This window comes from Ancylobacter sp. G4_0304, from assembly GCF_047501495.1.
GTDB lineage: Bacteria > Pseudomonadota > Alphaproteobacteria > Rhizobiales > Xanthobacteraceae > Ancylobacter.
Genome location: NZ_JAZDRM010000005.1, coordinates 115,344 through 160,689, shown reverse-complemented (window position 1 = coordinate 160,689; position 45,346 = coordinate 115,344). Strand labels below are relative to the sequence as shown.

Genomic DNA, 45,346 nt, shown 5'->3' with positions numbered 1-45,346 from the left:
CCCCGGCACCTGCCGATCCCGCCCCCGCTGATGCCGCCGCTACGCCGGCCCCTCAGGCCGATGCGTTCTCGGTCCGGGTATTCGGCTCGGCCAATGCCAATCTCAAGAGCCGGATGGAGGCGTTCGCGGGCGTGGTGAAGGCCGCCGGCTTCAAGGTCGAGGTCTCCAGCAACGACGTGTTCCAGCCGCTGGCGAATTCGATCTCGTTCCACGCCTCCGCCGCCGCCAAGGCCGAGGAACTGGCGCGCGCGCTGAAGGCGAAATACCCGAAGATCCAGTTCGAGATGAAGCTGAGCGAGGCGATCACCGACAGCATGCGCCGCATCATCATCGTCAACCTGACCGACGAGGCGCTGAACTGAGGCGGAAGGCGACGGCCGAGGGAATCAGCTCCACGCCACCGGCAGCGGCGCCTCGCGGAAGGCGAAGCGGTCGAGATGGTTCATCACCACCCCCTTCATGCGCTCCAGCGTCTCGGCGTCCGGCGCCTCGATCCGCACCGCCAGATGCGCCGAATCGGCGTCCATGGTTGCGACCGCGCCGGCCGGAAGTTCGACGCGGCCATGGAGTGGCGTGAACTCGACGGTGAGCTTGTGGCTCCAGTGCTTGCAGAGCTGCTGGAGGTAGCGGCTGGCATGTTCGGTGGGGATCAGGCCGCTGGCGGCGTGGGACATCGGGCGACTCCGGGCGGAAAATGATCTTGGGGCGACCACGCGGGCGCTAGCTCGGCGGCATCTCGTCCAGCGACGGCTCGGTGACGCCGAGCCGTGCCATGGGCGACATCAGCTCGACCCGGATGCCGGCAGGATCGTAAGCGACCTCCACATGCCCTCCGAAATCGGCGCTGAGCGCGCGCTCGATGAGGCGGGAGCCGAAACCCTTGCGTTGCGGCGGCCGCACCGGCGGCCCGCCCGATTCCTGCCAGTACAGGCGAAACGGCTCGTCCGTGCCGGCTGCCCCTTCCGACCAGCCGAGTTTCACCGCGCCCGAGGAGGTCGAGAACGCGCCGTATTTGACCGCGTTGGTCGCGAGCTCATGAAGGGCGAGCGAGAGGGCCAGCGACTGGCGGGCGGACAGGTGCAGCGGCGGCCCCTCGATGGTCAGGCGGCCGCCTGCCGCGTCACCTGCCGCGTGCGGACGCAGCGCCTCGTTCACCACATGATGGATCTGCGCCGCCTGCCATCGCGCGTTGAGCAGGATCGACTGCGCGCTGTCGAGCGCATGCAGCCGTCCGATCAGCATGTTGTGCGCGTCGTCCTTGGTGTCGGCGCTGCGGAACGTCTGGTTGGTAATGCCGACGATCATCGCCAGCATGTTCTTCATCCGGTGCTGGAGTTCCGAATTCACCAGTTCGACATTACGCAGCGCATCGACCTTGCCGGTCGTTTCGATCACTGTGTCCATCACGCCGCACACGCGGCCGAGCTCGTCATAGACCGGGCTGTAGCAGAAGGTGAAATTCGCCGGCTCGGGATAGCCGTTGCGTTCGATCACCAGAGGAAAATCCTCGATGAAGGTCGCCTGTCCCGCAAAGGCCCTGTCGAGGATCGGCGTGATCTCGTCGCGAACCTCCGACCAGATGTCGAGGAACGAACAGCCCAGCGTATTCGACTTCTTGCCGAGGATCGGCCGGAACGCATCATTGTAGATCGCCGTGCAGTCGGGACCCCAGACGAGGCATTTCGGGAAGGCCGAGTTGAGCATCATGTCGACCGTGATGCGCAAGGTGGGCGGCCAGCCCGCTATCGGGCCGAGCGGCGTCGCGCGCCAATCGAAGGACCGGACGGCCCGCGCCATATCACTGTCGCCATGGGGAAAGGCGACATCAGAGGCCGTCATTCAAGCACTACCTCTTTGCGATCGGCAACAACGATACGCCCTATATAGGGCGCCGCACGCATTTTGGGAGGTAGGATGGCAGCGCCGCATCCCTCGCGTCGCAGGCGTCAAAGCTTCGCTCGGGTGCCTGCCGCTGAATCTGGCTGGGGCGGGAGGATTCGAACCTCCGCATGGGGGAATCAAAATCCCCTGCCTTACCGCTTGGCGACGCCCCAGCAGACGCGGGAAGGCACAGCTCCGCGCGTGGGCGCGGACATAGCCACAGGAACGGCGCGCTTTCAACCATGATCACGCCGCGGCGCTCCGTCCACAGGCTGGGGAGAGGAGGCCGCCGATAGGCTCTTGCGGGTTTATACATCCCCATGTTAGAGGCTCGCGCCATGTCGGAGTGTAGCGCAGCCTGGTAGCGCACCTCGTTCGGGACGAGGGGGTCGCAGGTTCAAATCCTGCCACTCCGACCATCGCGGCCTTTGGGGTTTCCCGGACCCTGTTTCCACCTTCACAGTGAAGATCAGATCGGCCGCGCGCCCCCGAAGGGGCGCCGGGCCTCACGCCGGGCTGAACGTGCCGTCGGGGCGAAGCCGCTCCAAGACGCCGGTCGCGACCGCGAAATAGGCGCCATGCAGCACCAGCCTGCCGTCGTCGAGCCGCTCCTTCACCCAGGGAAAGGTTTCGAGGTTCTTCAGCGACAGCTTCACGCACAGATGCTCGACCACGCGGCGCTGCTCAACCGGATCGTCGCTGAGCTGGCGGGCGATGCCGCTCGCCGGGGACGCGATGTTGATCCAGTCCTGCAGGAAGTCCGGCGCCGCTTCGGGGGCGCCGTCCAGCAACGCCCGCGCGCCGCCGCACAGCGCGTGGCCCAGCACCACGATGCTTGAGACCTCAAGCACCCGCACCGCGAATTCGAGCGCCGCGCTGGTGCCGTGATGGGTGTGGTCCGGCGCGCTGTAGGGCGGCACCAGATTGGCGACGTTGCGCACCACGAACAATTCGCCCGGCCCGGCATCGAAAATCATGGTCGGGTCGACGCGGCTGTCGGAACAGGCGATGACCAGCGTCTGCGGGCTCTGCCCCTTCAGCGCCAGCTTCTCGAACAGCGCCTTGCGCTCCGGCCATGACGTGTTGCGGAACCGGCGGTAGCCATCGAGCAGATCGTCCATGCTTCCCTCATCGTGTCGAGCCGGCCGGGCGGGAGGCGCCTGCACGCCGCCATCCGGCCGCTTGCGCAGAATTGGCCCTGAGTGAGGCGGCTTTGCAAGACCCTGGCCGCTTCCCGGCCGCGCTTTGCGACAATCCGGCGACGGGCCGGGTAACTTGGCCGCACCTCGACGGCCGCCCGCTGCCGCGCTATTGCGGGCGCGATGGCAACACGGAAGGTCCGGCATGGCTGACGACGTCCTGTTCGAGCGCCGGTTCGAGGCCGTGCCCGGCGTGGTCGAGCCCGTGGCGGCGGGGGTGCGGCGCGTGCTGGCGCCCAATCCCGGCCCGTTCACCTTCACCGGCACCTGCAGCTACATCATCGGCACCGGCGAGGTCGCGATTCTCGATCCCGGCCCGGACGATCCGGCCCATGTCGCGGCGCTGCTGGCGGCGGTCGCGGGCGAGCGCGTCACCCACATCCTGCTGACCCATACCCATCGCGACCACACCGGCGCGCTGGCGGCGCTGCGCGCAGCAACGGGTGCCCCGGTCTATGCCGAGGGTCCGCACCGGGCGGCGCGGGCGCTGCATGACGGCGAGGTCAATACGCTCGACGCCTCAGCCGACCATGATTTCCGTCCTGATGTCACGCTGGCGGACGGTGCGCGCGTCGAGGGCGGCGACTGGAGCGTCACCGCGCTGGCGACGCCGGGGCACACCGCCAACCACATGGCCTTCGTCATGGAGGCGGCCGGCCTCATTCTGGTGGGCGACCATGTGATGGGCTGGTCCACCACCATCGTCGCCCCGCCCGACGGCTCGATGGCCGACTATATGCGCTCGCTGGAGAAGATGCGGGAGCGGCCGGAGATGCTGTACCTGCCCGGCCATGGCGGCGCGGTGCGCGACGGACCGGCCTTCGTCGAGCGCTTCATCCGCCACCGCCACGCCCGCGAGACCGCGATATTGCGCGCGCTGGAGCGCGGGCCGATGACCATCCCCGACATCGTGCGGGCAATCTATATCGGTCTCGACCCGCGGCTGAACAAGGCGGCGGGCCTGTCCACGCTCGCGCATCTGGAGGATCTGGTGGCGCGCGGCGCGGTGGTGACGGAGCCGCCCGTGATCTACGCCGGCACCTACGCGCTGGGCTGAGCGCCGTCAACGCCGGCGGCGGCCCTGCATCTCGGAGAGGTCGGCGAGCAGCGCGTCGATGCGGCGCGCATTGGAACCGAAATCGCGGTCGCTGTTGCGCGTCACCGAGCGCATGTCGACCCGCGTGCCCTGCGTGGTGCGGCGGATGCGGATCACCACGTCGTCGCGCAGGCCGAAGGGCAGGCCGCGCGTGGTGGCCTCGATCCGGCCCTCGCGCTGGGCGCCGCGCGGCGGGGCGGCGTCCACCACCGTCCACTTGCGGCGGGTCACCAGCGACAGGGCGGCGTTGTAGACCTCGTCCGGCGGGTTGTCGAAATCGATCGGCTTGATTTCGGGATAGGCGTCTTCCTGCTCGGCTGCCGCCGTCTCCCCGGGATAGGCCAGCGCGTTGGCGTGCCGCGAGCGGGCGGCGTTGAGCGTGACGAAGGCCGGCGGGTCCTCGGTATCGGTGGTGATGTCGTGCAGCGCCGGCATGCCCCGGCTCAGTCCCGCCAGCGTCGCTGTTGGGGCGATCAGCGCCAAGGCGAGCGCGGCGGCGGCGATGACCCGGCCGAGCCCGCGCAACCCCTCGTTCCAGATCACCACGAAGCCGGCCAGCGCCAGCAGTAGCGCTATGCCGGAGACCATGACCCCGGCGAGCACGGCATAGACCGCGCTGCGGAAATCCAGCGTGCCCAGCGCATAGAGCGCGATGGCGATCGCGGTCACCGGCAGGGCGAAAATCGCGGTGCGCAGGCTCCATACCGCGAGCCTCGACACACGCTCCTCGACATAAAGCCGCCTGCGGATCATCGCGTCCCCGTCTACACCGTCGCGAGCAGAAGGTCGGCGAGATCGTCGATCCCGTCCACCACCAGATCCGCCTCGCCGGCGAAGGCATCGATCGGCCCCGGCCCGCAGCGCACCAGAATGGCGATGGCGCCGGCGGCGCGGGCGGTGTCGAGATCGTGCTTCGTGTCGCCGACCAGCGCGATGGTGGAGGTCGGCAGGCCGGTGAGCCGGGCAAACGCCTCGACCATGCCGGGCTTCGGCTTGGCGCCATAACCCGAATCATAGCCATAGACCGCGCGCAGCATGCCACCGACGCCGAGCAGCTCGGCCTGGATGCGCCCGTTCTCCTCCGCGTCATTGGTGGCGATGCCGATCGGCAGGCCGGCGGCGTGGAAGCGGGCGAGCGCGCGGGCGGGATCGCCGATCGGGGTGAGGAAGCGCCGGCCCTCCTCGATGAACAGCCGGTCGATCTCGCCGAGGAAGGCTTCGTCCGGCTCGACGCCCAGTATCTGCGCCCAGAGCGGGCCGTAATCGCGCGAAGAGCCGGCGATCAGCGGCGAGCTTTGCAGGAACAGCCGCCGCTCGGGCAGATAGTGGCTGACCGCGTGCAGGCGCCGCAGCGCCGCCTCGTCCGGCCCCGGCGGCCGGTCCCCAGGTACGGTCGAAATCGACGAGAGTGCCGTCCTTGTCGAACAGAATGGCGCGTGGAGCGTTCAAGTCGGGTGAACCTGCGTGCGAAGACATGAGGAAGCGCCTGATATCATGAAAAACCACGGCCTCCCATGGCGCGACATGGCGCCGCGTTCGATCCGCTCCCCGCGTCGTCTGCCGGGGGTGTTCGTCTTGTGCGGGCTCGCCCTGCTGACGAGCGCTGCATGGACGGCGCCGGCCGATGCGCAGGACCTGAAATCCAGCATCGACGCCGCCGGGGCCTCAGTCGACCGCCAGCTCGGCGAATGGTTCGGCGTGGCGCCGCCCCGCGCGACCCGCAGCACGCGCAAGAACAGCCGGCAGGCCACGGCCCGGCCCGCCCAGGTGCCGCTGCCGCCGCGCCGGCCTGAGGAGGCACGCGCACAGGCCGCGTCCCCCGAGGCCGAAAAGCCCGCGCCTGCCGCCGTGTCGGCATCGGCCGAATCGGCGGACGTCAAACCTTCGGAGGCCGGGCGCGCCGACAGCCGGCCGGTCGAGCCAAAGCCGGCGACGCCCACGATCGTCACTGCGCCCGCTGTCCCTCCGGTACCCCCGGAAAGCGCACGGGCGGACAATCCGGCGCCCAACCTGCCCGCGCCCCTCGCGCCGGCGGAGCCCGCCCGCAAGAAGGCGCACGCAGTCCCGCTGCCCCCGAGCCGCCCCGCCGCCCCGGAAGAGGTGAAGGTTGCGGCCCTGCCGGCGCCCGGGTCGAGCGAGGAGCCGGCCGAGGCGCCGGTTCCGCCGCCCGTGCCGCAGAAGGCGCTGATTCCCACGATCTGCCCGGAACTCTCCAATGAAGACCTCGGCGCCTTTACCCCGCAGGATGTCACCACCACCCAGCTCGCCTGCACCGTGGACCGCGGCGTGACGCTGAGCGCGGTTCGGATGAAGGATGGCCGCATGGTGAAGCTGGAGCCTGCCGCGCTGCTGCGCTGCGAGATGGCGGCGGCGGTGGCGGTGTGGATCCGCGACGAGGTCGACCCGCTGGTCGCCACGCTCGGCTCAAAGCTCAAGAGCGTGAAGGTCGCAGGCTCGCAGCAGTGCCGCCCGCGCAACCGCGTGGCCGGCGCCAAGATCAGTGAGCACGGACGCGGCAACGCGCTCGATACTGGCGGCTATGTGCTGGAGGACGGTCGGCAGATCGAGATCGGCGGCAAGGGCGAGCATGCCATGCCGCGCGCCTTCCAGGAGAAGCTGAAGGCCAGTGCCTGTGCCGGCTTCACCACCATCCTCGGGCCCGGCTCCGACGGCTATCACGAAGAGCATCTGCACGTGGACCGGGCGTTCCGGCGCAGCGGCGCGGTGCTGTGCCAATGGGCGATCGCGCCGACGGACAAGGCGGGGGCCAAGCCTGCCGCCACGCCGAATGTGTCGCCTGACGCCAAAGCCGATACCAAGCCCGCGCCCGAACCGCCCCCGAAGCCCGCCCCGTGAAGATATGCCGCGCTCCGACCAAGGGCGCGCTTCCGGGACAGGCCGCCGCGCACTAGTGTGGCGACGGCTTATCCTCGGAGTACCGGCCCATGCTCAGCAATCTTCAGACTCGCGATGTCGAGACGCTCATCCACCCCTATACCAATCTCGTGGCGATCCGCGAGACCGGCCCGCTGATCCTTGAGCGCGGACAGGGCGTCTGGGTGCATGATGTCGACGGCAAGCCCTATCTGGAGGGCATGGCCGGCCTGTGGTGCACGGCGCTGGGCTACGGCAACGAGGAACTGGTCGAGGCCGCCGCCACCCAGATGCGCAAGCTGCCCTTCACCCACATTTTCGGCGGCAAGAGCCACGATCCGGCGATCGAGCTGGCGGAGAAGCTGAAGGAAATGGCCCCGGTGCCGATCTCCAAGGTGTTCTTCACCTGCTCGGGCTCGGAGGCCAACGACACCCAGATGAAGCTCGTCTGGTACATGAACAACGCGCTGGGCCGGCCGAACAAGAAGAAGATCATCGCCCGCATGCGCGGCTATCACGGCGTGACCATCGCCTCGGCCTCGCTGACCGGCCTCGCCGGCAATCACAACAGCTTCGACCTGCCGATCGCCGGCATTCGCCACACCACCTCGCCGCACCACTACCGCCTCGCCGAGCCGGGTGAGAGCGAGGAGGATTTCGCCACCCGCCTCGCCGCCGACCTGGAGGCGCTGATCCTCGCGGAAGGGCCGGAGACGGTCGCGGCCTTCATCGCCGAGCCGGTGATGGGCGCGGGCGGGGTGATCGTGCCGCCCAAGAGCTACTATCCCAAAATTCAGGCCGTGCTGAAGAAATACGACGTGTTCTTCATCGGCGACGAGGTGATCACCGGCTTCGGGCGGCTCGGCACCGCCTTCGGTTCGGAAGCGATGGAGATGCAGCCGGATTCGATCTCGGTCGCCAAGGCGCTGTCCTCGGCTTATCAGCCGATCGGCGCGGTGATGATCCCGGAAGCGATGTATCAGGCCGTCGCCAGCGAGAGCGCCGAGCGCGGCAATTTCGGCCACGGCTTCACCTATTCCGGCCATCCGGTGGCGGCGGCGGTGGCGCTGAAGACGCTGGAAATCTACGAGCGCGAGAACATCTTCGAGCGCGTGCGCGCGAAAATCCCGCAGTTCGAGGCCCGCTGCGCGGCGCTGGAGGATCACCCGCTGGTCGGCGAGGCGCGCCGCAAGGGGCTGGTCGCCGGCATCGAGATCGTCGCCGACAAGAAGACCAAGCGCCAGTTCGACCCCAAGCTGGGCCTTGCCGCCAAGGTGGTCGCCTTCGCGCAGGCCGAGGGGCTGATCGTGCGCAACGTGTTCGGCGATGCGGTGACGATCTGCCCGCCGCTGGTGATTTCGCCGGCCGAGATCGACGAATTGTTCGACCGCCTCACCCGCGCGCTCGACCGCACGCTGGACTGGGCGACCCAGCAGAACCTGCTGGCGGCCTGAGCCCGCTGCCGGCGCACGCCCGGCCCGGCCTGCGGGCCGGCCGGGAGGGAGCCTGCGGCTAGCGGGACCGCCCGTTTCGGACAAACAAAAAGGGCGCTGCCGAGGCAGCGCCCTTTTTTCATTGTCAGGTGCGAGCCGCGCGGCTCAGAGCACCACGACCTCGGCGCCCTGCGGCACGCGGGAATACAGGTCGATCACGTCCTCGTTCAGCATGCGGATGCAGCCCGAGGAAATCGCCTGGCCGATATATTCCGGCTGGTTGGTGCCGTGAATGCGGAACAGCGTGTCCTTGTTGCCCTGGTAGAGATAGAGCGCGCGGGCACCCATCGGGTTGTGCGGGCCGGGGCCGACGAAGTCCGGCACGCCGGCGATGCGCTGCTTGATCTCGGGGGTGGGTGTCCAGGTGGGCCATTCCGCCTTGCGGCCGACCTTGGCCTCGCCGCGGAACGCCAGACCCTCTTCGCCGACGGTAACACCGTAGCGGATGGCCTTGCCGTTGTTCTCGACGAGATAGAGATACTTCTTGTCGGTATCGACGACGATGGTGCCCGGCTTCTGCGTGCCGGCGTAATCGACGATGGAGCGCTGGTAGATCTCCAGCGGCTGCACCTTCTGATACGGCGCGTTGGCAAGCAGCTTCTTGTCGCGGGGAGTCAAGGAAGCCTCAGGGGCCGGCGCACGCTGCACATTGCTGCACGCCCCAAGTAAAAGCGCCAGGACGACCGCCCCAACCCCACGAAAACGCATTTTTGATTCTCCGAATCATGTCCGGCGCCACCGCAAGCGGCCGCCGCTGTCCCTTGTTCGATTAACTGAACTGGGGTCGGTCTTGAAGGGGCCACATCGTCGCCACGTGTTTGTCGCCTCAAGATGTTGCCAAAAAACATCAGCCGTAAGGGAAGCAGCGCAAGAAGAGCCGGCTATGCGGAATCGTTCGAGATAGGCCTTATCGAACACTCCAAAATTGCTTATTTTTGTCGCAGTTGCCGTTCAATTCATCACTTGTTGGCTCAAGACGGCGACAAACGGGAGTAAAGGACATGACGACCGAGGAGACCGGGGAGATCGAGCCCCGTAGCGAGCGCTGGGAACGCTCGCAGCAGAGCGCTCACTGGCGCGACATCGGCATTTCCGCGGTTGCGGCCGCGGCGCGTTATTCCACCGGCAAGACGTCGACCGCCGACGCGCCGGCCAAGCAGACCTCTCTCAGCGACGAGACTCCGCCCAAGGTGGTAACCCTTCGGGACATCGAATTCTTCGTGGCCTGAGCCGGCGATCCCCGCCTGACCGGCGGAGCACCCCCCAGACAAGCGATCCTGCGAGAGCGACGCCCCTTCGGGCGGCGGGAGCCTCTTTGCGGCCGGACGGCACGGAGGCTGGAGCCTTCCCCGGTCAGATGGACCCATCTGACCGACGAGGAAGGGCTCTGGCCATCCGCGCGCCATCCGGCGTAAACCGGAACGATGCCCGCGCGTTACCGCTTCGGTGCGCGCGGCGCATCGGCATGGCCGGCGCGGTCGGAACGAGGTGGGAATGATCACGGCTTATTGCCCGCGGGGCGGCGCGCTGGAGCGCGTCAGCCTCGGCCCGGACGGCGCGCTGCCCGAGGATGCGGTGTGGATCGACCTGTTCGAGCCCGCGCCCGGCGAGGACCAGCGCGTCGAGGCGGCGCTCGGCATCTCCATCCCCACCCATGAGGAGATGGTGGAGATCGAGCCCTCCAGCCGCCTGCGCATCGAGGGCGGGGCCAGCTACATGACCGGCTCGGTGGTCTGCAGCAGCGAGACCGATCACCCCTTCCTCTCCGAGGTAAGCTTCATCCTCGCCGGCGGCCGGCTGACCACGGTGCGCTACGCCCAGTCGCGCCCGTTCAGCATGACCGAGAGCCGGCTGGCGAAGGCCTGCCCCCAGGGCTATTCCGGCGAGCAGCTCATGCTGGAGCTGCTCGACGCCATCGTCGACCGCGCCGCCGACATCATCGAGCGCCTCTCCGCCGAGATCGAAGGCGTGTCCCGGCGCGTGTTCGAGCGCGAGGAGGCGAGCACCGGCGGCAGCCAGCATTACCGCATCCTGCTGCGCATGATCGGCGCGCGCGCGGCGCTCGCCTCGCAGGTGCGCGAAAGTCTCGTCTCCATGGGCCGGCTCGCCACCTTCCTCGCGGCCGAGAACGGCATGCGCCATTTTTCCAAGGACCAGCGGGCGCTCATCAAGAGCCAGCAGCGCGACATCGCCTCGCTCAACGACCATGTGAGCTATCTCGGCGACAAGGTGACCTTCCTGCTCGACGCCACGCTCGGCATGGTGTCGATCGAGCAGAACAACATCATCAAGATTTTCGCCGTGCTCTCGGTGGTGCTGATGCCGCCCACCCTGATCGCCTCGGTCTACGGCATGAACTTCGCGAACATGCCGGAACTGAACGAGAGCTGGGGCTACCCGGCCGCGCTCGTCGCCATGGTGGTGGCGGCGATCGTCCCCTACCTGCTGTTCAAGTGGAAGCGCTGGCTCTGAGTGCTCCCGCGCCAGTGGAAGCGCTGGCTCTGAGTGCTCCCGCGCCAGTTGAAGCGCTGGCTCTGAGCGCTCCCGCGCTCAGACGTGCTGGCCGCCATTGATGTGGATTTCCGCGCCGTTCAGATAGGACGAGGTCTCGGTGCACAGCACATAGATGATCTTGGCCACCTCGTCGGGCGTGCCGAGCCGCTGCATCGGGATCTGCTCGACGATCTTCTCCGTGCCCGGCGACAGGATCGAGGTGTCGATCTCGCCCGGCGCGATGGCGTTGACCCGCACGCCGAGCCGGCCGAAATCCGCCGCCATCTCCCGCGTCAGCCCGGCCAGCGCCGACTTCGAGGTGGCATAGGCCGCGCCCGCGAACGGGTGCACCCGCGAGCCGGCGATCGAGGTCACGTTCACCACCGCGCCATGGGTGCGCTTCAGCTCCTCCAGCAGGCCGCGCGCCAGCAAGACAGGGGCGAAGAAGTTCACCTGGAACACGCGGTGCCAGGTCTCCTCCGGCGTGTCGATGGTGCTCAGCCGCGCGCCGCCCGCGCCCTTGGGCGAGATGCCGGCATTGTTCACCAGCGCGTGCAGCTCGCCATTGGGCAGGCGGCTCTTGATCTCCTCGATCGCGCGCACCGTGTCAGCCGAATCGGCGAGGTCGACCTGGATATGGTCTTCCGGCCCCATCTCCCACGGGCAGTTCTCGGGGAAGGCATGGCGCGAGCAGGTGATGACGCGCCAGCCGGCGGCGGAGAACCGCTTCACGGTGGCATGGCCGATCCCGCGCGAGGCGCCGGTCAGCAGCATGACGCGGCGAGGCTGGTTGGTGCCCTTGTTCATGGTGTCCATTTCGCTCACGGGTAAAGGCGGGTCTTGGTCCAGGACGTGCCGTCGGGCTCGCGCCGGAATACGATGCGGTCATGCAGGCGGAACTGGCCGTTCTGCCAGAACTCGATCTGCACCGGGCGGATGCGGAAGCCGGTCCAGAAATCGGGGCGCGGCACGGCGCCGAGCCCGAACTTGGCGGTATAGCTTGCCACCGACGCCTCCAGCGCGAAACGCCCTTCCAGCGGGCGGGACTGCCGGCTGGCCCAGGCGCCGATCTGCGAGAGTCTCGGGCGCGTCGCGTAATAGGCATCGGCCTCAGCGTCGCTGACCTGCTCGACCGGTCCGCGTACCCGGACCTGCCGGCGCAGCGACTTCCAGTGGAACACCGCGGCGGCCTTCGGATTGGCCAGAACTTCCTGGCCCTTGGCGCTGCCGACATTGGTGAAGAACACGAAGCCGCGCTCGTCGCGGGCGTTCAAGAGCACCATCCGCACGTCCGGCAGGCCGTCGGAATCGACGGTGGCCAGCGCCATGGCGTTGGGATCGTTGATCTCGCTCGCCTTCGCCTCGCCCAACCATTCCTCGAACAGGCGGAACGGTTCGGCGGCGGCGGTAAAATCACCGGATTTTAACTGTTCCTGCGCTTCCATGGCGACTTCTTCAGTGGCTGGACCACACCCATGTGCAATTCCCAAGGGCTGCGATCGAGGACGGGGGCGGGCGGTGCGACGCACGGTTCCCCATATAAGCCCGCCTTGCGGCAAACGCCATTGGCGCTCGCGGCGCTCGGGCTTGGCCTTTTGGCGGCCGGCTGCTCGGCCGTACCGCCGCTCGACGTCGTGACCACCGGCTCGATTTCCAAGCCCCGCGCCGCCGCCTATGAGAGCGAGCCGGTGCCCGCCGGCGTGGCGCCGGACGACTGGACCGCCGCGCGTGTCGCCCTCGCCGAGGCGTTCCGTGAGGATTCCACCGCGCCGAGCGTGCCGTGGGAGAACTTCGCCACCGCCACGCGCGGCACCGTGACCCCGCTTGGCCCGCCTCAGGCCAAGGCTGGAGGCTGCCGCGAGTTCCTGATGAGCTTCGTGCGCAGCGCCGGGGAGGACTGGCTGCAGGGCGAAGTGTGCCGCACCCAGCGCGGCTGGTGGCAGGTCAAGGAAGCCCGGCTGCTGGAACGCAGCTGAAAATGCGCACGAACGCTGTCAGTATCCGTCCGGCGTCCGTTGCATCCGCGCAACACCCTTCCCACATGGGAGGCGTGAGCCCGGAACCGCCGGACGAGATGTCGAAGCATGCGTGATCCTTATGAAATCCTCGGCGTTCAGCGCAGCGCCGACCCCGCCGAAATCAAGCGCGCCTATCGCAAGCTTGCGAAGAAACTGCACCCGGACGCCAACAAGGACGATCCGAAGGCGCAGGAGAAATTCGCCGAGCTGAACGGCGCGCACGAAATCCTGTCCGATCCCGAGAAGCGCGGCCAGTTCGACCGCGGCGAGATCGACGGCGAGGGCAAGCCGCGCGGCTTCGAGGGCTATCCCGGCGGCGGCTTCGGCGGGCAGGGCGCCGGCTTCGGGCGCGGCGGCTTCCGCCAGGCTGGCGACGAGAGCATCTTCGAGAGCTTCTCCTTCGGCCCGGAAGGCATGCGCCGCTCCGGCCATGGCCCGCACGATGCCGGCGGCTTCGACGACGTGATCTCCGACATTCTCGGCGGGCTTGGTGGCGGCGGGCGCGGCCGGGGGCGCGGGCGGGCCCAGACCCCGCGCGGCGCCGATATTGAGATGTCGGTGCCGGTTCCGCTCGACAAGGTGGTCGAGGGCGGCCCGGTGACGGTGGCGCTGCCAAGCGGACGCGTGGTGGAGGTGAAGATCCCCGCCGGCGTGGCGGAAGGCCACCGCATGCGGCTCAAGGGGCAGGGCGAGCCCAGCGCCTTTGGCGGCGCGCCGGGGGACGCCTATGTCGTGGTCGCCTATGCCCCGCACCGCGATTTCCGCGTCGAGGGCAGCGACCTGCGCGCCGATGTCGGCCTGCCGCTGGCGACCGCCGTCACCGGCGGCAAGCTGCGCGTGCCCACGCTCGGCGGCCATGCCGAACTCAGCGTGCCGGCCTGGACCAATTCCGGCCGCACCTTCCGCCTGCGCGGCAAGGGGCTGCCCAAGGCCGAGGGCGGCCGTGGCGATCTGCTCGCGACCGTGCGCATCCTGCTTCCCGAGACGCCGGACGCGGAGCTGGAGGCCCTGATGCGGAAGCGGTAGGAGCCCGGCGCGTGACAAGCGCCGCGACACTGACATCTTCCGTGATCCCGCAATGCACGCCGCTCGCTTGAGAGGTTCATGCCGCTGTGCGATAGGAACCTTTGACCGCCGTCGAGGCGGCGATTGTGACGGAGCTTGAGGTTGGGTCAGGGCATGACAGCGGGCGGATTGATGAGTGGCAAGCGCGGCCTGGTGATGGGAGTGGCCAATAACCGCTCCATCGCCTGGGGCATTGCCAAGGCTGTCCGCGCGCAGGGGGCGGAGCTCGCCTTCACCTATCAGGGCGAACCGCTCAGGAAGCGGGTCGAGCCGCTCGCCAACGAACTCGACGCCAAGATCGTCGGCCATTGCGACGTGACCGATCCGGCGACCATCGACGCCGTGTTCGCCGAGACCGAGCGCCAGCTCGGCGGCCTCGACTTTCTTGTCCACGCCATCGCCTTCTCCGACAAGGCCGAGCTGGACGGACGCTATGTCGACACCACGGCGGAGAATTTCAGCAAGACCATGCTGATTTCCTGCTACAGCTTTACCGCCGTCGCCCAGCGCGCCGAGAAGCTGATGACCAATGGCGGCTCGATGCTGACCCTCACCTATTACGGCGCCGAGAAGTGGATGCCGCACTACAACGTCATGGGCGTCGCCAAGGCGGCGCTGGAGGCGAGCGTGCGCTACATGGCGGCCGATCTCGGCCCCAAGAACATCCGCGTCAACGCGATCTCCGCCGGGCCGATCAAGACGCTGGCCGCCTCCGGCATCGGCGATTTCCGCTACATCCTGAAGTGGAACGAGCTGAACGCGCCGCTGCGCCGGACCGTGACCATCGACGAGGTGGGCAATACCGGCATGTACCTGCTGTCCGATCTCGGACAGGCGGTCACCGGCGAAATCCACCATGTCGATGCCGGCTACCACATCGTCGGCATGAAGAATCCCGAAGCCCCCGATCTCACGCTGGAACGTGACTGACGTCCCGCGAGTGCCCGAATTGAGCGGAGTATCGTGCCGATGACCAAGCGTGCGGGTCTCCTGTCGAGACGCCTTCCGATCGCGGCCCTGGCCGCGGCCGCCCTGCTGGCCGGCGCCGCCGGTCCGGCCGGCGCGCAGATGCCCTCGATCACCATCGGGCCGCCCCCGGGCAGCGGGCTCCCCGGCAACACCACCCCCGGCAGTCCCGACCAGGACAGCGGCACCCCGCCGAGCTTCCAGCAATATTCGATCTGGAACCGTGTGTTCGGCACGGGCGGCGCGGTGTTCCCCGGTTATGTCAGCCCGCCCACCAACAACCGGCGCGGCAACACCTCCTACATGACCGGCGGCGGCGTCGGCCGGCTGGTGTTCGCGGCCGGGTCGGTGGACCGGCTGTGCCAGTGGGGCCAGGTGCCGACGCTTCAGGTGCTGTCGCCGCCGCCGGGCGCAAGCTTCACCACCGACATCGGCAATTTTACCGCCACCGGCATCAATGCCGGCACCACGCAATGCGTCGGCCGCCATGTGCGCGGGGCGCGGCTGTTCTATGCCGGTCAGGGTGCCGCCGCCGGCACCAGCATCCGGGTGCGCATCTCCTATCCGCCGCCGGGCCGCTCCTATACGCAGACCGTGGTCATTCCCGCGCAATGACCACGCGCCGTATCTTTCTGGTCCGCCACGGCGAAACCGACTGGAACCTCGCCGGCCGGCTTCAGGGCGGGCAGGACATTCCGCTCAACGATCTCGGCCGCGAGCAGGCGGCCGACACCGCGCGGGTGATCGACCGCCTGAGCCGGGGCGCGCTGCCGTCGGTTTATGTGGCGAGCCCGCTGTCGCGCGCCGCGCAGACCATGCAGATCCTGCGCGCCGAGCTCGGCCTGCCGCCGGACGATTTCCGCCGCGAGCCCCGGCTCAAGGAAATCAATTTCGGCCGCTGGGAGGGCCATAGCTGGCCGGAGCTGCGCCGCCGCGATCCGGCGACGCTGGCGCTGCGCGACGCCGATCCCTGGAATTACGTGCCCCCCGGCGGGGAGAGCTACGTCATGCTGTGCGAGCGGGTGAAGGCCGCGCTCGCCGCGCTCGACCAGGACGCGGTGGTGGTGAGCCATGGCGGGGTGGTGCGGGCCATCCTCCATCTGCTGGCCGGCATGCCGCCGGACGACGCGGTGGAGCTGCCGGTACGCCAGGGCGCGGTCTATCTGATCGAGAACGGGGCCTTCGAGCTCAGCATGGCCTGACGGGGACGAACGGCCGGGTGGCCGGGACGAGGTGACGCGACGATGGCTGACCGACTGATCGAGGCCGCGCAGGCTGAGAACTCCCGCCCGATCTGGTGCGTGACCCCGCAGAACTGGCGCGCGGCCGCGCAGGAGCTTCCCGCCTCCGCGCTCGCCTTCGCCGATGCCTCGGGCTTCCGCGCCGAGCCGGGTGGGTTGATCGTGCTGCCCGGGCCGGACGGGTCCATTGCCGGTGTGCTGTTCGGCGTCGAGGAGGCCCCGCGCGATCCGCTCGCCTTCGGCAAGCTCGCCACCGCGCTGCCGGCGGGCGATTATCACCTTGCCTTGCCGCCGGCCAATCCGCGCCTCGCCGTTCTCGGGTTCCTGCTCGGCAGCTATCGTTTCGAGCGCTACCGCACGCGCTCGGGCAGCCGGCCGCGCCTGGTAGTGCCGGCCGGTGTCGATGCCGGCTATCTCACCCGCACCGCCGATGCCGTGGCGCTGGCCCGCGACCTGATCAACACCCCCGCCAACGATCTCGGCCCGGCGGAAATCGAGCATGCCGTGCGCGAACTTGCCGCCCGTCATGGCGCGAGCGTTGTGGTCACGGTTGGCGACGACCTGCTCGCCGCCAATTTTCCCCTCGTCCATGCCGTGGGCCGGGCCAGCCCGCGCGCGCCGCGCCTGATCGACATGAGCTGGGGCGACCCGGCGGCGCCCAAGGTGACGCTGGTCGGCAAGGGCGTCGCCTTCGACACGGGCGGGCTCGACATCAAGCCGGCCAGCGGCATGCTGATCATGAAGAAGGACATGGGCGGGGCGGCTAATGCCATCGCGCTTGCCGAGATGGTCATGGCGCGCAAGCTGCCGGTGCGGCTGCGCCTCATCGTCGCCGCGGTCGAGAACGCGATCGACGGCAACGCCTTCCGCCCCGGCGACATCTTCCCCTCGCGCAAGGGACTGACCGTCGAGATCGGTAATACCGATGCCGAGGGTCGTCTCATCCTCGCCGACGCGCTGGCGCTGGCCGACGAGGAGGCGCCCGAGCTGCTGGTCGACTTCGCCACGCTGACCGGCGCCGCCCGCGTGGCGCTCGGCCCGCAATTGCCGCCGGCCTTCACCGACGACGACACGCTCGCCGCCGACCTCGCCCGTCACGCGGCGGCCGAGTCCGACCCGCTGTGGCGCCTGCCGCTGTGGCAACCTTATATGTCGATGCTCGACAGCCCGATCGCCGATCTCAACAACGCGCCCGGCTCTGGCTTCGCCGGCGCCGTCACCGCCGCGCTGTTCCTGCAGCGCTTCGTGACGCGGGCGACATCGTGGCTGCATCTCGACGTCTATGGCTGGAACCCGTCCTCGCGCCCGGCGCGGCCGGAAGGCGGCGAGGCCCAGACCATCCGCGCACTCGACGCGCTGCTGGCGGAACGCTACGGCTGAACGGGCCGCCCGCTCGCCGCAGTGCGTGCGTTAACCATTTTGTAGCCCGGGTGCGGTCATAGTCGGACCAATTCGTCACCGTAACGATTACGGCTCCAACCGGGTGCGGGCCCATGGCCGTCGAGATGCGCGCGTCACAGGCGTTGCGGCTGCTGCACGAGCTGTCGCTCGCGCAGGTGCGCGACGACGCGCCCGACCTGTCGCCGCGCCAGCTCGCCATCCTGCTCAGCGTCTATCTGGAAGCGCCCCCGCACACGGTGCGCGGCCTCGCCGCCCGGCTCGGCGTGACCAAGCCGGTGATCACCCGCGCGCTCGACACGATGGGTCAGCTCGGGCTGGTCTCGCGCCGGCGCGACGAGGCCGACCGGCGAAATGTCATCATTCAGCGTACGGTGGAGGGCGCGCTCTATCTGGAGCGGCTCGGCGATCTCGTGGTCGCCACCGCCCGCAGCCTGCCCCGGTGAGTTTCCCTCATGACCTTTGATCCCCGCCTGACCCCGGCCCGCCCGGACCTTGCCGCCGCGCATCTGAAAGGCATCGTCGATGCCGCGCGCTTCGTGGACGGCGTGCGCCATCGCGTGGTGTTTGCCGAGGCCCCCGTCACCCGCGAGCCGGCGCCCGATGCGCCGCTCACCACGCAGGCGCTGCATGGCGAGACGGTGATGGTCTATGAGACCACCATCGAGGGCTGGGCCTGGGGCCAGCTGGAGGCCGACGGCTATGTCGGCTGGATGCCCTCCGAGGCCCTTGGACCCGTTGCCGGCCCGCCGACCCACAAGGTGGCGGCGCTGCGCACGCCAGTGTTTCCCGGCCCGAGCATCAAGCTGCCGCCGCGCGCGCTTTTGTCCTTCGCCAGCCACGTGAGAATCGTGCGGGCCGAGGGCAAGTTCCTGGTCACCGACGAGGGCGGCTACCTCTTCGCCCGGCATCTGGTGCCGGTCGAGACGCGCGAGGACGATTATGTCGAGGTCGCCGCGCGCTTCCTCGGCGCCGCCTATCTGTGGGGCGGGCGCTCCAGCCTCGGGCTGGACTGCTCCGGCCTGGTGCAGGTCGCGCTGCAGGCGACCGGCAGGGACTGCCCGCGCGATAGCGACATGCAGGAAAGCGCGCTCGGCACAGCGCTCGACTTTGCCGGCGACATCACGCGGCTGCGGCGTGGTGACCTGGTGTTCTGGCCCGGCCATGTCGCCATCATCGAGGATGGCGGCACGCTCTTGCATGCCACGGCGCATTTCATGTCGGTGGTGCGCGAGCCGCTGCGCTCGGCGCTGGTGCGCATCGAGGCGACCAGCGCGCCGGTGCGCAGCATCCGCCGGCTGGGCTGAGCGCCCTTAGCGATTCTCGGCCGCGAAGGCCGCCATCTTCGCCCGGTTCAGCGCCACCCATTGCAGCGCGGTGCGCACGAACACGTTGATGAACGGCCCCGGCGGCGGCACGTCGAGCAGGGCCAGCGCCTCGTCGACCGGAACCGTGAAGGGGCGGGTATATTCGGCTTCGCCCGGTTCCCCGGCCTCGCGCGGCAGCGCGGCGGAATCGATGAGGGCGAGGTACAGCGTCACATATTCGTCGGTCACGCCCGGCGAGGGCATGAACGCCATGATGGGGGTGAGCGCCCGCGCCGGCACGCCGATTTCTTCCACGCATTCGCGCGCGGCGGCGTGTTCGGCGCTCTCGCCCGGCTCGACGCGGCCGGCGACCAGCTCGACCAATTCGCCCTTTCCGGTGGCGAGATGGCCGGCGACGCGGAACTGATGGATCAGCACCAGACACTCCGCCGCCGGATCATAGCCGAGCGCGGCGATGCAGGGGCCGACGCGCAAGATGTCGCGCGGCTGCACCAGCGGCGCGCCGCCGGCCCCGGCCAGCGTCGCCACCACGCGGTGATAGGGCCGGAAGCCGTCGCCCTCGATGTTCGTGATCGGCGACAGCTCGACCGGCACCGCCAGATCGCGCAGCGGGCTCTCGGGGCGGGGGGATGCGGCATCGGTCATCGGGTCACTCCGGGGACCGCGGCGCCCTCGGCGGTGTCGAGATTGAAGGCGGCGGCGAACAAGGCGCGGGTATAGTCGGTCTTCGGCGCCGCGAACATCTGCGCCGCCGGACCTTCTTCCACCATCACCCCGCCCTTCATCACCATCAGCCGCGAGGCCAGCGCGGCAACCACGCGCAAATCGTGGCTGATGAACAGATAGGTGAGGCCGCGCCGCTGCTGGAGATCGCGCAGCAAATCGACGATCTGCGCCTGCACGATCATGTCCAGCGCGCTGGTGGGTTCGTCCAGGACGAGGAAGGACGGCTCCAGCACGATGGCGCGGGCGATGGCGACGCGCTGGCGCTGGCCGCCGGAGAATTCGTGCGGGTAGCGGTGGCGGGCCTCCGGCTCCAGTCCGACATCCTTCAGCGCGGCGATTACCTTGGCCTCGCGCTCGGCTTCCGAGAGCGTCGGCTGGTGCACCAGCAGCCCCTCGCCGATGATGTCGGCCACCGACATGCGCGGGGAGAGCGAGCCGAACGGGTCCTGAAACACGATCTGCATCTTGTCGCGATGCCGGCGCATGTCCTTGAAGCCGAGCGTGTCGACGCTCTCGCCGAGGAACACGATCGGCCCCTCGCTGGAGATGAGGCGCAGCAAAGCGAGGCCGAGCGTGGTCTTGCCTGAGCCGCTCTCGCCGACCACGCCGAGCGTCTCGCCCTTGTGGATCGCGATGCTCACCCCGTCCACCGCCTTGATGTGGCCGACGGTCTTGCGCATCAGCCCGGCCTTGATCGGGAACCACACCTTCAGGTCGGTCGCCTCCAGCACCACCGGCGCCTCCGGGTGCGGGGCCGCCGGGTTGCCCTTGGGCTGGGCGGCGATGAGTTCGCGGGTATAGGGGTGCTGCGGAGCGGCGAAAATCTCCGCCACCGGCGCGGCCTCGACGATGCGCCCATGGTTCATCACGCACACATGGTCGGCGATCTTGCGCACGATGCCGAGGTCATGGGTGATGAACAGGATCGCCATGCCGAGCCGCGCCTGAAGCTCCTTCAGCAGCGCGAGGATCTGCGCCTGCACGGTGACGTCCAGCGCGGTGGTGGGCTCGTCGGCGATCAGCAATTGCGGCTCATTGGCGAGCGCCATGGCGATCATCACACGCTGGCGCTGGCCGCCGGAGAGCTGGTGCGGATAGGAACCGAGCCGGGTCTCGGGCTCGGGAATGCCGACCTCGGTCAACAGCTCGATCACCCGGCGCCGCGCCGCCGGCCCGGACATGCCGCGATGCAGGCTCAGGATTTCCGCGATCTGCTGCTCGACCGTGTGCAGCGGATTGAGCGAGGTCATCGGCTCCTGGAACACCATGGTGATGTCGTTGCCGCGCACCTTGCGGATCTGCCGCTCGTCCATGGCGATGAGGTCCGCGCCCTTGAACAGGATGCGCCCGGAAGGATGCGAGGCCGCCGGATATTGCAGCAGCTTGAGGATGGAGAGCGCGGTGACCGACTTGCCCGAGCCGGATTCCCCGACCAGCGCCAGCGTCTGCCCGCGCTTCAGCTCGAACGAGACATGATCCACCGCCAGCGTGACGCGTTCGCCTTGCGTGAAGGCGACGGAGAGGTCCTGGACGGAAAGGAGGGGGGTGTCGCTCACGTAAACGTCTTCCTCGGGTCGAAGGCGTCGCGCACCGCTTCGCCGATGAAGATCAGCAGGCTCAGCATGAAGGCGACGGTGAAGAAGCCGGTCAGGCCGAGCCACGGCGCCTGCACATTGGCCTTGCCCTGCGCCAGCAATTCGCCGAGCGAGGGCGAGCCGGGCGGCAGGCCAAAGCCGAGGAAGTCCAGCGCGGTCAGCGTCATCACCGAAGAGGAGACGATGAAGGGCAGCATGGTCAGCGTCGCCACCATCGCGTTGGGCAGCATGTGACGCCACATGATCACGCCATTGGAAACGCCGAGCGCGCGGGCGGCCTGCACATATTCGAAATTGCGCGCCCGCAGGAATTCCGCGCGCACCAGCCCGACCAGCGCCACCCAGGAGAACAGCAGCAGGATGCCCAGCAGCACCCAGAAGGACGGGGCGAGGATCGAGGAAATGATCAGCAGCAGGTAGAGCGCGGGGATCGCGGTCCAGATTTCGATGAAGCGCTGGAAGATCAGGTCGGTCCAGCCGCCATAATAGCCTTGAATGGCGCCCGCCAGCACGCCGATGATCGAGGAGATCACGGTCAGCACCAGGCCGAACAGCACCGAGATGCGAAAGCCGTAGATCAGCCGGGCCAGCACGTCGCGGCCTTGGTCGTCGGTGCCGAGCCAGTTCCATTCCAGCGCCGCGCAGCCGCGCGCCGCGCCTTCCGCCCCGTGCAGCCGCTCGGCGACGGGACGGCACTGCTCGTCGGACAGCATCCAGGTCGGCGGGGAAGGGGCGGGGGTCGGCAGGTCGAGATTATGGGTCGAATAGCTGTAGCGGATCGGCGGCCAGACGATCCAGCCGCCCTTATCCTCGATCAGCTTCTTCAGATAGGGGTCGCGATAATCCGCCTCGGTCTCGAAATCGCCGCCGAAGGTGGTCTCGGGATAGGCCTTCACCGCGGGGAAGTAATAGCTCCCGTCATAGGCGACGAGGAACGGCTTGTCGTTGGCGATGAACTCGGCGCCGAGACTGGCGAGGAACAGCACCGAGAAAATCCAGAAGCTCCACCAGCCGCGCCGGTTGCGCTTGAAATTGGCGAGCCGGCGCCGGTTGATCGGCGAGATGCGCGCGCCGGGGGCGAGCACGCTGGTCGAGGCGGGGGCGGCGGACGTCATGTCAGACATCCCGCGTCTCGAAGTCGATGCGCGGATCGACCCAGGTATAGGTGAGATCGGAAATCAGGTTCACCACCAGGCCGACCAGCGAGAAGATGTAGAGATTGGCGAACACCACGGGATAGTCGCGGTTGAGGACGCTCTCGAAGCCGAGCAGGCCGAGCCCGTCCAGCGAGAAGATGGTCTCGATCAAGAGCGAGCCGGAGAAGAAGGCGGCGACGAAGGCGCCCGGAAAGCCGGCGATGATGATCAGCATCGCGTTGCGGAATACATGGCGATACAGCACCGCGCGCTCGGAAAGCCCCTTCATCCGCGCGGTAACGACATATTGCTTGCGGATTTCGTCGAGGAACGAATTCTTGGTCAGCAGCGCCATGGTGGCAAAGGCCCCGAGCACCATGGAGATGATCGGCAGCGCGAGGTGCCAGAAATAATCCAGTACCTTCCCGGTCAGCGAGAGCTGGTCCCAATTGTCCGAGGTGAGCCCGCGCAGCGGGAACCACGAGAAGAACGACCCGCCGGCGAACAGGATGATCAGCAGGATCGCGAACAGGAAGCTCGGGATCGCATAGCCCACGATGATGACCGCCGAGGTCCATACATCAAAGCGCGAGCCGTCGCGCACGGCTTTCGCGATGCCGAGCGGGATCGAGATCGCGTAGGTGATCAGCATCATCCACAGGCCGAGCGAGATCGAGACCGTCATCTTTTCCTTGATGAGGTCGATCACCGAGATGTCGCGGAAATAGGAGCGCCCGAAATCGAAGCGGGCATAGTTCCACATCATCAGCGCGAAGCGCTCATAGGCCGGCTTGTCGAAGCCGAACTGCTTTTCCAGCTCCTTGATGAAGGCCGGATCGAGCCCCTGCGCGCCGCGATATTTCGAGGAGGAGACGTCGCCGCCCGAGCCGCCCTGCTGCGCGCTGCCGAAATCGCCGCCGCCGCCGGTGACGCGGGCGGTGGCGTCGGTGCCCTCGCCGGTGATCTGGGCGATGACGCGCTCCACCGGCCCGCCGGGGGCGAACTGCACCACCACGAAGGAGATCAGCATGATGCCGATGATGGTCGGGATCATCAGCGCGATGCGTCGGACGATATAGGCCAGCATGCGGACGCGCTTCCTGGGGAATTTCCGGCCGGGTGGGGGTCACCCGGCGGCCTGAAATCTCTCTGCGGAACAGAGTTTGAGAGTGGTTTCAAAGTGGCGGGCGCCGAAGGCGCCGTCAACTTAACGTCCGTTCAGGTTGCGGCTTATCCCGGCTGGTCGGCCTTGGCCCACCAGGTGTCGGGAATGGCGCGGGCATAGGTCGGCCGCTCGGCCTTGGGGCGCTCGAAGACGTCCCAATAGGCGATGCGGTGCGCGCCGGAATACCATTGCGGCACCCAATAGCGCCCCGCCCGCAATCGCCGGTCCAGCAGCTTGCAGGCGGTCTTCAGCTTGTCGCGGGTGTCGGCGGCGATGACCTGTTCGATCAGCAGGTCGACCACCGGATCGGCGATGCCCGACAGATTGTTGGAGCCGGCCATGGCGGCGGCGCGCGAGCCGAAGAAATTGCGCAGCGATTCCCCCGGCACGGTGGAAACCGAAAAGCGGCGCACCGTGGCGTCGAAGTCGAAGCTGTTGAGCCGGCGCTGATATTGCGGGGCGTCGACCAGGCGGAAATTGGCGGCGATGCCGAGCACCTTGAGATTCTTGATGAAGGGCGCGGTGTGGCGCTCCAGCGAGCCCTCGTCGTCGAGGAACTCCAGGGTGAAGTGCGTGCCCTTGGCATCGACCAGCTGGCCGTCCTTGATGGTCCAGCCCGCCTCGCGCAGCAGCGCCGTCGCCTTGCGCAGCAGGGTCCGGTCCTGCCCCGAGCCGTCGGAAACCGGCGGCGACCAAGGCTCGGCCTTGAGCACCTCGATATCAGCGGGCTTGAGCTTGGAGCCGAGGCTCTCGATCAGCGCGATCTCGTCCGGCGCGGCCGGGCCTTCCGCCATCAGGTCGGAATTCTGGAAGAACGAGACCGTACGCTTATAGGCGTCGAACATCAGGTTCTTGTTGGTCCACTCGAAATCGAAGGCGTAGGACAGCGCCTCGCGCACCCGCGGATCGGAGAATTGCGGGCGGCGCAGATTGAGGAACCAGCCCTGCGCGCCGGAGGGATTGTCGTCCGGCAGCACTTCCTGCTTCACCTTGCCCTCGCGCAGCGCCGGAAAATCATAGCCGGTCGCCCAGGTGCGGGAGGTGAATTCCTCGCGGAACAGATAGGCGCGCGCCTTGAACGCCTCGAACCCGACCTCGCGGTCGCGGAAATACTCGAAGCGCTGGCGGTCGAAATTGTTGATTCCGACATTCACCGGCAGATCGCGGCCCCAATAATCGGCGACGCGCTCATATTCGATGTACCGCCCCGGCTCGAAGCGGCCGATCCTGTAGGGGCCGGAGCCGAGCGGCGGCTCCAGCGAGCTCTCGTCGAACGGCTTTGCCGTGTAATAGGCCTTGGAGAAGATCGGTAGCGAGGCGACGACCAGCGGCACGTCGCGCGCCCGCTTGGCCGCGAAACGCACCACCACCACATCGTCGCCATCGGCGGTGACGCTGGTCACGTCGCGCAGATTCTGCGCGATGATCGGGTGCCCTTTCAGCTTGAGCATCAGCAGCGAGAACACCACGTCGGCGCTGGTGAGCGGGCTGCCGTCATGGAACCGCGCCTCCGGCCGCAGGCGGAAGCGGTAGAGCGTGCCGTCGGGGGAGAACGAGACCGTCTTCGCGACGAGGCCGTAAACCGCGTCCGGCTCGTCGAGCGCGCGGGTCATCAGGCTGTCGAAGGTCAGGTCGAGGCCTTGCGCGCCGTCGCCCTTCAATATGTAGCCGTTCAGCGAATTGAAGGTGTTGAACGACTGGTTATAGGCCGCCGTCGAGCCGATCTGCGAGAACATGCCGCCCTTGGGCGCGTCCGGCTCGACATAGTCGAAATGCAGGAAATCGGTCGGGTATTTCAGGTCGTCAAAGGCCGACAGGCCGTGCGTCTCCGGCCCCATGGCGGGCGCCGGCTGGGCGAGCGCGCGGCCCGCGCCGCTGGCGAGCAGGCCGGCACCGGCGCCGAGCGAGGCGCTGAGGGCAAGAAGCTGGCGGCGGTTCAGCACCGCGCGCGGCGCCTTCCTCACGTCGCGCCCCCGGCTCACTTCGCACCGCCCGTCTTGGCGGCGAGCGCGGCGTCCCACCACCAGATGTCGGGGAAGGCAAAGGAGTATTCCGGCAGCTTTTCGGGATGGGCGAAGCGGTTCCAGCGCGCCGTGCGGACGTTCGGGTAGTTCCAGCTCGGGATCACATATTCATGCGCGAGCAACACCCGGTCGAGCGCGCGGGTGGCGGCCACCAGCTCCTCGCGGTCCTTGGCGTAGATCACCTTCTCGATCAGCGCGTCGATGCCGGGGTCCTTGATGCCGGCATAGTTCGAGGAGCCCTCGCGGTCGGCCGCTTCCGAGCCCCAGAAGTCACGCTGCTCATTGCCCGGCGAGAGCGACTGGCCCCAGCCGGAGATGATCATGTCGAAGTCGCGGGCGCGCAGGCGGTTGATGTATTGCGAGGTGTCGACCTGGCGGACGTTCAGCGTGATGCCGAGCCGCTCCAGCGAGGGCTTGTAGAACAGCGCCACGCGCTCGAAGGCGGGGTTCGCCAGCAAGATTTCGATGGTGAAGGGCTCGCCCTTGGCGTTCAGCAGCTTGCCGTCCTTCACCTCATAGCCGGCCTCGCGCAGCAGTTTGGCCGCCTCGCGCAGATTGCCGCGCCGCAGGCCCTCGCTCCAGCCTTCCGGGTTGGTGTAGGGCGTGGTGAACACGCTGGCGGGGATCTTGTCCCGCACGCCTTCCAGTATCTCCAGCTCCTTGCCCTGCGGCAGGCCGGAGGAGGCCAGCTCGGTGTTCTGGAAATAGCTGGAGGTGCGCTTGTACTGCCCGAAGAACAAGGTGCGGTTCATGCCGTCGAAGTCGAGCGCGTAGTTCAGCGCCCGGCGCACCTTCTGGTCCTGGAACTTCTCGCGGCGCAGATTGGGGATGAAGGCCTGCATCGCGCCGGAATTGCGCACCGGGAATTCTTCCAGCACCACGCGACCGTCCTTCACCGCCGGGAAATTATAGGCGGTGGCCCAGTCCTTGGCGGAGGTCTCGATGTTGAAGTCGTACTGGTCGCCCTTGAAGGCTTCCAGCTCGACCGTGCTGTCGCGGAAATATTCGTAGCGCTGCTCGCGGAAATTATTGGTGCCGATGTTCACCGGCAGGTCGCGGCCCCAATAGCTGTCCACCAGTTCGAAGGAGATCGAGCGGCCCGGGATCACCTGCTTGACCTTGTAGGGACCGGAGCCGAGCGGGATTTCCAGCGTGCCCTGGCTGATGTCGCGCGGCTTGCCGCTGGCGTCGGTGCCGGTCCACCAGTGCTTGGGCATCACCCGCAGCTGGCCGACGATCTGCGGCAGTTCGCGATTGCCCGCCTGGTCGAAGGTGAAGGTGACCTCGCGCTCGCCGGTCTTCTCCGCGGATTTGACGTGGCTGTAGTAATAGGCCTGGCGCGGGTTGTTCTTGGTCAGCGCCTCGAAGGAGAACACCACGTCCTCGGGCGTCACCGGCTGGCCGTCATGCCACTTGGCTTCCGGGCGCAGGCGATAGGTGACCGAGGAAAAGTCCGCCGGATAGCGCACCGCCTCCGCCAGCAGGCCGTATTCGGTCGCCACCTCGTCGGCGGCGGGGGCCATCAGCGTGTCGTAGATCAGCTGGAGCCCGGCCGCCGGGGTGCCGCGCGGAATGATGTCGTTGAGCGAATCGAAGGTGCCGCTGGCGGACTGCCGCACCAGCCCTTCCTTGGGCGCCTGCGGATTCACATAGTCGAAATGCTTGAAATCCGCCGGGTATTTCGGCTCGCCCATCAGCGAGACGCCATGGCGCCATTGCGGAGCGGCCTCCTGCGCCGGCGCCGCCGGTGCCGGGCTCTCCTGCGCGAAGGCGGGCGGGGCCAGCAACGCGAGGCCGAGAAGCGCCGTGCCCAGCAGCGCCGTGCGACGGCGGGCAGTGGCGGGCAGAGCGACGATGTGCAGAGCGGCGGGCAGGCGGCGCGGGCGGAGGCTCATGCGGCACTTTTCCTTACATCGTGGCGTTTCGGCCGCTTGGTGCGGCGCATCGTTCGGAGGCAGGTGGTTCGGCCGCGTGGACGCAGCGCGTTACCGGCCAGTATGAACGGCAGCGTTCGGAAAAGAATAAGGCCGGCGCACAAAAGTGCGGCCGGCCTGACGTGATCGTGAATGACGCTGGGACAGCGCGGTACTTTGAGGCTCAGGGAGCCGCCGGAGCCGGGGCGGCAGGCGCCTCGCCTGCGGGAGCAGCAGGCGCCTCGCCCGCCGGAGCAGCCGGAGCCTCGCTTGCCGGAGCGGCGGGGGCCGCATCGGCCGCGGGAAGCGGCGCGGGGCTGTGCGAGAGCGAGTTGAGATAGACCAGCAGGTCGGCGCGCTCGGTGTCCTTGGCGATGCCGGCGAAGCCCATGGCGGTGCCGGGAATGTCGGCCTTCGGGTTCTTGATGAAGGCGTTGAGCTCCTCGAAGGTCCAGGTGCCGCCATGCGCCTTCAGCGTGGCGGAATAGGCGAAGCCTTCCGCGCTCGCGATCGGGCGGTTCACCACGGCGTAGAGGTCCGGGCCGACCTTGGCGCCCGCGCCTTCCACGAAGTTGTGGCAGGCGGCGCACTTCTTGGCGGCGGCGGCGCCCTTCTCGACGCTGGCGGCGGCCAGGAGCTGCGGCAGCGGCACATCGGCCGGGGCGGCCGCCTGCGCGGCACCGGCGCCGGCTTCCGGCACGTCGATGACGAAGCCGGGCGTCTCAGGCGCGTGCGACGTGAACAGCAGTCCCGAAAACACGTTCAGCGCCAGCGTGAACGTCAGCACGCCCAGCACGGCACCAGCGATCTTGTTCAGCTCGAAGCTGTTCATGAAATATCGGCTCCCTCACCCGGCATCGCGGGCCATCCGGCTGGCCCGCGGCACCCCGCACAATCTAACAGCCACATCGCCCGGCCGCCAATGGCGGGCGGGAACTAATCATTTTGACGGTTGGCGTGCAACCCGTATAAGCGCCCCGCGATTGCTACGTTTCGCCACTGTTTCGCGGGCGCGGCGGTCGGCCCAACTCCACGGCAAGGCAGGCAAAAGTCCGTCATGGACACACTTATACTCATTCCAGCCCGCATGGCGTCGACGCGGCTGCCCGGCAAGCCGCTCGCCGATGTCGGCGGCCGGCCGATGATCGTCGAGGTGGCGCGGCGTTCCGCCGCGGCGGATATCGGCCATGTCGTGGTCGCGACCGACGACGAGGATGTGCGCGCGGCGGTGAAATCCGCCGGATTCGACGTGGTGATGACCCGGGCCGACCATGCTTCCGGCTCCGACCGCATCTTCGAGGCGCTGGGCCATGTCGACCCGCACGGCCGCGCCAAGCATGTGGTGAACGTGCAGGGCGACCTCCCGACCATCGATCCCGCGCTGATTCGCGCCGCGCTCGACCTGCTGGACGAGCCGGCGGTCGACATTGGCACGCTCGCCGCGCAGATCACCCACGCGCCCGAGCGCACCAATCCGAATGTGGTGAAGGCGGTCGGCAGCCCGCTCTCGGCCACGCGCCTGCGCGCGCTTTACTTCACCCGCGCCACGGCGCCCTACGGCGACGGCCCGCTGTTCCACCATATCGGCCTCTATGCCTATCGCCGCGCGGCGCTGGAGCGCTTCGTGAGCCTGCCGCCCTCCGCGCTGGAGACCCGCGAGAAGCTGGAGCAGCTGCGCGCGCTGGAGGCGGGGATGCGCATCGACGTCGCGGTGGTCGACACCGTGCCGCTCGGCGTCGACACGCCGGATGACCTGATCAAGGCGCGGGAACTCCTCGCGCTCGAAGCGAAGAACTGACGGACAGTACCGACATGACCACGCGCCGCACCATCGTGTTCCAGGGCGAGCCCGGAGCGAATTCGCACATCGCCTGCCGCGAGGTGTTCCCCGATTTCGAGGCGGTGCCCTGCGCCACCTTCGAGGACGCGTTCTTCGCCCTGCAGAATGGCGAGGCCGATCTCGGCATGATCCCGATCGAGAATTCGGTCGCCGGCCGCGTGGCGGATATCCACCATCTGATGCCGACCTCGGGGCTCAACATCATCGGCGAGTTCTTCCTGCCGCTGTCGCATCAGCTGATGGCGGTGCCGGGCGCCTCGCTCGCGACCGTGCAGACGGTGGAGAGCCATGTCATGGCGCTCGGCCAGTGCCGCAACATCATCCGCAAGCTCGGCCTCAAGGCGGTGGTCGGCGCCGATACCGCCGGCGCGGCGCGCAAGATCGCCGAGGCCGGCGATCCGACGCAGGCCGCCATTGCCTCGCGTCTCGCCGCCGAGATCTACGGGCTCGACATCATCGCCGAGAACATCGAGGACGAGGCGCACAACACCACGCGTTTCATCATCCTCGCGCGCGAAGGCGAGTGGGCACCGGCCGGAAACGGCCCGACCGTCACCACCTTCGTGTTCCGGGTGAAGAACGTGCCGGCCGCGCTCTACAAGGCGCTGGGCGGCTTCGCCACCAATGGCGTGAACATGACCAAGCTGGAATCCTACCAGCTCGACGGCGAGTTCTTCGCCACCCAGTTCTACGCCGATGTGGTCGGCCATCCCGACGACCGCTCGCTCAAGCTGGCGCTGGAGGAACTGGCGTTCTTCTCCAAGGAGCTGCGGATCCTGGGCGTCTATCCCGCGCATCCCTACCGGATCGCGCTGGCCGCGAAATATTGAGGTCGTGCCGGCGGCGGAGCACGCCGCCGCCCGTCACTCCGCCGCGACCTCGCCGCCGGCGGCTTCCGCCTTGGCCTCGACCTCTTCCATGGCTTTGAGCGTGTCGGTGCTCGGCATCGACATGATGTTGTAGCCGGAATCGACGAAGTGCACCTCGCCGGTGACGCCGCTCGACAGGTCGGAGAGCAGATAGAGGCTGGCGCCCCCCACTTCCTCGATCGAGACGGTGCGGCGCAGCGGGGCGTTGCGCTTCTGGTAGTTGAACATCAGCCGCGCATCGGCGATGCCGGCGCCCGCCAGCGTGCGCACCGGCCCGGCCGAGACCGCGTTCACCCGAACGGCCTGCGGGCCGTAATCGGCGGCGAGGTAGCGCACGCTCGCTTCCAGCGCGGCCTTGGCGACGCCCATCACATTATAGTTCGGCATCACGCGGGTAGAGCCGCCATAGGTGAGCGTGATGATCGAGCCGCCCTTCGGCATGATCGCGGCCGCGCGCTTGGCGATTTCGGTGAAGGAGAAGCACGAGATCACCATGGTGCGGGTGAAGTTCGCCCGCGTGGTGTCGGCGTAGCGGCCCTTCAATTCGTTCTTGTCGGAGAAGCCGATGGCGTGGACCAGAAAGTCGATGCTGCCCCATTTTTCCGCCAGCGCCGCGAACACGCCGTCGACCGAATCGAGGTCCTCGACGTCGCAGGGCAGCATCAGGTCGCTGCCGAGCGAGGCGGCGAGCGGCTTGACGCGCCGGCCCAGCGCCTCGCCCTGATAGGTGAAGGCGAGTTCCGCGCCCTGTGCCGCCAGCGCCTTGGCGATGCCCCAGGCGATGGAATGATCATTGGCGACACCCATCACGAGTCCGCGCTTGCCCTGCATGAGGCCCATTATCTGCACTCCTTAAGCGCGGTGGCGCGACGGTGGGTCAGGCGGCGTCGGGATGCTGGAGGACGAGCACCGCGTTGGTGCCGCCGAAACCGAATCCGTTGGACAGAACGCGGCCGAGCTTCACATTGTCGATCCGCTCGCGGGCGATCGGCATGTCGGCGAAGGCGGGGTCGATCTCGTCGATATGGGCGCTGGCGGCGATGAAGCCGTTCTGCATCATGAGAATCGAGTAGATCGCCTCATGCACGCCGGTCGCGCCCTGCGAATGGCCGGTGAGCGACTTGGTGGCGGAGATCGGCGGGCACGTGTCGCCAAACACCGCGCGGATCGCCTCGATTTCCTTGAGGTCGCCGACCGGTGTCGAGGTGGCGTGCGGGTTGATGTAGTCGATCCCGCCCTTCACCCCGTTGAGCGCTAGCCTCATGGCGCGCGCGGCGCCCTCGCCGGAGGGGGCCACCATGTCGGCGCCATCCGAAGAGGCCCCGTAGCCGATCACCTCGGCATAGATCCGCGCGCCGCGGGCCTTGGCATGCTCCAGCTCTTCGAGCACCAGCACGCCGGCGCCGCCGGAAATCACGAAGCCGTCGCGGTTCTTGTCATAGGGCCGCGAGGCGACCGCCGGGCGGTCATTATAGTCGGAGGACATCGCGCCCATGGCGTCGAACAGGCAGGAGAGGGTCCAGTCGAGGTCCTCGCAGCCGCCGGCGAACATGATGTCCTGCTTGCCGTACATGATCTGCTCGGCGGCGTTGCCGATGCAGATATTGGTGGTGGCGCAGGCCGCCGAGATCGAATAGCTCGCGCCCTTGATCTTGAACCAGGTGGAGAGCGTCGCCGAGGCGGTGGAGCCCATGGCCTTGGGCACCGCGAACGGGCCGACGCGCTTCGGGCTGGAATTCTTGCGGGTGATGTCGGCGGCTTCGACGATGGTGCGGGTGGAGGAGCCGCCCGAGCCCATGACGAGGCCGGTGCGCTCGTTGGAAATCTCGTTCTCCTCAAGCCCGGAATCGCGGATCGCCTGTTCCATGGCGACATGGTTCCAGGCGGTGCCGCCGCCGTGGAAGCGCATGGCGCGGCGGTCGACGATCTCGCTCGCGTCGAGCTGCGGGGCGCCCTGCACCTGAGAGCGGAAGCCCAGCTCGGCGTATTTCTCGGCACGGGTGATGCCGCTCTTGCCTTCGCGCAGCGAGGCCAGCACTTCCTGGGTGGAATTGCCGATCGATGAGACGATGCCCATACCGGTCACGACCACACGGCGCATAGGCGGATCCTTCCTAAAGACTGCTCGGAGCCCGCGCGATGGCGCTGTCCGCCCCATCGCGCAAGAGGGTTGCTGGCCAGCGCCGGTCCGCCCGCCTGGGCGAAAATGTGGCGCGCGGGCGAGAAAGGCTCAGGTCTGGAACAGGCCGACCTTGAGATCGCTGGCGCGGTAGATCACCTCGCCGTCTGCCTCCAGCCAGCCATCGGCGATGCCGAGCACCAGCTTGGAGCGCATGACGCGCTTGAAGTCGATGCCGTACACCACCTTCTTGACGGTCGGCAGCACCTGGCCGGTGAACTTGACCTCGCCGGTCGCCAGCGCGCGGCCGCGGCCGGGGGAGCCGAGCCAGCCGAGATAGAAGCCGACGAGCTGCCACATCGCGTCGAGGCCGAGGCAGCCGGGCATGACCGGGTCGCCCTGGAAGTGACAGGCGAAGAACCACAGATCCGGGTGGACATCGAGCTCGGCACGGATGAAACCCTTGCCATTGGCCCCGCCGGTCTCCGAAATCTCGGTGATGCGGTCGAACATCAGCATGGGCGGCAGCGGGAGCTGCGCATTGCCTTCGCCGAAAAGCTCTCCACGCCCGCATGCGAGCAGTTCGTCGTAGCTGAAGCTTGTCTGCCGCTCACCCATCGTCTTCTTGTCACCCAACATTGATGTTTCGCGCCGGAACGGGCCTTTCAGCCCATACGATCGGCGCTTCCTAACACAGGGGCAGTCGCCCTCAAAGTCGCCTCCCGCGCGCGCGCGCCGTTCAAAATGTCACGGCGACGACAGAAGGTGACACGGCGGCCTGCCGTGCCGGCACCGTGCCAGTTTGGAATAATTACTATCATCTGCCGCGATATTGCCCGAGGCGACGGGGTGCGGGTATAATCCCTTTTGAAAAATCCGTGTGCCTGCGGTGGTTTCAAGCCATGGGCACCATCAGCGAACGAATATCGGCGTTCCGTCGTCCCACATCTGGCGGCGACGGAGCGCGGATTGACGGTATGTCGGAACGAAAGATGAGCGAAGGTCTTCGTCCTCACCCTGTTGCCGTGTCCCGCGTCGTGGTCGACGACGAGGAGGCGGTGCTTCCGGTCGCCCGGCTGCGCGACGGCGCGGGCAACAGCCGCACCGGCTGCCCGTTCCACGACGTGCGCCACATGCTGCGCGATGTCGGGCTGCGTCCGACCCGCCAGCGCCTCGCGCTCGGCTGGCTGCTGTTCGCCAAGGGCGACCGCCACGTCTCGGCGGAAATCCTGCACGAGGAGGCGATCAAGGCGCGCTTCCCGGTGTCGCTGGCCACGGTCTACAACACGCTGCACCAGTTCACCGAGGCCGGCCTGCTGCGCGAGCTGGCGGTGGATGGCTCCAAGACCTATTTCGATACCAACCCGACCGACCACCACCACTTCTTCCTGGAAGGCGAGAACAACCTCGTCGACATTCCCAGCGCGGAAGTCGAGGTCGAGCGCGTGCCTGAGGCGCCGGAAGGCTACGAGATCGCCCGCATCGACGTGGTGGTCCGCCTGCGCCCCAAACGCCGGGCGTGACGGCTTTTCGCCTGCTGGAACACGAAGAAGCCGCCCGATCGGGCGGCTTTTTTGTTGGCCGCGGAATGGGCGAGCGGCAAGGAGGCTATCACGGCGGTCAGGCCGTGGGGGGCTCCGGGATGATGGTTCCCTGGTGGAAGCACATCCGCCAGCCTCCGGTCTCCCGGCGCCATAACGAGCTGCGCAGGCTGCGCCGTTCCGGCACGCCCGCGGTGCGGCGAATGACGGTATAGGTGACCAGCGCCAGCCCGTCGGCCAGCCGCCGCGCCGCGAAATCCTCGATCACCCGGGTTGTCGGCAGCCCATGGGGCTCGTCGAGGAGGCCGGCGATCGCGGCCTGTCTGTCATAGCGACGGCCGGAGCTTCCGAACTCAAGGAAATCCTCCGCGAGGAGCTGAGCGACGCGCTCGCCATCGGTGCGGATATCTGCGCTGAGAAGCGCCTCTTCGAGGCGCCTGAGTTCCGAGGCCAGTTCGCCCTCATTCATGGGTCGACGCTCACCGGATTGTCGGTCACCCGCGTCCGCATGCGGGACGCGCCGGTGTCCGGCCGTCACCTCACTCCAGCTTCTCGCCCGGATAGACGCCCCAAAGCTTTTCCTGCTCGATGAAGCCGTCGAAGCCGTCGTCGAAGAAGTGGCACCATTTGCCGTCGCATTTGTCGAGCTTGCCCAGCACGCCGGGTTCGAGCCGCGCGCGGACCGCCGAATCGGCATCGGGACTGGCATGAAGCGGCGTCGGGCCGTCCTTCAGCCAGGGGCCGACCAGCGCGGTGCGCCGCCCCGACAGCATGGAATGGTAGACCCAGCCCTCCGCGCCGTCCGCGTCGCGGATGCGCCGCCAGGTCTCGAACTCGGCGGTGACCTCCACCGGCAGGCCGGCGCGGGTGAACACCCAGGCGACCGCATGGTCCTTGGTCGGGCCGGCGCGGACATTGGTCTTGTCGGCCTTGAGCGAGAGGAAGCGCGGCACCGGCAGGCCGGAGGTCCGCCCGACCGCCGCCTCCTGCGCGCCGGCCGCGAGCGGAGCGGCCAGCATGCCGCCGGCAAGGCCGCCCGCCAGTGCCAGCGCGGCGAGTCCTGCCCGTTTCGTCACGTTCCGAAGCTTCGCCCCGTTCCGAAGCCTTATGCTGTGCATCGTTCACTTCACCCATTGCCGCCCGGTGCGGGCCGCGCGCCGTGGCGCGCCGCCTCCGCCGGATCCTGACCGACGCGTGCACCGCAAACCGGTGCATTTTTGTGTTACGCCGACCTGTCTGCTAATGAACGCGTCGCCCGGTTGCGCGCGATTGTGTGCCCTCAGCGTTAACGGGACCTTGATCGCGGCGTGCGATTCACACAGGGATTTCCGAATTCTCACGGGGGATCAGCATGGCCCGCAAAAAACCGCTCGTCGTGGTCACGCGCAAGCTGCCGGACAAGATCGAGACCCGGATGCGCGAATTGTTCGACGCCCGGCTCAATGTCGAGGACAAGCCGATGACCCAGGCCCAGCTCGCCGAGGCGGCGGGCATGGCGGATGTTCTGGTGCCGGCGATCTGTGACCGCATCGACGCCGAGGTGCTCGCCGCCGCCGGGCCCAACCTCAAGCTGATCGCCAATTTCGGCAATGGCGTCGATCATATCGACGTCGCCGCCGCCAGCGCGCGCGGCATCACCATCACCAACACGCCCGGCGTCCTCACAGAGGACACCGCCGACATGACCATGGCGCTGATCCTCGCCGTGCCGCGCCGCCTCACCGAGGGCGCGGCGATCATCAAGGAGCAGGACGGGGTGTGGCCCGGCTGGTCGCCGACCTGGATGCTCGGCCATCGCATCTGGGGCAAGCGCCTCGGCATCATCGGCATGGGCCGCATCGGCCAGGCGGTGGCGCGCCGCGCCCGCGCCTTCGGCCTGCAGATCCACTATCACAACCGCCATCCGCTGCCGTCCCATATCGAGGAGGAACTGGAGGCGACCTATTGGGACAGCCTCGACCAGATGCTGGCGCGCATGGACATATTGTCCGTGAACTGCCCGCACACGCCCGCGACCTTCCATCTTCTCTCGGCGCGCCGGCTGAAGCTGGTGCGGCGCGACGCCTATATCGTCAACACCGCGCGCGGCGAGGTGATCGACGAGAGCGCGCTGATCCGCATGATCGAGACCGGGGAACTCGCGGGCGCGGGGCTCGACGTGTTCGAGCGCGAGCCGGCAGTGAGCCCGCGCCTCCTGCGCCTTGCCCGCGCGGGCAAGGTGGTGCTGCTGCCGCATATGGGTTCGGCCACGGTCGAAGCGCGCGTCGATACCGGCGAGAAGGTGATCGTGAACATCCGCGCCTTCATGGATGGCCACCGCCCGCCCGACCGCGTGCTGCCGTCGATGCTGTGACGGCGGCGCTCAGCGCCGGTGATGCGAGAGGTCGGTGATCGTCGGATGTGTCCCGGTTAGCGGGTTGTCCGGGTCCCATCCATAGCTCAGCGTCTCGAACCGCATGGTGAGCGTGTCGATCATCAAGAGCCGACCGACCAGCCCCTCGCCGAAGCCGGTGATGGCGCGGATCGCCTCCAGCGCCACCAGCGAGCCGGCGGTGCCGGCCAGCGCGCCGAGAATGCCGGCCTCCGCGCAGCTCGGCACGGTGCCGGGCGGCGGCGGTTCCGGGAACAGGCAGCGATAGGTCGGATTGGGCGTGCCGTCCGGCGCGCGCTCATGCGGGCGCAGCGTCGTCACCGTGGCATCGAAGCGGCCGAGCGCGGCCGTCACCAGCGGCTTGCCGGCCAGCGCGCAGGCATCGGCCGCCAGATAGCGCGTCGCGAAATTGTCGGAGCCGTCGATCACCACGTCGGCGTCGCCGATCAGTGCCATCGCATTATCGGCGTCGAGCCTCGAATCGACGCCGACGAAATCGACATGCGGGTTGAGCCGGTTCACCGCCTCGCCCGCGCTCTGGATCTTCGGCTTGCCGATATCGGGCGTCGCATGGATCACCTGCCGCTGCAGGTTGGACAGCGACACCACGTCGTCGTCGACCACCACCAGCCGTCCCACGCCCGCCGCCGCGAGATAGAGCAGCGCCGGAGCGCCGAGACCGCCGGCGCCGACCACCAGCACGCTCGCCTTCTTCAGCTTCTGCTGGCCCGGTCCGCCGACCTCGCCGAGTACGAGATGGCGGGCATAGCGCTCGACCTCCTCGGAGGAGAACAGCGAGGGGCGGGAGGCGGGGGCGGGGTGCGTGCTCATGATAGCGCCATATAATCATCGCGCGGCCCGGCGCCATTGCCCAGGGCCGGCCTGCGCCGCGAATCGGGCAGATGGGAAGGGCGGACAGGTTCTCTCCGCCGCAGGCATCCAGCAATACCGCTCCGCGCTGGTCCCCGCTATCGGAAACCAGAGCACCTGCCGATCGTTCGCATGTTCCATCCGGACGGGAAGGGTTCTAGAACGAACCTTCCTTTTCCAGCGGCTCCGGGCACCTCCTTGCGCATCCATCTCGTCAATCCGAACACCACCGTCTCGATGACCGACAAGATCGCCGCCGCCGCGCGGCGCGTGGCGGGGGGGGAGACCCGCATCGTCGAGGCGACCTCCGCCATGGGGCCGGCCTCGATCGAGGGCTATTATGACGACGCCCTTGCCCTGCCGGGGCTGCTCCAGGCCATCGCGCAGGCCGATGCCGCGGAGGGCGGGGTGGATGCCCACATCATCGCCTGCTTCGACGATACCGGGCTCGATGCGGCGCGGGCGCTGAGCCCGGCTCCGGTGGTCGGGATCGGCGAGGCCGGGTTCCACATGGCCAGCCTGATCGCCCATCGCTTCGCGGTAGTGACCACGCTGCAGCGCTCGGTGCCGGTGATCGAGGCCAATCTGGAGCGCTACGGCCTCGCCCGGCGCTGCTGCGCGGTGCGCGCCTCGGATGTCGCGGTGCTGGAGCTGGAGGATCCGGGCTCGAATGCCCGCGCCCGCATCTCCGCCGAGATTGCCGCCGTCGTGCGTGAGCATCATGCCGAGGCGGTGGTCCTCGGTTGCGCGGGGATGGCGGATCTTGCCCGCTCGCTCGGCGAGGAGCATGGCGTGCCGGTGATCGACGGTGTGGTGAGCGCGGTCATGCTGGCGGAAGGGCTGGCGCGGATCGGGCTCGCGACCTCGAAGTCCGGCGCCTATGCCGCCCCGCGCGCCAAGCCCTATGCGGGGTTGCTCGCGGCCTTCGCGCCGCGCGGATAGGTTCAGCCGAGCTTGCGCAGCAGTTCGACCACCTGCTTCTTCTCGCGCAGGGACAGCTTCTCCAGCGTCGCCTCGGTGATCTCGCGCGCGACCTCTATCGCCGCATCCGCGACCGACTGGCCGTGCGCGGTCAGCCCGACCGCGCGGCGGCGCTTGTCGCTGGGGTCGTCGGCGGTCATCACGAGCCCCCGCCCGCTCAGCCGGTCGACCACGCCCTTGATGGTCGCGGCGTCGAGGAAGATCAGCCGCCCGAGCCGGTTCTGCGAACAGGGGCCGATCTCGCGCAGCTTGGCCAGCGTGGCGAATTGCGGCGGCGTCAGCCCCTCGATCATGCGCTCGGCGAACAGGGCGGTGTGACGCTGATTGGCGACACGCATGAGGAAGCCCACCTGCTCGTCGAGCCGGTAGGGGGGGAGGTGTGTCCATGCCGGTGTCGTCATCCTCCGGAGGACTATCAGCCACCATTCCATTGCCCCCGCAATATCGGAGCCCAAGAGAGCATAACTAAGCCGGCTCGCAAATAGCCGATTTCAGCTGCGCCTTCACTTAATTTACGGGTCGGCACCCGCGCCACGGAACAGTTCGTCCGGGTCCAGTTCCGCCATCGCACCGTACCAGCGCACCTCGCCCTGCTCGATGACGTAGGCACGGTCGCAGAGAGAACGGCACAAGGCGAGATTCTGTTCCGCCACCAGAAGCGAGAGGCCGGCACGCTTGAGCGTGTGCAACGCATGAATCATCTGGTCGACAATGACCGGGGCCACGCCCTCGGACGGCTCGTCCAGCAGCAGAAGGCGCGGATGGCCGACCAGCGTCCGGGCGATGGCGAGCATCTGCTGCTCGCCGCCGGACATGGCGCCGCCCGGCCGGTCCTGCATGTCGGCGAGGTTGGGAAACAGCGCGAACAGCGCTTGCGGCGTCCAGTCCGGCAGGTCCGGCGCCGCGCCGGCGGCGCGGGGACGCCGGCCGATATCGAGGTTTTCCGCAACGGTAAGCTCGGTGAAGATCCGCCGGTCCTCCGGTACGTAGCCGACTCCATGACGGGCGATGACATGGGTCGGCAGCGTGCTCAGGTCGCGGCCCTCAAACTCAAGGCGTGCGGCCCGGCGCGTCGCCAGCCCCATGATCGCCTTCATGGTGGTCGACTTGCCGGCCCCGTTGCGCCCGATCAGCGCCACCGCCTCGCCTCGCCCCACATGCAGCGAGACGCCGAACAGGATGCGCGCCGCCCCGTACCAGGCGTCCAGCGCCTCGATCTCAAGCCCGGGCGCCGCGCTCATTGCCGCTCTCCGCTCGCCAGCCCGCTGCCGAGATAGACCTCGCGCACCCTGGGATCGTTGCGCACCGCCTCGACGCCGCCATCGGCGATCAGCCGGCCGCGCGCGAGCACGATCACCCGGTCGGCATGGCCGAACACCACGTCCATGGAGTGCTCGGTGAACAGCACGGCAAGCCCGCGCTCGGTGGTGAGCGACTTCACCAGCGCGATCAGCGCCCCGCGCTCCGGCGTGCTCATGCCCGCCGTCGGCTCGTCCATCAGCAGCAGCTTGGGATTGCCGGCCAGCGCCACGGCGAGTTCGAGCCGCTTCACGTCGCCATAGGCGAGCGAGGCGGCGGGCCGGTCGGCGAGCGCCGCCATGCCGGTCTGTTCCAGAAGCTCCAGCGCCTCGGCGCGGTGGCGGTTTGCCAGCGGGTGCCAGAAGGCGAACACGGTGCGATGCGCGGCGAGCCAGGCGGTCTGTACGTTTTCCGCCACCGTCATCGAGCCGAACACGGCGGCGATCTGGAAGGTGCGCCCGACGCCGAGCCGGGCGATGGCGCGCGGCGGAAGGCCGGTGGCGTTCCGTCCGAGAATGCGCACCGTGCCAGCATCGGGGCGGAGCTGGCCGTTCACGATGTTGAAGCAGGTGGATTTTCCCGCCCCGTTCGGCCCGATCAGCGCCAGCAATTCGCCGGGCCGTATGTCGAAGCTCACCCCGTCGAGCGCGCGCACGCCGCCATAGGATTTGGCGAGCCCGTCGACCGAGAGCACCGGCGCGCTCATGCCGCCCCTCCCGCGCGCCGCAGCCGGGAAGCGATGTCGCTGAGCCCGCCGGCAATGCCGCCGGGAAACAGCAGCACGACCGCGATCATCAGCGCGCCGAGCAGTGCGCGCCAATACGCGGTCTCGCGCATCACCGCGTCCTGCAGCAGGGTGAAGGCGCTCGCGCCGAACAGCGGGCCGAGCAGGCTCTGCACGCCGCCGAGCAGCACCATCACCAGCGCGTCGATGGAGCGCCCGACCGAGATCGCCTCGGGCGAGATCGAGCCTTTGGCGAAGGCGAACAGCGTGCCCGCGAGCCCGCACAGCGTGCCGGCGATGATGAAGGCGAGCCAGCGCACGCGGGTGATGTCGATGCCGCTGGCCTGTGCGCGCAACGCGGAGTCCCGCGCCGCCCGCAAGGCATGGCCGAAGGGGGCGAAGGCAAGCCGGCGCAGGGCCACGATGCCGATGACGACCAGCGCAAGGCTGATGAGATAGAATGCCGTCGGGCTTTCCAGCACGCCATCCGCCCAGACGCCGAAGAGGCCGTTGGAGCCGCCGGTGACGTCTTCCCACTGAAACACGACCGACCACACGATCTGCGCGAAGGCGAGCGTCAGCATGGCGAAATACACGCCCTCCAGCCGCACGCTGAACCAGCCGAACACCACCGCGCCGACGCCGGCGACGGCCGGGCCGAGCACCAGCGCCGCCGGTGTCGAGACGCCGAGAGTGAGGAAGGCATAGGCCGCGCCATAGGCGCCGAGCCCGAAATAGGCGGCGTGGCCGAACGAGGCCATGCCACCCGGCCCCATGATGAAATGCAGCGAGGCGGCGAACAAAACGGCGACCAGCACGTCCTGCGCCAGCACCGTCGCATAGGGAAAGGCGTCGCCGCCGAGCGGCAGCGCGGCGAACAGAAGGATCACCGCCAGCGCACAAGCCCGGCCCGGCGTACCCAGCGGCACCAGCGGCGCCTCGATAGCGGCGGCATGGGCGCGCGCGGCAGGCGCCGGCCGCCCGAACAGCCCGTGCGGGCGCACCACCAGCACGATCGCCATCACCAGGAATTCGGCGACGAGGGTCAGCTTCGACATGTTGAAGGCGAGACCGCCCAGTTCCACCGTGCCGAGCGCGATGCACAGCGCCTTGACCTGCGCGACGATGACGGCGGCGACATAGGCGCCGCGGATCGAGCCCATGCCGCCAATCACCACGACCACGAAGGCGTCGCCCAGCACGGCGAGGTCCAGCGTCAGGCTGGCCGGTTCGCGCGGCATCTGCAGCGCGCCGCCCAGCCCCGCAATCCCGGCACCGAGCGCGAAGACGGCGGTGAACAGCACCGCCTCGTTGACGCCGAGGGCGGCGACCATCTCGCGGTCCTGCGTCGCGGCGCGGATCAGCCGGCCGAACCGGCTGCGCGTCAGCAGGAAATGGAGCCCGACCAGCACCGCAGGGCCGGCGAGGGCGAGGAAGATGTCATAGACCGGCAGCCGCCGGCCGAGCAGTTCCACCGTGCCGGTGAGCCCGGCGGCGCGCGGGCCGAGCCGGTCTTCCGGTCCCCACAGCCACAGCGCCGCGTCGTTCATCACCAGCAGCAGCGCGAAGGTGGCGAGCAGCTGGTACAGCTCCGGCGCGCGGTAGATGCGGCGGAGCAGCACGATTTCCACCAGCGCGCCCATCAGCGCGGTGAGCGCCACCGCGACCAGCACCCCGCCCCAGAAATCGAACGGCGCGGGCAGGCGGTCCGCGACCGTGACGGCGATGTAGAGCCCGAACATGTAAAACGAGCCATGCGCCATGTTCACGATACGGGTGACACCGAAGATGATCGACAGGCCGGCGGCCACGAGGAACAGCCCCGAGGCCGAGGCCAGCCCGTTCACCGCCTGGAACGCGAGCGCATCGATGGCCATCGCGGGCGCCGCCGGTCAGGGCGCGGCCGGCCGCAGTTTCTTCACCTCCTCGTCGGAGGGCAGCACGCTCAGCCCGTCGACATAGGCGGGATCGAGCATCACGCCGCCGCCGTCCTTGAGTCCGATGTGGCCGACGAAGGCGCCCATGGTCGCCTGATGGTCGCTGGCGCGGTACTGGAACGGGCCGAACGGGCCGGCGACCTCCAGACCCTCGAAGGCGGCGACCAGCTTTTCGGGATCGGTGCTCCCGGCCTTCTTCAGCCCGGCGGCCAGCGAGGTGATCGCGGTGTAGCCGACGATGGAGCCGAGGCGCGGCGGCTCGCCATAGGCCTTCTGGTAGGCGTCGAGGAACGCCTTATGCTCCGGGGTGGGGATGTCATACCAGGGATAGCCGGTGACCACCCAGCCGACCGGCGCCTCGCTTTTCAGCGGGTCGAGATATTCCGGCTCGCCCGACAGCAGCGACACGAAGAACGTGTCCTTCAGCGCGTCGCGCGCCGTCATCTCGCGCACGAACTTCGCGAGGTCCGGCCCGAACAGCACGTTGAACACCGCGTCGGGCTTCGCGTCCGCCAGCGCCTGCACCACCGGGCCGGCATCGAGCTTGCCGAGCGGAGTGGCCTGCTCGGCGACGAATTCGACATCGGGCTGAGCCGCCTTCAGCTTCTCCTTGAAGGTGGCGGCGGCGGACTGGCCGTACTCATAGTTCGGATAGACGATGGCCCAGCGCTTCGCCTTCTTTTCCACCGCCGCCGGCATCAGCATCTGCACCTGCATGTAGGTCGAGGGACGCAGGCGGAAGGTGTAGCGGTTGCCGTCGGACCAGGTGATCTTGTCGGTCAGCGGCTCGGCGGCGAGGAAAAACACTTTGCGCTTGTCGGCGAAGCCCGCCACCGCCAGCCCGACATGGGACAGGAAGGTGCCGGCGATCACGTCGACCTTCTCGCGGGTGATCAGTTCCTCGGCGACGCGGACGGCATCGCCGGGATTGCCGCCATCGTCGCGGATGACGAGTTCGAGCGGGCGCCCGTCAATGCCGCCGGCGGCATTGATCTGCTCCACCGCCAGCTCCATGCCCTTGCGATAGGGCGCGAGGAAGGCGGGCTGCGCCTTGTAGCTGTTCAGCTCGCCGATGCGGATCGGCTCGGCCGCCCGCGCGCCCGGAACCGCGAGGCCGAGGGCGAGCGCGGCGGCGCAGAGCGGGCCGAGGGCCGCCCGGAGGGTGAGGCCGCGCGGCAGGATGGATCGGCGCATGGGCAGGTCTCCGCTTGGAAGCGCGCCGCCCGCCATGCGCTTTCGCGAGGGTTCGGGCAGCCGGTCGGGGATCAGGATTAAACTATCGCGCGGGGAGGCCGCGTCCACCCTCTTCGCGGAATGGCGTGGCAAGGGAGGCGTCACGGCCCGATCTCGATCTCGGGCTCCTTGATCGCGGCGGGGTGCCGCGAGGCGAGCAGCGCGCCGACGACGATCAGCGCCGCGCCGCCCAGCGTGCTGACCGTGGGCACCTCGCCGAAGGCGAACAGGCCGATCGCCACCGCCCAGACGAAGGCGGTGTATTCCAGCACGCCGAGCCGGCTGGCATCCGCCCGCCCATAGGCCCAGGCCATGCACAGATGACCGGCGGTGCCGAGCAGGCCGATCAACGCGAACACGGCGAGTTCGCCCATGGACGGCGCGCTCCAGCCCATCAGTCCGAGCGGCGCGACCAGCAGCCCCGACAGCGCGTTCTGCAACAGGACGATGGTCGGCAAAGGATCGCGCGCGGCCCGGCTCTTCAGCGTCACCATGGAGAGCGCATAGGTGATCGCCGAGCCAATGGCGGCGGCGATGCCGAGCCCGTTTGCCCCGGCATTGGCGCGGGCGAGCTCGTCCCACAGCACCACGATCACGCCGACGACGCCGAGCCCCAGCGCGGCGAGCACCGCCCCGCCCGGCCGCTCGCCGAGCATCAAGGCCGCGAACAGCGCGATGAAGATCGGCGAGGTAAAGGACAGCGCCAGCACCACGGCCAGCGGCAGCACCGAGAGCGCGTAGAAGAAGCACACCGCCGTGCCCGCCACCACCACCGAGCGCCAGGCATGGGGGCGCACCGTGCGCCAGTCCGGCCATCGCGTGCCCATCGCCTTGAACACGACGAGCGCGACCAGCGTGCCGCACAGATAGCGCATCACCACCAGCTGCCCGGTGCCGAAATCGGCCGCGACGTATTTGATCAGCCCGTCCATGACCGAGAGCAGGCCGATGCCGGCCACCGCCGACAGGGCGGGGCTTGAGACGAAAGCGGGCATGGCGGATCAGCTTTCGGAAACCGGCGCGGGCGTGAGCGCCAGGGCGTAGGGATATTCCCAGGTGGCGGAGATGTCGTGGAGCTCGCGCGCGCCCACCCCCCGCCGGAAGCCGCAGGTTTCATAGAAACGATGCGCGTCGAGAAAGCGGGTGTCGGTCCACAACCGGATTTCCGGCGCGCCGCGCGCCATCGCCTCCGCGCGGGCGGTCTCGAACAGCGCCCGCGCAATGCCCCTCCGGCGGGCCGTGCGGGAGACATAGACCTTGGTGATCTCGCACGTGCCCGGCACGGCATCCGCATCCCGGCTGGGGGAGAGTGCGAGCGAGCCCACCACCGCGCCGTCCAGCTCCGCGACCCAGATGATGCCGCCGCGCCCCGCGAAATGGCTGGCGACGGCGTCGAGCTCGGGAAATTCGGCGGCGCGATCGAACAGGCAGCCGTCATATTCGGCGAAGGCCGCCTCGATCAGCGCGGCGATGGCGTCGCCATCCCCGTCGGTCGCCGGACGGATATGCATCGCTGCACGGATATGCATGGGCACCACGATAAAATCCCGGCCACCGGGCCGGCCTTGCGTCGAAGATCGATCGCGCGCGGACTATGTTCGCGCGGCCATCTGGCGTAAAGCTCAATCATTATGCGAGCATGCGAATCTGTTTCCCGGGTTTGCGCCCGCCGATCCGCCATCGCCCGGCATCTTCCCGTCCCGGAGTGCTCAATGACTGCTTTCTCCCGTTTCCTGCGCCTGTCGGCTCTCGCTGCGCTGGCCGCCCTCGCGGCGGGTTGCGCCGCCACCACGCAGGCGCCGGCCCCGCAGCCCGCCCTGCCGCAGTTCACCTCGCCGATCCAGCCGTCGCAGGTCGAGGGGAAATGGGGTCTGGCCGCCTATCACCGGCCGGAGGACGCGACGCGGACCGAGGCGCAGGCCCGGCAGGGCTGCCGCCAGCCCTACGTCAT

At 68.3% G+C, this 45,346-nt stretch carries 48 protein-coding genes and 2 tRNA genes (1 of these 50 running past the window's edge); 21 read left to right on the top strand and 29 right to left on the bottom strand.

Going from position 1 to position 45,346, the window contains the following annotated elements; genetic code table 11:
* Nucleotides 1-362, top strand: a 362-nt coding sequence (locus VRZ77_RS04775) for a hypothetical protein (RefSeq protein ID WP_414591512.1), incomplete at its 5' end; no start/stop codon positions are given.
* Between the two features lie 24 nt (nt 363-386).
* On the opposite strand, the gene VRZ77_RS04770 is transcribed toward VRZ77_RS04775, so the two are convergent.
* From VRZ77_RS04770 to VRZ77_RS04760, 3 genes are all read right to left on the bottom strand, one after another.
* Nucleotides 387-674 (bottom strand): DUF2218 domain-containing protein, encoded by a 288-nt coding sequence (locus tag VRZ77_RS04770; protein WP_414591511.1) that lies wholly within the window; start codon nt 672-674, stop codon nt 387-389.
* 46 nt (nt 675-720) lie between these two features.
* Nucleotides 721-1,839 carry a sensor histidine kinase gene (locus VRZ77_RS04765; protein WP_414591510.1) on the bottom strand — a complete coding sequence of 373 codons (1,119 nt, stop codon included), beginning with the start codon at nt 1,837-1,839 and terminating at the stop codon, nt 721-723.
* A gap of 140 nt (nt 1,840-1,979) precedes the next feature.
* Nucleotides 1,980-2,054: transfer RNA gene (locus tag VRZ77_RS04760), tRNA-Gln, on the bottom strand.
* Nucleotides 2,055-2,223: 169 nt separating this feature from the next.
* Here VRZ77_RS04760 and VRZ77_RS04755 point away from each other — a divergent pair.
* A tRNA-Pro gene (locus tag VRZ77_RS04755) sits at nt 2,224-2,300 on the top strand.
* A gap of 87 nt (nt 2,301-2,387) precedes the next feature.
* On the opposite strand, the gene VRZ77_RS04750 is transcribed toward VRZ77_RS04755, so the two are convergent.
* Nucleotides 2,388-3,002 carry a carbonic anhydrase gene (locus VRZ77_RS04750; protein WP_414591509.1) on the bottom strand — a complete coding sequence of 205 codons (615 nt, stop codon included), beginning with the start codon at nt 3,000-3,002 and terminating at the stop codon, nt 2,388-2,390.
* Between the two features lie 223 nt (nt 3,003-3,225).
* Here VRZ77_RS04750 and VRZ77_RS04745 point away from each other — a divergent pair, with 223 nt between their 5' ends.
* Complete coding sequence (locus tag VRZ77_RS04745; protein ID WP_414591508.1) at nt 3,226-4,137, top strand: MBL fold metallo-hydrolase; 912 nt, start codon at nt 3,226-3,228, stop codon at nt 4,135-4,137.
* A gap of 6 nt (nt 4,138-4,143) precedes the next feature.
* Here the strand turns inward: VRZ77_RS04745 and VRZ77_RS04740 are convergent, their stop codons facing one another.
* Both VRZ77_RS04740 and VRZ77_RS04735 read right to left on the bottom strand, forming a co-directional pair.
* Nucleotides 4,144-4,929, bottom strand: a complete 786-nt coding sequence (locus tag VRZ77_RS04740; protein ID WP_414591507.1) for a DUF1499 domain-containing protein — start codon at nt 4,927-4,929, stop codon at nt 4,144-4,146.
* A gap of 11 nt (nt 4,930-4,940) precedes the next feature.
* The gene (locus tag VRZ77_RS04735) at nt 4,941-5,363 is read right to left on the bottom strand and encodes an HAD family hydrolase (protein ID WP_414591522.1); all 423 of its coding nucleotides are present in this window, start codon (nt 5,361-5,363) and stop codon (nt 4,941-4,943) included.
* A 307-nt stretch (nt 5,364-5,670) separates the two neighbouring features.
* Here VRZ77_RS04735 and VRZ77_RS04730 point away from each other — a divergent pair, with 307 nt between their 5' ends.
* Both VRZ77_RS04730 and VRZ77_RS04725 read left to right on the top strand, forming a co-directional pair.
* Nucleotides 5,671-7,032 carry an extensin family protein gene (locus VRZ77_RS04730; RefSeq protein WP_414591506.1) on the top strand — a complete coding sequence of 454 codons (1,362 nt, stop codon included), beginning with the start codon at nt 5,671-5,673 and terminating at the stop codon, nt 7,030-7,032.
* Nucleotides 7,033-7,121: 89 nt separating this feature from the next.
* Nucleotides 7,122-8,504 (top strand): aminotransferase, encoded by a 1,383-nt coding sequence (locus VRZ77_RS04725; protein WP_414591505.1) that lies wholly within the window; start codon nt 7,122-7,124, stop codon nt 8,502-8,504.
* Between the two features lie 144 nt (nt 8,505-8,648).
* Here VRZ77_RS04725 and VRZ77_RS04720 read toward each other — a convergent pair whose 3' ends face one another.
* On the bottom strand, nt 8,649-9,251 hold the full coding sequence (locus tag VRZ77_RS04720) for a L,D-transpeptidase (RefSeq protein ID WP_414591504.1): 603 nt from the start codon (nt 9,249-9,251) through the stop codon (nt 8,649-8,651).
* A 293-nt stretch (nt 9,252-9,544) separates the two neighbouring features.
* Between VRZ77_RS04720 and VRZ77_RS04715 the strand changes: the two genes are divergently transcribed.
* Nucleotides 9,545-9,772 (top strand): hypothetical protein, encoded by a 228-nt coding sequence (locus VRZ77_RS04715; RefSeq protein WP_414591503.1) that lies wholly within the window; start codon nt 9,545-9,547, stop codon nt 9,770-9,772.
* A 265-nt stretch (nt 9,773-10,037) separates the two neighbouring features.
* Nucleotides 10,038-11,015: a magnesium transporter CorA family protein gene (locus VRZ77_RS04710; RefSeq protein WP_414591502.1), complete on the top strand. Its 978-nt coding sequence runs from the start codon at nt 10,038-10,040 to the stop codon at nt 11,013-11,015.
* Nucleotides 11,016-11,093: 78 nt separating this feature from the next.
* On the opposite strand, the gene VRZ77_RS04705 is transcribed toward VRZ77_RS04710, so the two are convergent.
* Both VRZ77_RS04705 and pdxH read right to left on the bottom strand, forming a co-directional pair.
* Nucleotides 11,094-11,843, bottom strand: a complete 750-nt coding sequence (locus VRZ77_RS04705; RefSeq protein WP_414591521.1) for an SDR family NAD(P)-dependent oxidoreductase — start codon at nt 11,841-11,843, stop codon at nt 11,094-11,096.
* A 14-nt stretch (nt 11,844-11,857) separates the two neighbouring features.
* Nucleotides 11,858-12,481 carry a pyridoxamine 5'-phosphate oxidase gene (gene pdxH / locus VRZ77_RS04700; RefSeq protein ID WP_414591501.1) on the bottom strand — a complete coding sequence of 208 codons (624 nt, stop codon included), beginning with the start codon at nt 12,479-12,481 and terminating at the stop codon, nt 11,858-11,860.
* A 120-nt stretch (nt 12,482-12,601) separates the two neighbouring features.
* Between pdxH and VRZ77_RS04695 the strand changes: the two genes are divergently transcribed.
* From VRZ77_RS04695 to VRZ77_RS04660, 8 genes are all read left to right on the top strand, one after another.
* A complete protein-coding gene (locus tag VRZ77_RS04695; protein ID WP_414591500.1) occupies nt 12,602-13,012 on the top strand; it encodes an RT0821/Lpp0805 family surface protein in 411 nt (136 codons plus the stop codon).
* Between the two features lie 108 nt (nt 13,013-13,120).
* A complete protein-coding gene (locus tag VRZ77_RS04690; protein WP_414591499.1) occupies nt 13,121-14,080 on the top strand; it encodes a DnaJ C-terminal domain-containing protein in 960 nt (319 codons plus the stop codon).
* A gap of 171 nt (nt 14,081-14,251) precedes the next feature.
* The gene (fabI, locus tag VRZ77_RS04685) at nt 14,252-15,049 is read left to right on the top strand and encodes an enoyl-ACP reductase FabI (protein ID WP_414591498.1); all 798 of its coding nucleotides are present in this window, start codon (nt 14,252-14,254) and stop codon (nt 15,047-15,049) included.
* A gap of 39 nt (nt 15,050-15,088) precedes the next feature.
* Entirely contained in the window at nt 15,089-15,700 is a 612-nt protein-coding gene (locus VRZ77_RS04680; protein ID WP_414591497.1) for a hypothetical protein, read from the top strand.
* Nucleotides 15,697-16,287, top strand: a complete 591-nt coding sequence (locus tag VRZ77_RS04675; protein ID WP_414591496.1) for a histidine phosphatase family protein — start codon at nt 15,697-15,699, stop codon at nt 16,285-16,287. Before VRZ77_RS04680 ends, VRZ77_RS04675 begins: the two co-directional genes overlap by 4 nt.
* A 42-nt stretch (nt 16,288-16,329) precedes the next feature.
* Nucleotides 16,330-17,706, top strand: coding sequence for a leucyl aminopeptidase family protein (locus VRZ77_RS04670; protein WP_414591495.1), 1,377 nt, complete (start codon nt 16,330-16,332; stop codon nt 17,704-17,706).
* Nucleotides 17,707-17,819: 113 nt separating this feature from the next.
* Nucleotides 17,820-18,170: a MarR family transcriptional regulator gene (locus tag VRZ77_RS04665; protein ID WP_241621413.1), complete on the top strand. Its 351-nt coding sequence runs from the start codon at nt 17,820-17,822 to the stop codon at nt 18,168-18,170.
* Between the two features lie 9 nt (nt 18,171-18,179).
* Nucleotides 18,180-19,031, top strand: coding sequence for a C40 family peptidase (locus tag VRZ77_RS04660; RefSeq protein WP_414591494.1), 852 nt, complete (start codon nt 18,180-18,182; stop codon nt 19,029-19,031).
* A gap of 6 nt (nt 19,032-19,037) precedes the next feature.
* On the opposite strand, the gene VRZ77_RS04655 is transcribed toward VRZ77_RS04660, so the two are convergent.
* From VRZ77_RS04655 to VRZ77_RS04625, 7 genes are all read right to left on the bottom strand, one after another.
* Nucleotides 19,038-19,697 (bottom strand): NUDIX domain-containing protein, encoded by a 660-nt coding sequence (locus VRZ77_RS04655; protein ID WP_414591493.1) that lies wholly within the window; start codon nt 19,695-19,697, stop codon nt 19,038-19,040.
* Nucleotides 19,694-21,334, bottom strand: coding sequence for an ABC transporter ATP-binding protein (locus VRZ77_RS04650; RefSeq protein WP_414591492.1), 1,641 nt, complete (start codon nt 21,332-21,334; stop codon nt 19,694-19,696). The genes VRZ77_RS04655 and VRZ77_RS04650 overlap by 4 nt, the downstream gene beginning before the upstream one ends.
* Entirely contained in the window at nt 21,331-22,488 is a 1,158-nt protein-coding gene (locus tag VRZ77_RS04645) for an ABC transporter permease (RefSeq protein ID WP_414591491.1), read from the bottom strand. The genes VRZ77_RS04650 and VRZ77_RS04645 overlap by 4 nt, the downstream gene beginning before the upstream one ends.
* Before the next feature lies 1 nt (nt 22,489).
* Nucleotides 22,490-23,596 carry a microcin C ABC transporter permease YejB gene (locus tag VRZ77_RS04640; protein WP_414591490.1) on the bottom strand — a complete coding sequence of 369 codons (1,107 nt, stop codon included), beginning with the start codon at nt 23,594-23,596 and terminating at the stop codon, nt 22,490-22,492.
* Between the two features lie 143 nt (nt 23,597-23,739).
* The gene (locus VRZ77_RS04635) at nt 23,740-25,638 is read right to left on the bottom strand and encodes an extracellular solute-binding protein (protein ID WP_414591489.1); all 1,899 of its coding nucleotides are present in this window, start codon (nt 25,636-25,638) and stop codon (nt 23,740-23,742) included.
* Between the two features lie 14 nt (nt 25,639-25,652).
* Complete coding sequence (locus VRZ77_RS04630; protein ID WP_414591488.1) at nt 25,653-27,593, bottom strand: extracellular solute-binding protein; 1,941 nt, start codon at nt 27,591-27,593, stop codon at nt 25,653-25,655.
* A 202-nt stretch (nt 27,594-27,795) separates the two neighbouring features.
* The gene (locus VRZ77_RS04625; RefSeq protein WP_414591487.1) at nt 27,796-28,443 is read right to left on the bottom strand and encodes a c-type cytochrome; all 648 of its coding nucleotides are present in this window, start codon (nt 28,441-28,443) and stop codon (nt 27,796-27,798) included.
* Between the two features lie 225 nt (nt 28,444-28,668).
* Between VRZ77_RS04625 and VRZ77_RS04620 the strand changes: the two genes are divergently transcribed.
* Nucleotides 28,669-29,409: a 3-deoxy-manno-octulosonate cytidylyltransferase gene (locus tag VRZ77_RS04620; RefSeq protein ID WP_414591486.1), complete on the top strand. Its 741-nt coding sequence runs from the start codon at nt 28,669-28,671 to the stop codon at nt 29,407-29,409.
* 14 nt (nt 29,410-29,423) lie between these two features.
* A complete protein-coding gene (locus tag VRZ77_RS04615) occupies nt 29,424-30,281 on the top strand; it encodes a prephenate dehydratase (RefSeq protein ID WP_414591485.1) in 858 nt (285 codons plus the stop codon).
* A gap of 33 nt (nt 30,282-30,314) precedes the next feature.
* Here VRZ77_RS04615 and fabI (VRZ77_RS04610) read toward each other — a convergent pair whose 3' ends face one another.
* From fabI (VRZ77_RS04610) to fabA, 3 genes are all read right to left on the bottom strand, one after another.
* Nucleotides 30,315-31,160, bottom strand: a complete 846-nt coding sequence (fabI, locus tag VRZ77_RS04610; protein WP_414591484.1) for an enoyl-ACP reductase FabI — start codon at nt 31,158-31,160, stop codon at nt 30,315-30,317.
* A gap of 37 nt (nt 31,161-31,197) precedes the next feature.
* Nucleotides 31,198-32,421 (bottom strand): beta-ketoacyl-ACP synthase I, encoded by a 1,224-nt coding sequence (gene fabB / locus VRZ77_RS04605; protein WP_414591483.1) that lies wholly within the window; start codon nt 32,419-32,421, stop codon nt 31,198-31,200.
* A 129-nt stretch (nt 32,422-32,550) separates the two neighbouring features.
* Complete coding sequence (gene fabA, locus VRZ77_RS04600) at nt 32,551-33,057, bottom strand: 3-hydroxyacyl-[acyl-carrier-protein] dehydratase FabA (RefSeq protein ID WP_414591520.1); 507 nt, start codon at nt 33,055-33,057, stop codon at nt 32,551-32,553.
* 374 nt (nt 33,058-33,431) lie between these two features.
* On the opposite strand from fabA, the gene irrA reads away from it, so the two are divergent.
* Complete coding sequence (gene irrA, locus VRZ77_RS04595; RefSeq protein ID WP_414591482.1) at nt 33,432-33,962, top strand: iron response transcriptional regulator IrrA; 531 nt, start codon at nt 33,432-33,434, stop codon at nt 33,960-33,962.
* 97 nt (nt 33,963-34,059) lie between these two features.
* On the opposite strand, the gene VRZ77_RS04590 is transcribed toward irrA, so the two are convergent.
* Both VRZ77_RS04590 and VRZ77_RS04585 read right to left on the bottom strand, forming a co-directional pair.
* Nucleotides 34,060-34,449, bottom strand: a complete 390-nt coding sequence (locus VRZ77_RS04590; RefSeq protein WP_414591481.1) for a DUF4440 domain-containing protein — start codon at nt 34,447-34,449, stop codon at nt 34,060-34,062.
* 70 nt (nt 34,450-34,519) lie between these two features.
* Complete coding sequence (locus tag VRZ77_RS04585) at nt 34,520-34,999, bottom strand: SH3 domain-containing protein (RefSeq protein ID WP_414591519.1); 480 nt, start codon at nt 34,997-34,999, stop codon at nt 34,520-34,522.
* Between the two features lie 332 nt (nt 35,000-35,331).
* Between VRZ77_RS04585 and VRZ77_RS04580 the strand changes: the two genes are divergently transcribed.
* Nucleotides 35,332-36,333: a 2-hydroxyacid dehydrogenase gene (locus tag VRZ77_RS04580; RefSeq protein ID WP_414591480.1), complete on the top strand. Its 1,002-nt coding sequence runs from the start codon at nt 35,332-35,334 to the stop codon at nt 36,331-36,333.
* 9 nt (nt 36,334-36,342) lie between these two features.
* Here the strand turns inward: VRZ77_RS04580 and moeB are convergent, their stop codons facing one another.
* On the bottom strand, nt 36,343-37,182 hold the full coding sequence (gene moeB / locus VRZ77_RS04575) for a molybdopterin-synthase adenylyltransferase MoeB (RefSeq protein ID WP_414591479.1): 840 nt from the start codon (nt 37,180-37,182) through the stop codon (nt 36,343-36,345).
* 237 nt (nt 37,183-37,419) lie between these two features.
* On the opposite strand from moeB, the gene VRZ77_RS04570 reads away from it, so the two are divergent.
* On the top strand, nt 37,420-38,163 hold the full coding sequence (locus VRZ77_RS04570; RefSeq protein ID WP_414591478.1) for an aspartate/glutamate racemase family protein: 744 nt from the start codon (nt 37,420-37,422) through the stop codon (nt 38,161-38,163).
* 2 nt (nt 38,164-38,165) lie between these two features.
* On the opposite strand, the gene VRZ77_RS04565 is transcribed toward VRZ77_RS04570, so the two are convergent.
* From VRZ77_RS04565 to VRZ77_RS04535, 7 genes are all read right to left on the bottom strand, one after another.
* On the bottom strand, nt 38,166-38,540 hold the full coding sequence (locus VRZ77_RS04565) for a MarR family winged helix-turn-helix transcriptional regulator (RefSeq protein WP_414591477.1): 375 nt from the start codon (nt 38,538-38,540) through the stop codon (nt 38,166-38,168).
* 174 nt (nt 38,541-38,714) lie between these two features.
* Nucleotides 38,715-39,443 (bottom strand): ABC transporter ATP-binding protein, encoded by a 729-nt coding sequence (locus tag VRZ77_RS04560; RefSeq protein ID WP_414591476.1) that lies wholly within the window; start codon nt 39,441-39,443, stop codon nt 38,715-38,717.
* Nucleotides 39,440-40,207 (bottom strand): ABC transporter ATP-binding protein, encoded by a 768-nt coding sequence (locus tag VRZ77_RS04555; RefSeq protein ID WP_414591475.1) that lies wholly within the window; start codon nt 40,205-40,207, stop codon nt 39,440-39,442. Before VRZ77_RS04555 ends, VRZ77_RS04560 begins: the two co-directional genes overlap by 4 nt.
* Entirely contained in the window at nt 40,204-42,102 is a 1,899-nt protein-coding gene (locus VRZ77_RS04550; RefSeq protein ID WP_414591474.1) for an ABC transporter permease, read from the bottom strand. Before VRZ77_RS04550 ends, VRZ77_RS04555 begins: the two co-directional genes overlap by 4 nt.
* A gap of 15 nt (nt 42,103-42,117) precedes the next feature.
* Nucleotides 42,118-43,356 (bottom strand): ABC transporter substrate-binding protein, encoded by a 1,239-nt coding sequence (locus VRZ77_RS04545; protein WP_414591473.1) that lies wholly within the window; start codon nt 43,354-43,356, stop codon nt 42,118-42,120.
* A gap of 140 nt (nt 43,357-43,496) precedes the next feature.
* Complete coding sequence (locus VRZ77_RS04540) at nt 43,497-44,390, bottom strand: DMT family transporter (RefSeq protein WP_414591472.1); 894 nt, start codon at nt 44,388-44,390, stop codon at nt 43,497-43,499.
* A gap of 6 nt (nt 44,391-44,396) precedes the next feature.
* Nucleotides 44,397-44,924: an N-acetyltransferase family protein gene (locus VRZ77_RS04535; RefSeq protein WP_414591518.1), complete on the bottom strand. Its 528-nt coding sequence runs from the start codon at nt 44,922-44,924 to the stop codon at nt 44,397-44,399.
* Between the two features lie 183 nt (nt 44,925-45,107).
* Between VRZ77_RS04535 and VRZ77_RS04530 the strand changes: the two genes are divergently transcribed.
* Nucleotides 45,108-45,346: the 5' end (the start) of a hypothetical protein gene (locus VRZ77_RS04530; RefSeq protein ID WP_414591471.1), read on the top strand. It continues 241 nt past the right edge of the window; the window shows 239 of its 480 coding nt (coding positions 1-239); the start codon lies at nt 45,108-45,110; its stop codon lies off the right edge, out of view.

Excerpts from the sequence above, each read along its gene's own strand:
- fabI (WP_414591484.1), bottom strand. The coding sequence starts at position 31,160 with ATGGGCCTCATGCAGGGCAAGCGCGGACTCGTGATGGGTGTCGCCAAT.
- VRZ77_RS04555 (WP_414591475.1), bottom strand. The coding sequence starts at position 40,207 with ATGAGCGCGCCGGTGCTCTCGGTCGACGGGCTCGCCAAATCCTATGGC.
- VRZ77_RS04765 (WP_414591510.1), bottom strand. The coding sequence starts at position 1,839 with ATGACGGCCTCTGATGTCGCCTTTCCCCATGGCGACAGTGATATGGCG.
- VRZ77_RS04665 (WP_241621413.1), top strand. The coding sequence starts at position 17,820 with ATGGCCGTCGAGATGCGCGCGTCACAGGCGTTGCGGCTGCTGCACGAG.
- VRZ77_RS04710 (WP_414591502.1), top strand. The coding sequence starts at position 10,038 with ATGATCACGGCTTATTGCCCGCGGGGCGGCGCGCTGGAGCGCGTCAGC.
- VRZ77_RS04670 (WP_414591495.1), top strand. The coding sequence starts at position 16,330 with ATGGCTGACCGACTGATCGAGGCCGCGCAGGCTGAGAACTCCCGCCCG.
- fabA (WP_414591520.1), bottom strand. The coding sequence starts at position 33,057 with ATGGGTGAGCGGCAGACAAGCTTCAGCTACGACGAACTGCTCGCATGC.
- VRZ77_RS04720 (WP_414591504.1), bottom strand. The coding sequence starts at position 9,251 with ATGCGTTTTCGTGGGGTTGGGGCGGTCGTCCTGGCGCTTTTACTTGGG.
- VRZ77_RS04680 (WP_414591497.1), top strand. The coding sequence starts at position 15,089 with ATGACCAAGCGTGCGGGTCTCCTGTCGAGACGCCTTCCGATCGCGGCC.
- VRZ77_RS04730 (WP_414591506.1), top strand. The coding sequence starts at position 5,671 with ATGAAAAACCACGGCCTCCCATGGCGCGACATGGCGCCGCGTTCGATC.
- VRZ77_RS04560 (WP_414591476.1), bottom strand. The coding sequence starts at position 39,443 with ATGAGCGCGGCGCCCGGGCTTGAGATCGAGGCGCTGGACGCCTGGTAC.
- VRZ77_RS04565 (WP_414591477.1), bottom strand. The coding sequence starts at position 38,540 with ATGCGTGTCGCCAATCAGCGTCACACCGCCCTGTTCGCCGAGCGCATG.
- VRZ77_RS04580 (WP_414591480.1), top strand. The coding sequence starts at position 35,332 with ATGGCCCGCAAAAAACCGCTCGTCGTGGTCACGCGCAAGCTGCCGGAC.
- VRZ77_RS04715 (WP_414591503.1), top strand. The coding sequence starts at position 9,545 with ATGACGACCGAGGAGACCGGGGAGATCGAGCCCCGTAGCGAGCGCTGG.
- pdxH (WP_414591501.1), bottom strand. The coding sequence starts at position 12,481 with ATGGAAGCGCAGGAACAGTTAAAATCCGGTGATTTTACCGCCGCCGCC.
- VRZ77_RS04660 (WP_414591494.1), top strand. The coding sequence starts at position 18,180 with ATGACCTTTGATCCCCGCCTGACCCCGGCCCGCCCGGACCTTGCCGCC.
- VRZ77_RS04630 (WP_414591488.1), bottom strand. The coding sequence starts at position 27,593 with ATGAGCCTCCGCCCGCGCCGCCTGCCCGCCGCTCTGCACATCGTCGCT.
- VRZ77_RS04640 (WP_414591490.1), bottom strand. The coding sequence starts at position 23,596 with ATGCTGGCCTATATCGTCCGACGCATCGCGCTGATGATCCCGACCATC.
- fabB (WP_414591483.1), bottom strand. The coding sequence starts at position 32,421 with ATGCGCCGTGTGGTCGTGACCGGTATGGGCATCGTCTCATCGATCGGC.
- VRZ77_RS04750 (WP_414591509.1), bottom strand. The coding sequence starts at position 3,002 with ATGGACGATCTGCTCGATGGCTACCGCCGGTTCCGCAACACGTCATGG.
- VRZ77_RS04615 (WP_414591485.1), top strand. The coding sequence starts at position 29,424 with ATGACCACGCGCCGCACCATCGTGTTCCAGGGCGAGCCCGGAGCGAAT.
- VRZ77_RS04535 (WP_414591518.1), bottom strand. The coding sequence starts at position 44,924 with ATGCATATCCGTGCAGCGATGCATATCCGTCCGGCGACCGACGGGGAT.
- VRZ77_RS04770 (WP_414591511.1), bottom strand. The coding sequence starts at position 674 with ATGTCCCACGCCGCCAGCGGCCTGATCCCCACCGAACATGCCAGCCGC.
- fabI (WP_414591498.1), top strand. The coding sequence starts at position 14,252 with ATGAGTGGCAAGCGCGGCCTGGTGATGGGAGTGGCCAATAACCGCTCC.
- moeB (WP_414591479.1), bottom strand. The coding sequence starts at position 37,182 with ATGAGCACGCACCCCGCCCCCGCCTCCCGCCCCTCGCTGTTCTCCTCC.
- VRZ77_RS04585 (WP_414591519.1), bottom strand. The coding sequence starts at position 34,999 with ATGCTGGCCGCTCCGCTCGCGGCCGGCGCGCAGGAGGCGGCGGTCGGG.
- VRZ77_RS04645 (WP_414591491.1), bottom strand. The coding sequence starts at position 22,488 with ATGACGTCCGCCGCCCCCGCCTCGACCAGCGTGCTCGCCCCCGGCGCG.
- VRZ77_RS04705 (WP_414591521.1), bottom strand. The coding sequence starts at position 11,843 with ATGAACAAGGGCACCAACCAGCCTCGCCGCGTCATGCTGCTGACCGGC.
- VRZ77_RS04545 (WP_414591473.1), bottom strand. The coding sequence starts at position 43,356 with ATGCGCCGATCCATCCTGCCGCGCGGCCTCACCCTCCGGGCGGCCCTC.
- VRZ77_RS04745 (WP_414591508.1), top strand. The coding sequence starts at position 3,226 with ATGGCTGACGACGTCCTGTTCGAGCGCCGGTTCGAGGCCGTGCCCGGC.
- VRZ77_RS04675 (WP_414591496.1), top strand. The coding sequence starts at position 15,697 with ATGACCACGCGCCGTATCTTTCTGGTCCGCCACGGCGAAACCGACTGG.
- VRZ77_RS04550 (WP_414591474.1), bottom strand. The coding sequence starts at position 42,102 with ATGGCCATCGATGCGCTCGCGTTCCAGGCGGTGAACGGGCTGGCCTCG.
- VRZ77_RS04620 (WP_414591486.1), top strand. The coding sequence starts at position 28,669 with ATGGACACACTTATACTCATTCCAGCCCGCATGGCGTCGACGCGGCTG.
- VRZ77_RS04690 (WP_414591499.1), top strand. The coding sequence starts at position 13,121 with ATGCGTGATCCTTATGAAATCCTCGGCGTTCAGCGCAGCGCCGACCCC.
- irrA (WP_414591482.1), top strand. The coding sequence starts at position 33,432 with ATGAGCGAAGGTCTTCGTCCTCACCCTGTTGCCGTGTCCCGCGTCGTG.
- VRZ77_RS04625 (WP_414591487.1), bottom strand. The coding sequence starts at position 28,443 with ATGAACAGCTTCGAGCTGAACAAGATCGCTGGTGCCGTGCTGGGCGTG.
- VRZ77_RS04540 (WP_414591472.1), bottom strand. The coding sequence starts at position 44,390 with ATGCCCGCTTTCGTCTCAAGCCCCGCCCTGTCGGCGGTGGCCGGCATC.
- VRZ77_RS04725 (WP_414591505.1), top strand. The coding sequence starts at position 7,122 with ATGCTCAGCAATCTTCAGACTCGCGATGTCGAGACGCTCATCCACCCC.
- VRZ77_RS04655 (WP_414591493.1), bottom strand. The coding sequence starts at position 19,697 with ATGACCGATGCCGCATCCCCCCGCCCCGAGAGCCCGCTGCGCGATCTG.
- VRZ77_RS04740 (WP_414591507.1), bottom strand. The coding sequence starts at position 4,929 with ATGATCCGCAGGCGGCTTTATGTCGAGGAGCGTGTGTCGAGGCTCGCG.
- VRZ77_RS04590 (WP_414591481.1), bottom strand. The coding sequence starts at position 34,449 with ATGAATGAGGGCGAACTGGCCTCGGAACTCAGGCGCCTCGAAGAGGCG.